Below are 54,253 nucleotides of genomic sequence, written 5' to 3'. Positions count from 1 at the left end.
CCGTGTCGGCGACCACGGGCACCAACGCCCACCGGCCGCACACCAGCGCGGGCACGGCGAACGCCGCCACTGTCACCCCGGCCGCCGTCACCCAACGCCACAGACGCCCCATCACGCCCACCCCCCACCGCACCCGAGCCCAGGCGCTGCCTCAGGGCTGACCTACCGTCACCCCGGCACGGTTAAACCGCGCACCCGCTCTTCTCGGGTGGATCAGCGCAGTCCGGCGAAGAGGTCGTTCTCGGGTATGGCCGCGCCCGTGGTGTCCTGGACACGTACGAAGGTCTCCATGCCCATCAGTTCACCGAACCTCTCCTTGCCCATCTTGAGGAAGAAGATGTTGTCGCCCTGGCTGGCGTGCGCGGCCAGCGCGTCGAACTTCTGGCCGCTGAACCCGGTCGTGTCCACCCACGTGGTGATCTCGTCGTCGGGGAGACCGATCTCGGCCATCGCGGCGGCCTCGGCCGGATCCGGCTCCGGCGTGTCCTCGTTGAACTCGCGCATGACCTCGCCGAACCGCCGCATCACCGAGCGAGGCATCGTGGTCCAGTACACCTTCGGTACCGGCGAGGTCATCTCCAGCGCCGCCATCGTGATGCGGTGGGCCTGGATGTGGTCGGGGTGGCCGTAGAAGCCGTTCTCGTCGTAGGTGACGACCACATCAGGCCGGTAGTGCCGCATGAGTTCCGCGAGCCGGGCCGCGCCTTCCCGCACGGGGGTCTGCCAGAAGGATCCGGGGGCGTCGTTGCTCGGCCAGCCCATCATCCCGGAGTCGGCGTAGTCCAGCGTCTCCAGGTCGCTGATCTTCAGGACGGCGCAGCTCGCCGCGAGTTCCTGACGGCGCATCAGGGCGACCGCCGCCGGATCGTGCCCGGGCTCGCCCGGCTTGACACCTCCGGGTCCGTCACCGCAGCGGCCGTCGGTACACGTCACGAGGACCGTGCGGATGCCCTCCGCCGCGTACCGCGCGAGGACCCCTCCGGTTCCGGTGGCCTCGTCGTCGGGGTGGGCGTGCACTGCCATGAGCGTCAAGGGCCGGTCAGTCATGAAGCGATCCTCCTGCGGAAGTACGTCGTGGTCGAGTGTGCGGCGGGTGAACCGCGATCCTGGGGCCCGGATCCTGGTGCGGCGCCAGTCTCCCAGCCGGTGCGACGGTGGACCGGCTGTTCCAAGTGGGCCGCGCTGGTGGCCGACGGTGCGGAAGAGGCGGTTCCGCGGTGCTGCGCGCTCAGGACGAGGTGGTCCTCGCCGCCGCGCCGCATCGTGCGTGGGGTGCGCAGCGCCCTCGGCGGTCCCCCCTCGGCTGGTTACGACGCGGTGGCCGGCCTTCCGTGTCCCGGTGCGTGCGGGAGCGCGTGGGGGAACCCGGGGCCCAGGGCGTTGTGCGGTGCGGGCAGGCGCATGACGCGTGCCAGGTCGTGGTGTATGCGGTCGGCCTCACCGCGCACCAGGGCGGGGATGTCGCCGCGTTCGACGACGAGGCGGCTGTAGATGGGGGTCTCGTGGAACACGGCGGTGTCTGCTCTTTTCAGCTGGGCGGGGCAGGGCGGCGGGTGTCTACAGGCGCGGGTCGCTCAGTCGTGTCCGGGAACGGGCCATGTCCGACACCCTAAGGTGTGGCACCGACAACGCCGGCCTGCGCGGGGGGGCGGACGCATCCCCGCCTCGCCGTCGGCCGTGCGCTGTCGTGGGGGGCGGTACGGGCGCAGGCGACGGTCCGTCGGACGCCGTCCCCGCAGCCGTCGCACGGGCCCCGGCGGACCGTGGGGCGGGCAGGTGGCCGCGGTCCCGGGCCGGGGCTGTCCTGGGCGATGGTACCGGCGGTACCATCGGTACCATGACCAAGGCCATGAACCTGCGCTTCCCCGATCCAGCCCAGCGTGCCGCGATCGAGGCCGCCGCGAAGCAGGAGGGCGTCAGCCTGCAGGAATACATCCTGTCGGCTGCGTACGCCCGGGCCACCGCGGTGGAGGACCGCTTCCTCGATGCGTTCAGGGCGTCGATGTCGCACAGCGGTGACGCGTTCGCCGAGGAGGCCGGCACGGCCGGTTCCGGTGCGCAGCAGCGTGAGGCGGAGCTTCAGGCGCGGCGTGAACTCGAGGAGCAGCAGGAGCGGGGTCACGCCGCGTGACGCAGAACGAACCGCTCCACCCGCTGGACGTCGCCTTCCTGCTGCACGCCGCCGAGCTGCTGCCCGGTGATCCCCAGGTGGACGACTACGGACCGCTCTACGCGGCGGCCGGCCGGGTCAACGCCAGGGCGATGGAACGCGACGTCTACGGCTCGGTGTACCTCAAGGCGGCCGCGCTGCTCCAGACACTGGCGAAGCTGCCGTGTCTGGAGCACTCCAACGAGGCGTTCGCCTGGCACTCCACCGAGGCCTACCTGGCCCTGAACGGGCACCGGCTCGACTACCCGCCCAAAGAGGCCGTCGCCCTGGTGCGGGACGCCGCCTCCGGCACGGCGGGCGTCGGCCTGATCGGCCGCCGACTGCGGTCCTGGGCCGTCTGACCGCACCGCGATACGACCAGGGCGGCGACGCCGCCGCGCTTCCGCGGGCTCCTTCAGGTCTGCCGAAGAGTGTCGCGCCGCCCGGCGACGAGCACCTCGGTCTTCGTACCGGGGCCGGGTCGAACCGGTTGGCCGGTGCTGTTCGGCCAGGCGGAGTCAGAGGCGGTGGGCCTTCGGTGGTGACCGGGGCCTGGTAGGTGTCCGCGGTGATCTCCCCACCCGGAACCGGCACGTCGGCGCGCGTGGTAGCGGTCTCGTACTGGCGCGTCGTCGGCCATCTGTGGTTACCTGAGCCCATGACCGGGTTTGTGACTCGCCGCCACGTTGACTACGTGCGTGTCACCACCATGTGTTGTCGCACCGTGAGCTGACGCCGCGCTCCGGCATCTGAATTCCCCTCTTCACCACCGCACCGCACTGTCCTCCGCCCTGCCCTCTTCCGGCCCGGGCGGCAGCCGCGCGGTCTCCTCACGCACCCCGAACGCCCCGCACAAGGGAGAACCATGAGCCAGCCGCTCGACTCCGTCACCGCCGGCCACACCCCCGAGGACGCACCCGCGGGTCCCGACACCTCGGCCTGGTCGTTCGAGACCAAGCAGATCCACGCCGGCACCGCGCCGGATCCGACGACCGGGGCGCGGGCGGTGCCGATCTACCAGACCACCTCGTTCGTCTTCCGCGACACCCGGCATGCCGCCGACCTGTTCTCGCTCGCCGAGCCGGGCAACATCTACACCCGTATCCACAACCCGACCCAGGACGTCTTCGAGCAGCGGATCGCCGCGCTCGAAGGCGGGGTCGCCGCGGTGGCCGTGGCGTCGGGGCAGGCCGCGGAGACCCTCGCCGTCCTGACCCTGGCGAGCGCGGGCGACCACGTCGTCTCCAGCACGTCCCTGTACGGCGGCACGTACAACCTGTTCCGCCACACCCTGCCCAAGTTCGGCATCGAGGTGTCCTTCGTCGACGACCCGGACGACGTCGAAGCCTGGCGCGCGGCGATCCGGCCGAACACGAAGGCCCTGTTCGCCGAGACGCTGGGCAATCCGCGCGGCAACGTCCTCGACGTACGGGCGGTGGCCGACGCCGCCCACGCGGCGGGCGTCCCGCTGATCGTGGACAACACCGTGCCGACCCCGTATCTGCTGCGTCCGATCGAGCACGGCGCCGACATCGTCGTCCACTCCGCGACCAAGTTCCTCGGCGGGCACGGCACCACCATCGCCGGCGTCGTCGTCGACGGCGGTACGTTCGACTTCGGGGCGCACCCCGAGCGCTTCCCCGACTTCAGCGAACCCGACCCCAGTTACCACGGCCTGCGGTACTGGCCCGCGCTCGGCCCGGGTGCCTTCGCCGTCAAACTGCGCGTGCAGCTGCTCCGCGACATCGGCCCCGCGCTCTCCCCGCACTCGGCCTTCCTGCTGCTGCAGGGCGTGGAGACGCTCAGCCTGCGTGTCGAACGGCACTCCGCCAACGCGCAGGCCCTGGCCGAGTGGCTGGAACAGCGCGACGAGGTCGCCGCCGTCCACTACCCGGGGCTGGAGTCCAACCGCTGGTACGAGGCGGGGCAGCGCTATCTGCCGCGCGGCGCCGGCGCGGTCCTGGCCTTCGAACTGCGGGACGGGGTCGAGGCCGGCAAGCGGTTCGTCGACGCCGTCGAGCTGTTCAGCCACCTCGCCAACATCGGCGACGTCCGCAGTCTCATCATCCACCCGGCGTCCACCACCCACAGCCAGCTGGACGAGGAGCAGTTGGCGGCGACCGGCGCCTCCCCCGGCCTGGTGCGGCTGTCGGTCGGCATCGAGAACCTCGCCGACCTCAAGGCGGACCTGGAGGCGGGCTTCCGCGCGGCGAAGGGCGCGTCCTGAGCGCCGTACTGGCGACCTCCGAGATCCCCCTCCCGCCGCCCTCCGGGGCCTGGCGGGAGGGGGACCCTCCGGGTCGCCGCCGGTGGCACGTGCGGGAGAAACCGCTGCCGCTGGAAGCAGGGGGCGAACTGCCCGGTGTCCAGCTGGCGTTCGAGACCTGGGGGCGCCTGGCACCGGACCGCTCCAACGCCGTACTGGTGCTCCACGCGCTCACCGGCGACAGCCATGTCGCCGGACCGGCCGGGCCCGGTCATCCCACCCCTGGCTGGTGGGACGGGCTCGTCGGGTCCGGTCTGGCCCTGGACACCGACCGGTGGTTCATCGTCGCCCCCAATGTGCTGGGCGGCTGCCAGGGCAGTACCGGGCCGTCCTCGACGCGCCCCGACGGACGGCGCTGGGGCGGCGCCTTTCCCGCCCTGACACAGCGGGACCAGGTCGCCGCGGAAGCCGGCCTGGCCGACGCGCTCGGCATCGACCGCTGGGCCCTGGTGGTCGGCGGCTCCATGGGCGGCATGCGTGCCCTGGAGTGGGCGGTGTCGTATCCGGAGCGCACGGGCGCACTGCTCCTGCTCGCCACCACGGCAGCGGCGAGCGCGGAGCAGATCGCCTGGGCCGGCATCCAGCTCCACGCCATCCGCAGCGACCCGCACTGGCACGGCGGCGACTACCACGACACGGGCCGGGGTCCGCACGCGGGGCTCGGCCTGGCCCGCCGCATCGCCCACGTCACGTACCGCAGCGAGCCGGAGTTGCAGATCCGCTTCGGCCGCGCGCCCCAGGGCCCGGAGGATCCGTGGTACGGCGGCCGGTACCAGGTCGAGTCGTATCTCGACCACCATGCCGCCAAGCTGGTGCGCCGTTTCGACGCCGGCAGTTACGTCGTGCTGGCAGAGGCCATGAACGCGCACGACATCGGCCGCGGTCGCGGTGGTACGCGCGCCGCTCTGCGCCGGGTCACCGCGAGGACGCTGGTCGCCGGGGTGCGCTCGGACCGCCTGTATCCGCTCACCCAGCAGGCGGAGCTGGCCGCCGGGATGCGCACGGGAGACCACCTCCGGGTGATCGAATCCCCCTACGGTCACGACGGTTTCCTGATCGAAGTGGACCAGGTCGCCGCGCTGGTACGCGAACTCATCGCTCAGTAAGGGTCGTCGACGCCTTCGATGCCGGCCGACAGCCGCACCAGGCCCGGCGTGGCCCCGGCCGCGGCCCGCCGGCCGGGGGCCAGTTGGGCGTGGGTGGTGGAGGCGGGGTGGATGACGAGGCTGCGGACGTCGCCGATGTTCGCGAGGTGGCTGAACAGCCGGACCGCTTCGACGAAACGCCGGCCGGCCTCCAGGCCGCCCGCGAGTTCGAAGGCGAGCACCGCTCCGGCGCCGCGCGGCAGATGGCGTTCGGCCGGTGTCCGCCACGGGCTGGAGGGCAGGGCGGCGTGGTGGACCCGCGTCACCTGCGGCTGTTCCTCGAGCCGGGCGGCGAGCGCGTGGGCGTGGGAGACGTGCCGTTCGACGCGCAGGCTGAGCGTCGCCGGCCCTTGCAGGAGCAGGAAGCTGTTGAAGGGGGAGACCGCCGGGCCCGGGTCCCGCACCAGCCGGGTGCGCAGACGCGGCGCGTAGGCGAGTCCGAGGCCGGCGAAGGAGTCCCAGAAGGACAGCCCGTCGTAGGCGCGCAACCGCCGGACTCCTCTGCTGAGCCCAGCCGGGGGAGGACGGCCGCGGAGCGGGCCCGGCATCGCGCGCTGGACGTCGGCGTCCCCCGCGCGCCCGGTCATCGGCGCAGCGGGCGTGCCACGGCCGCGCTGCCGGTCGGCACGTCGTCCGCCGGGCTGCGGCCGCGGCGGACGTAGCGGTCGGTGTAGGCCGCGACGGCGTCCGTGATGCCGGTGCTCGCCCCCAGCCGGGGCAGGGCGTCCAGGGCGGCGGCGAAACAGGTCACGGCGGCACGCTTCAGGTCCGGGTCGGCAAGCCCGTGGCGCGCCGCGTCCCTCCACAGGGGATTGTGCGGTGCCGGGGCCCCGGCGGCCCGCCCGGCCAGGGGCGCCACCGCCCTGTGCGCGATCGTCGCGGCGCCCGGGTCGTCGAACAGGGCCGTGACCACCGCGAGCGGCACGATCCAGCCGTCGTCGCCGGGCTGTGCGTCGATCATGCGCAACTCCAGGTGTCCCCGTGGCCTGACGGGCGGGAACAGCGTGCTGATGTGGTAGTCGAGGTCCGCCCGGGTCGGGCGGCGCCTGGTGCGCGAGCGGGTCCATTCGCGGAAGCTCAGTCCCTCCGGCACCTCCCAGGGGCCGTCGCGCCGTACGCACATCACGGGGGCGTCGAGGACCCGCCGGACCCAGGCGCGGCGCGGGTCGGGGTCCGGGGAGGGCCCGCCGGCCCGCCCCGAGTCGAGCTCCGTCCACATCAGCTGCCGCGTCGACAGCCAGCCCGTGGACCGGCCTTCGGCCATGGGCGAGTTCGCGAACGCCGCGACCAGGACCGCGCCCAGGTGGTGTGCCAGCCACCAGCGGCGCGCGAATCCCATGACGCCGGGTTCCTCGCGTCCGGCGTCGAGGCACACCTGTACGGAGGCCGAGGTGCACATCAGGGCTCGCCCGGCCGGGCCCGTGCGGTCGAGGCAGGCCTCCATGGCGTCGTAGCGGGGCTCCCGCAGGAACCGGCGCGGCGGGTTCCAGGGGTCCACGCCCATCCCGGCCAGGATCAGGCCGTGCCCGCGCAGCACCGTGCGCACGGCCGCCAGGTCGGCCGAGACGTCCGAGACGCACTCGGTCAGCGACGGGGCGGGCCGGGAACTCAGCTCCACCTGACCGCCGGGCTCGATGCTCAGACCGGACGCGAGCGGCAGGGTCCGCAGCACGGCGTGGACCGCTTCCAGCCGCTCCCGGGCCACCGGGCGGTGCGGCGCGCGCTCCTGGTGGACCAGCCACTCCACCTCGACCCCGACGCTGCGCGGCGGGCCGGTCCTGAAGCAGGCTCCCTCGATCAGCGCCTCCGCCTCGTGTTCGGTGAGGGCGGGGCCATGGGCTCCGCACTCCGGTGGAACGGACATCCGGGAGCCTCCTGAGCCGCCTCAGGGCCGTCGGGGATCCGACGTCCGGCACGCGTACCGCCGCGCCTGCTGCAAGAGTCCGCCGCCGGACCCCGTCCTGACAAGCGCGCATCCCGGACGAGTGGGGCTTCGGCGACCCACGGCGAAGGGACCGGCCCCGCGACGGACGCCCCGGACGGAGGTGTGCCGACGCACCGCGCCTGCACGTGCCGGGCCGCGCCGTCCCGGCGGGCGTCATCGTCCAAGCGGTCGAAGCAACCAGATGAAACCGGGCGCGGCCCGGGTGGCATGACGGCCGGGAGCGGTCTGATCCGAGAGGATTCCCGCGCGCGGGCAGGGGTCGGCCGGTGCACCGCGTTCGCCCGGGCGCGGCTCGACCCGCACAACGCACAAGTGAACATCCGACACAGCAGGGGAACCAGCGATGAGTACAGTCACCACGCCGGACGGCACCGTCATCTTCTACAAGGACTGGGGCCCGCGGGACGCCCAGCCGATCGTCTTCCACCACGGCTGGCCGCTCAGCTCCGACGACTGGGATGCCCAACTGCTGTTCTTCCTCGCCAAGGGGTACCGGGTCATCGCGCACGACCGCCGCGGGCACGGGCGGTCCAGCCAGCCCGGGGCCGGCCACGACATGGACACCTACGTCGCCGACGTCAACGTGCTGACCGACGCCCTCGACCTCCAGGGGGCCGTGCACGTCGGGCACTCCACCGGCGGTGGCGAGGTCACGCGCTATGTGGCACAGGCCAAGCCCGGCCGTGTCTCCAAGGCGGTGCTCGTCGCGGCCGTCCCGCCGGTCATGGTGAAGAAGGACAGCAACCCCGAGGGCACCCCGATCGAGGTGTTCGACGGATTCCGTGCGGCCCTCGCAGCCAACCGGGCCCAGTTCTTCATCGACGTCCCCGCCGGGCCCTTCTACGGCTTCAACCGGCCCGGGGCCGAGGTGTCCCAGGGACTGATCGACCGGTGGTGGTGGCAGGGCATGATGGGCGCGGCGAACGCGCACTACGAGTGCATCAAGGCCTTCTCGGAGACCGACTTCACCGAGGACCTGAAGAAGATCGACGTCCCCGTCCTCGTGATGCACGGGACGGACGACCAGGTCGTGCCGTACGCCGACTCGGGCCCGAAGTCCGCCGAACTGCTCAGGAACGGCACGCTCAAGAGCTACGAGGGTTACCCCCACGGGATGCTGTCGACGCACCCCGAGGTCCTCAACGCCGACATCCTCGCCTTCGTGGAGGGCTGAGACCGGACGGCCCCGCGCCACGGCGCCGGCATCCCCGCGGGCCGGCGCCCCGTGCCGCTGGTGCGGAACTCACTTCACCTTGACCGCCACGGTGGGCGAGTAGACCTTCTCGGACCCGCTCACGCCCGCGATCCGCAGATGCTCGGCGCCCTTGGTGTTGAGCTTGGCGATCAGGGCGTACGAGCTGCCCTTCTTGACCTTGGCGGTCGCCCTCAGCGGGATCCACTTGCCGGACTTCTCGTGCTGGAGCACGAGCGGGGAACCGACCTTCAGGCCCTTCGTGCGGCCGGTGAACGTCACCTTGTCCCCGGCCTTCACCTCGGTCTTGTCGGCCTTCACGGTGATCGAGGCCATCTTGCCGGGGCTCGGGCTCGCGGCCAGGGCTGCGGTCGTCCCGCCGGTGAGCAGCGCCACGGAGAGGGCACCGGCGCCGAGCGTACGAAGGCAGTGGTGACGGAGTGCGGAGGTCATGTGTGTCTCCCGTCCTGTCGCTCAATGGACTCTCCCAGGCTGGCGCTGGGACGCGTCTCTCGCCACTCCGAGCCGCCGCGGCCACGGCGTCGCCTCGTCACATCAGCCACCTGACCTGGTCTTTTACGGGCCGACTGCGCCCCGGAACCCGGTGGCCAACCCCTGGCGTCCCAGAACGACGACGAAGTTGAACGGTTGAAGGACCACTTCGCGGACGTGACGCACGTCACGGGAAGTGGAGCCGAGCATCCGACAGGTCCCAGAGGTGAGCATTGACATGCGTGCCCGGCTACGGGCGGGGGAACCGGCCGCGTTCGCCGAGTTGTTCGACAGTTACGCCCGCGGCGTGTACAACCACGCTTTCCGTCTGACCGCCGACTGGTCGACGGCCGAGGACGTCATGGCCACCACCTTCATGGAGGCCTGGCGGCTTCGCCACAGGATCGACTCCGAAGGCGGCTCGCTGCGCCCCTGGTTGCTCGGCATCGCCACCAACACGGCACGCAACCAGTACCGCAGCAACCGGAGTTACCGGCGAGCGGCCCTCGCCACCGCGGCCGCGGAACTGAACGTGCCGGACCACGCGGAGGAGGTGACCGAGCAGATCGACGGCCAGCGTGAGCTGGCCGTGGCCCTCCGGGCGCTCGCTTCCTTGCGCAGACCCGAGCGGGAGGTCATCGCGCTGTGCGTGGGAGAGGGGCTCGACTACGAGGCCGCGGCGACAGCGCTCGGCATCCCCGTGGGCACGGTGGCCTCCCGGCTGTCCCGGGCCCGCCGGAAGCTGCGCTCCCTCGCGGACGCCGAACTGGCACGGCCCTCCGGGCCGGCGGAACGGCCGGAAAAAGGCCGCGGCAGACGGGAAGCCGGGGTGACCGGCCGACAGATACCTGGTGATCGGATCGACACCGTCCGGCCCGCACAGGAAGGAAACCGATGAGCGCGAACACGTCCCGGCCCGGCCCGGGTGAGTGGGAGGAAGCCGCACGGCTGCTGTCCCGGACCGCGCGCGACCTGCCTACGGGCCGCCACGAGTACCACAAGGAGCGTCTGATGGCACACATGGACCAGGCACAGCGCACGCGGGAGACTTCCCCGCGCCCCGTGGAGGCGCGCCGGTTCCGGCTCGCCCGCCCGGCGATCGCACTGCCCGCCCTGGCCGCCGCCGTGGCCGCGGCCGTCATCGCCGGCACGGCGCTGACCGGCGGAGACGGGAACGGGAACGGACCCCGCCGGCTCGCCACCGGGCCCGCCCTGACCACGCGGATCGGCGCCGCCAGCCCGAACGGGGTGGGCCGTCTGCTCGACCAGGTCTCCCTCGTGGCGGCCGAGGACGACCACCCCGCCCTCAAGGCGGGCCAGTACGTGTACATCGAGTCCAAGGCGGCCGACACGTTCGTGAAGACCGTCGACGGCAGGAGCAGCCTCGCCAGCCATGCCCTGCACAGGCGCCAGGTGTGGTTCTCGCCCGACGGGACCAAGGGGTGGCTGATCGACCCGGCCGTCGACGACAGCCCCGAGGGGGAAACCCTCAGCCTCCCCGACGAACAGGGCAACACCCCCGTCGCCGGCCTGAACCACCCCTCCTACGACTACCTCGCCACGCTGCCCACCGACCCCGGCACCCTCCTCGCGAAGATCTACAAGGAGACCGAGGGACAGGGCAACTCGCCGGACCAGGAGGCGTTCACCACGATCGGCGACCTGCTCGGCGAGAGCTACCCCCCGGCCGCTCTCTCCAAGGCGCTGTTCAAGGCCGCGGCCCGGATTCCCGGCGTCGTGACCGTGAACGACGCCGTCGACGCGGTCGGCCGGCACGGCGTGGCGGTCGCCCGGCTGGACGGGACGAGCGGCCAGCGAGAGGAGTGGATCTTCGACAGGAACACCCACGTCCTCCTGGGCCGGCGATCCGTCCAGGTGAACAGGGCCCGGGGCGCCGACGAACTCATCAAGCCCGGAACCGTGCTCTTCACCAGCGCCGTCCTGCGGCGGGCCGTCGTCGACGGCATCAAGCAGGTCCCCGCACGCACCGGCTGACAGCGCGAGGCGATACCCAGCGGTGTGCGCCTACGTCGTCCTGCCGTCGGGGGGGCACACCCGGTAGCCGGCCGTGGCTGAAGTGGTCGCGATGTGGTGCACGAGTTTCAACATCGACCGCTCCGGCGACAAGCAGCTCTGGGCGGCCATCTGACGGCCGTCCCCGACCTCGCCGGTGCCCTCGGGCCCCGGCCCACGGAGGAAGTCCAGGGTGCTGATCGACATATTGGCGGCCGTCGCGCTGCTGCTGTTCGTCACAGGTGTCATCGTCGAGGCGAGGCGCTTCGCGAACGCCGTGCTGCTCGGCGTGTTCCTCACACTGATGGCGGTGGCCCACGGGCGCGACCTGCTGGTCTATCAGCGCGCCCTGGACGGCACCTGGCTGGCCAGCCCCGTCCTGGAAGGGCTGGCCGTGCTGCTGCTCTGCTGCCTGCTGATCGGCAACGGGGTGCGGATGGTGCGCAAGGAGGGCAGCAGCCCGGCCAACCTCTTGACGTTCGTCGCGGGTGTCGGGCTCCTGTCGCTCCTGCTGCTGAGTGTGGCGGCGTTCGTGACCGAGCTGCACGCGCTGGCCACCGCCGTCGCCGTCATGGCGCTGCTCACCTCCTACTTCGCCTTCCTCTTCGTCTGTTTCACCGTGTACGGCTACGCGTACGGCCGCCTGGCCGTGCCGTCCGGCCTGGACTACATCATCGTCCTCGGGTCCGGTCTGATCGGCGGTGACCAGGTGCCGCCCCTGCTCGCCGGGCGGCTGGACCGCGCGCACGCGGTCTTCGAGGACCAGGTGGCCGGGGGCGGCGAGCCGGTCCTGATCACATCCGGCGGGCGAGGGCCGGACGAGGCCGTCGCCGAGGCGCACGCGATGGCCGGCTACCTGGCGGCACGCGGCGTACCGGCCGGGAGCCTGCTGCGTGAGGCGGAGTCCGCCACCACCGAGGAGAACCTCCGCAACTGCAAGGCCCTCATGGACGAGCGCGGCAGCGGCTACCGCTGCGTGATCGTGACCAACGACTTCCATGCCTTCCGGGCCGCGATGATCGCCCGGAGCGTGGGCGTCGACGCGCATGTCGTGGGCTCCCCCACGGCCTCCTACTTCCGGCCCAGCGCGACCATGCGGGAGTTCGCCGCCGTGGTCCTGCACCACCGGTGGATCCACTTCACGGTCTGTGTGCTCCTGGCGGCGGCCTGCTGGCTGATCGTCATGTGAGGCACGGGCCCCTCCCGGTGGCGGGGCCTCCCCGTCCGCTTCAGGGCGTCAGCACGACCCTGCCGAACACCTCCCCCGCGTCCATCGCGCGGTGTGCCCGCACCGCCTGGTCCAGGGGCAGGACCTCGTGCACGACGGTGCGCAGGTTCCCGTGCGCGGCATCGGCGAACTGGGACGACCGTACGGCCTGCCGGTCGGGGCCGGGCACGGTGTCGGAGCTGAAGGTGGAGAACGACAACGACTTGCGGAAGGCGTCCAGCAGCCGCATGCCGAAGTCCGCCGGCGGCTGCCCGCCGACGACACCGACGGCCACGTACCGCCCGTTGGAGTTCAACTTGTCCAAGAAGTCGGGAAGCCGGGGGCCGCCCACGACATCGATCACCACGTCGAAACCCGCCGGTGCGTCCGCGCCGCTCTCGCCTGAGCGGTCGAGGACATGCGTCGCGCCCAGGTCCCGCAGGCGGGCGCCGCGCTCCGCCGAGGAGGCGGTGACCGCCACCGCGCTGGCGCCGTCCCTGGCCGCGAGCTGGACCGCGGTGATGCCGATGCTGCCCGCCGCACCGCGCACGAGCACCGTCTCGCCGGGCGTGAAACGGGCCCGGTCCAGGGCGAAGTGGGCGACCACCCCGGAGCCGCCGAGGGTCACCGCGCCGGCGCCGGTCAGGCCGTCCGGCAGCGCGAGGACGTCCTCGACCGCGGCGACCGCCTGCTCGGCGTACCCGCCGGACAGGCCGGTGAACGCCCACACCCGCCGGCCGAGCCACGAGGTGTCCACCCCCTCCCCCACCGCGTCGACCCTTCCCGCGACCTCGCTGCCGAGGAGATGGCCCTCCCGGAAGCCGTAGGCGGCAAGCGTTCCCCGGCGGATCACGGCGTCCACGCCGCCCACCCCGATCGCCTCCGTGGCGATCCGCACCTGCCCCGGGGCGGGAACGGGCTCGGGCAGATCGACCACCTCCAGGCCATCGGGGTCTCCGAACGTCCTGATCACAACGGCTCTCATCTCTGCTCCTCGGGTCGGTGAAGGGACGGATCGCGGCTGCCGCGGCCGTGTGCGCCGGGTCGGCCCCCGCAGCCGGGGCACCACCGGTGACGTGCGGGGACGGGGGCGGCGGCACGTCATCGGACCGTAACGGACGCCTCCGTCCGCTTGGCTAAAGTGAGAGACCATGACCGACCGTTTGCCTCGGACCGTGCGCTCCGACGCCCGCGACAACCGGGGCCGCATCCTGGACGCCGCCCGCGCGGTGTTCGGCGAGGAGGGCCTGAGCGCGCCCATGCGCGAGGTCGCCCGGCATGCGGCCGTCGGCCCCGCCACGCTGTACCGGCACTTCCCGACCAAGCGGGAGCTGATCGCGGAGACCTTCGCCGAGCAGCGGCGGGCCTGCCATGCCGCCGTCCGCGACGCCCTCGCGGACCCGGACCCGTGGCACGGATTCCAAAGCCTGATCGAGCGGATCTGCGAACTCCACGCGCACAGCCGGGGGTTCGCCGACGCCTTCATGACGGCCTTCCCCGAGGCCATGGACTTCGCCGGCGACCGGGAGCGGACACTGAGCGCGGTCGGCGAACTGGCCCGCCGGGCCCAGCGGACCGGCCGGCTGCGCCCCGGCTTCGTCGTCGACGACCTGATCCTCATGCTCATGGCCCACCGGGGCCTCAAGGACACCCCGCGTGCCGACCGGGTCACGGCCTCCCGCCGCTTCGCCGCCTACGTGATCGAGGCGTTCCGCGCCGCACCGGAGACCGCGGCGCCCACGCCGTTGCCGCCGGCACCCCCACTGCGACTCACGCACTCGCCCGGCACGCCGTGATCGCCGACCGGATACCTGTCGGGGTGCCCGCGTCACACGTGGTCGCCGGGCCGGTGCCCGTGCGGCCGGGCCGGAGTCGAGCGTCGCCGCCCCCCGCTCACGGCCGCAGCGTGCCCGACGTTCCTTCCACGACCACGTCCGCGCAGCCTTCGGCGGCCACGAGGCCGGACTCGGCGAAGGCCCCGGCGCCCGTGCCCGTCAGGTGGTTCCCGGTGACGGCCAGCCCGCGGACGGAGCGGGCGCGGACGACCGGTGCGCCGGCGTCCTCGAAGACGTTCCCGCTGATCGTGACGTTGCGGTGCACGGGGTGGTCGGGGTCGAGGACGGCGTTGGCCGGTGCGATGAGGACCGCGGGAGTGGACGGACGCAGGAAGGTGTTGTCCCGGATGGTGAGGTCGGCGACCGGGCCCGACTCGTACCACTCCTCGGCGTCGGCGGAGACGTAGACGCCGGCCATGGTCACGCCGTCGAAGACGTTTCCTTCGATGACGACCGGCCGCCGGGTGGTCACCAGGACCCCGCGGGTGGGCACGTTGACGAAGTGGTTGCCGACGATGTGGACGGACGCCGTGGCGGTGACGTTCTCGGCGACCCAGTGCTCCGGTGTGACGGTGGGGGGCAACGGGCGGTCCAGGGTCACGGTCATGATGCGCCGGTCGTGTGCGTCGTCCCGGTCGCGGGGACCGTCGACGGCGGTCAGGCGTGCGGTGAAGCCGGCCGCGGTGTCCAGGGTGGCACGGGCGGTGAACTCGACCGTGTCACCGGGCCGGAACGCGGGGAAGCCGGCCGTCTCCGGGTGCCGGTAGGCCAGCGTCACGATGTCGTCCGCCACCCGGCCGGCCACCACGAGGTAGGTGCCGTGGACGTTGACCGGGTCGTCGTGCGGCCCGTCGAAGACGCAGTCGGCGATCCGGACGTGACCGGCCATCGACGACAGGTTGATGAAGTCGGCGCACCCGGCCGACGTACGGCCGGTGGCCGGGTCGGCGCGGAAACGGACGTCGCGTACGGTCAAGTCCCTGCTCATCTGCCCCACGAGGCCGAAACCGTGGAGGTGGTGCGCCGAGACGTCGCGGATCTCCACCCGTTCGCCGCCGCTCACCAACGCGCCCGGATGGTCGCGTACCGTCGTGCGCATCTGGTAGACGAGCCCGACGTCACCGGGGGCGTCGGCGAAACGGTAGGACAGGCGCAGGCGGTGGCCGGGGAGCCGGCGGACGGCGGTCACATCGTCGAACAGGGGGTTGCGGTCCCGCCAGGTGCGCCGGGCCACCGGATCGTGCAGCTGCGTGTACTCCATCGCGTTCGTGCCGGTCCAGTACGGCTCGCCGTCGGCGGGGCTGGGCTCACCGAGCCAGGTGACCGTCGTGCCGTCGATGCGGAAGCGGGTGTCCGCGGGCAGGGCCAGTTCCCGCCAGGCCGCGACGCCGTCCGTACCGGCGTCGGCCACCGTGGCGTCGACGACCCGGGGCGTGACGTAGTCGAAGGAGAACCCCTCGAAGCGGACGTCGGACGAGTCGATCGCCGCGAACACGGTCTGGGCGCCGTGCAGCACCAGGGCGGCGCCCCTGCCGTCAATGACCAGGTCGTGGGCGTTCTCCACGAGCAGGGCGATGGTCTTGGAGAGGTAACGCCGGTCGGCGCCCACCGTGTTGGAGACGTACAGATCGCGGCGCTCGGCCCGCTCCGGATACAGGTGGTAACGGCCGGGCGGGAACCGTACGGTCACCGGCGCCGTCACCGCGCAGGCCGCGCGCAGGGCCTCGGCGACCGCCGCGGCGCTGTCGCGGGTACCGCTCGGGTCCGCGCCGAACGCGGTGACATCGACGATGGTGCGCAGCGCCACGCGTACTCCTCGCTCGGGAGCGCCGGGCCCACGTCCTCCCGGACCGCCGGTGGAGGTGACGTCGCCCTGATGTCCGGTCAGATTCCCGGCGCGCCAGTGTAGCCAGTCCCGGCTCCCCTTCACCCGGCCGGCCGGGTGGGCGGCCGGCGGCCGTGGCGGGCTGAGCGGGGCCCCGCCCGGCGGGGCCGGGCGGCGGCTCGACCTGGCGTGATCCCGGTACACTCGCACCACGCCAGGCGGCGCCGTTCACCGCAGAGGGAGTCATGGCCAAGGTCGGGATCAGCGACGTCGCGGCGCGAGCGGGCGTCAGCGAGGCCACTGTCAGTCGCGTCATCAACCGCCGCGGGGTCGTCGCGGCGGCGACCCGGCGCCAGGTGGAGGAAGCGATCCGCGAGCTGGGCTACGAGCGCGGGGCGCAGAGTCAGCTGGTCGTGGTGCTCACCCCCGGGCTGGCCCAGCCGTTCTTCGGCCAGCTGTGCGAGCTGATCGAGTCGGCGCTCGCGTCGCAGGGCTTCCGGGCGATCGTGGCCTCCACCACCGTGGGCGGGCTCCAGGAGATCGACTTCATCTCCTCGACGATGGACCTGGGCATCGCCGGTGCCGTCTTCGCGTCCGCCAGCAACACGCTGATCGGTGCCGACCCGACCGTCTACCAGTTGCTCGCGGAGCGCAAGATCCCCTTCGTGCTGGTGAACGGCGCGATCGACGGTCATCCCTCGCCCAGTTTCTCCACCAATGACACCGTCGCGGCGGAGCTGGCGGTCGACCACCTGTGGGGGCTCGGTCACCGCGACATCGGCCTGATCGTCGGACCGGTGGGGAACCGGCCGAGCGAGCGCCGGCTGGCCGGGTTCGTCCAGTCGATGACCGCGCGCGGTGCCGCCGATCCGCGGCGGCTGGCCGTGCGGCAGGTCTACAGCGTCGAGGGCGGCATGTCGGCCGCCGGGACGCTGCTCGACCTGGGCGTGACGGCGATCGTCGCGGCCAGCGACTACATGGCTCTCGGCGCGATCCGGGCCGCCCGGCGCCGGGGGATGTCGATCCCCCGGGACCTGTCGGTGGTCGGCTACGACGACTCGCAGGTCATGGACTTCGTCGATCCGCCGTTGACCACGGTGCGCCAGCCCGTCGAGCGGCTCGCGCAGTCGGTGTCGACGGCCATGGTGCACCTGGTGAACCGCAAGCTCGTCCCGTCGGGCGAGCTGCTGTTCGACCCGCAGCTGATCGTGCGGGGCTCCACCGCGCCGCCGCGCTCCTGAGGCGTTGCGGAACGCCACCTCACGGTCCTCAGTGCCGCTTCGTTGACGGGTCATTGACGTATCCGTCAGAAACACGTCACAACGGGTCGTCGGTCGACACACCCCCTTCCGCACACATCGGGCGTCCCGACGCCTGCCTCCTCACCGCTGCCTGCGATGATGGGCACACGTATGCCGCTGAACAGATGTGGAACACCGATGCATTGACGCGAAGTTGACGTGCGTGTAACACTCCCTTTCATGGCGCAGGGACCACCATTTCCGCAGCCCTCCACATGTCTCGGCAGCCCGAAGCTGCACAACACCGTGCTTCACGTGAGATCCAGCATGACGGATCTTGTCGACTCTTTCATTTGGGCGTCACAGCGGGCCCGGGAGTGGGTGCAGACCGGACGGCGCGCGGACTTCCTGCCGAGCTACTGGGCGGGCCTCACCGACCGGCCGATGTTCTACGCACGGGATCTGGCCCACCAGATGCTCGGCGGCCACCTCCTGGGTCTCGACGCCGAGAACCTGGCGATGCTCCGGCACTTCGCCGCCTCCGCCACCGAGCGGCGCGGCTGGTACCCGCTGTGGGCGTTCCTGTTCGACGGCACGCCCGCGGCGATCGACTACCACGACGACGACGACTTCGTCCGTGAGATCCCGGCACCGTTCGAGCTGGTGGAGAAGGCCGTCGAGCAGTACCGCTGGACGCGTGACGAGCGGTTCCTGCGGACGCCGGAGATCTCCGCGTTCATCCGCACCACGCTGACCTCGTTCGTGCGGGCCCACGATCCTCTCGGGACCGGAGTCGCCGGTGAGCGCGGCAGCGGCCGGATCTTTCAGGGCACGGCCACCTACAACGAGGTGGAACGTCCGCCGCACCTGCTGGTGGCGGCCGACGGCATCGCCAGCCAGTGGGCGGCCCACGCCGCGCTCGCGGGTGTCGCGGCCGATGCCGGGCTGGACCGGGAGTTCGCGCGCTGGAACGCCGAACGGACGGCGGCCCTGGAGACCGGGTTCGCCGAGGGCTGGTGGCTGGCGGAGCACGAGCACTACACGGCGGGCTTCACCCAGGAAGGGCCGGTCAGCGGGTTCGGGCTGGAGAGCACGTGGTTCCCGGCGGTCAAGGGCCTGATGCGGCCGGACGACCGGGCGACCGCCCACCTGGACTTCCTCGGCGCCTGCCTGGAGAAGAGCCCGCCGCACAACATCGAAGCCTTCACCTACCTGCCCGAGGCGTACCTGCGTTACGGACGCGACGAGGAAGCCCTTCGCTGGATCCGGTTCCTGGCGGAATCCCGCGCGGACTATCCGGAGGTGCCGTTCACGCACGTCGCCCACATCGCGACGGGCCTGACCGGTCTGAGCGTGGGACCGCGCGAGGGCGAGGTACGGACCCGTTCGCACATCCCGGCGGACGCCTGGCTGGAGGTGAGGCGGATCGCCGCCGGAACCTCGGTCATCGGTGTACGCCACGAGGGACACGAGGCGAGCGAGCTGTGGGTGAGCGCGGGCAGCGGCGTCACCTGGACCAGCACCTGGCCGGACGGCCGCACCGTCCAGGTCGGCGTCCCCGCCGGCGAACGGGTGCGTGTCACCGCCGACGGCGACACCACCGCGGCCGGCCGGCACACATGAACCGCAGCACCTCCCCTGCGACACGACCCGCGACGACAAGGACCTTCCCGTGTTGAGAACCGCAGTGGCAGCCGCCATAGCCGTCGGCTGCCTGGCCTCCCTCGCCGCGTGCAGCAACGACAGCGGGGCCACCCCTGGAGACGGCGGCGGTGATTCCGCGTCCATCTCGTTCGCCTATTGGGGCAGCAACGAGGAGAACGCGACGATCAAGAGCATGGTCGCCGCCTTCGAGAGGGCCCACCCCGGCATCCACGTCGAGGCCAACTGGATCCAGAGCGACTACGAGCAGAAGCTCCAGACATCCGTCGCCGGCGGTGACGCCCCTACCGTGGCCGCGATCTCCAACACCTCGCTGCCGAGCTTCTTCACCGTCTTCAGACCGGTCAGCGTCGACAAGAGCGCGTACTACTCCCCTGCCGTCGCCAAGGCGGGCAACGTCGACGGCACCGACTACGCCGTGCCGTTCGTGGCCAAGAGCAAGGTGATGGCCGTCGACAAGACCCGCTTCACCAAGGCCGGCCTCCCGGTGCCGTCGGGCACGACGCCGCTCGGCACCCGGGACTTCGTCGCCGCCGCCCGGAAGATGACCAGCGGCTCCGGCTCGTCCAAGGTCTACGGCTCGGCACCCTTGTGGTACGACGGATGGCTGTTGGCCGACGGAGGCTCCTACTACAACGCCGACGGCACGAAGTGCACGATGGGCGACGCGGCGGGAATTCGGGCCGCGAAGACCGTCGTCGACTCGGTGAAGCCCCACGGTTTCGCGCCCACCTCGATCGCCGCCCAGGGCCAGGACATGTTCCAGTGGCTGGCACAGGGCAAGGTCGCGACGCTGCCCGACTTCGGCCCCTGGAACATCGCGAAGTTCGCCGCGCTGGACCCTTCCCGCTTCGCCCTCGTCCCCATGCCCGGCCGCGGTGAGCCCATGGAGGTCGACGGCCTCGGCATCGCCAGGAGCGCGAGCCCGGCTCAGGTCAAGTCCGCCGAGACCTTCACGACGTTCATGAGCACCGACCCGGCCGCCCAGAACCTGCTGGCGTCCAAGGAGTCCGCGCTGGGCGTGCCCGTGGTCCGCGCCTCGCTCGCCGCCTTCAGGTCCGCCGCGCCCAAGGCCAACCTCCAGGCGTTCATCGACGCCGTCGAGCACGCGGTGACCACCCCGTACGTGAAGAACAAGGTCCGGATCGAGAGCACCTTCTCGACCGCCCTGAACTCCCGCACCGCGATCGGGACCGGCCACGAGGACCCCGCGACCGTGCTGCCGCAGCTCCAGGACACGTGCCAGAAGATGCTCGACGCGACCAAGTGACCCCGGGCGGACGGCCGCGCGCGGCACCGAGGAGGACCGATCCCCAGCATGTCAGAGACAGTGAAGGGCCTGGAGGGCCTCCTCGCACGGTTCCATCTGGATGTCGCGCTCCAGCCCATCGTCGCCTTCGCCCTGATGACGGCCGTCGTCTTCGGGCTTCTCGGGGCCGCCATGTGGCTCGCGGTGAGACGACGGTGGATCGGTCGCGCGACCGCGGCGTTCTGGCTCTTCGTCTCCCCCTGGATCGTCGGCTTCCTGCTGTTCACAGGCGGTCCGATGGTCTACTCCCTGGTCCTGTCGTTCACCCACTGGGACCTGCTGGGCCCGGCGAGGTTCGCCGGGCTCGCCAACTACCGGCAGGCACTGCACGACCCGGACGTCGGACAGGCCGTCAAGGTCACCCTGCTGTACGCGGTGCTCAGCGTCCCGGCGCAGACGGTGCTGTCGCTCGCGGTGGCGCTGCTGATGAACGTGAAGGTCAGCGGCATCCATGTGTTCCGCACCCTGTGGTACCTGCCCTCACTCGTCAGCGGGGTCGCGCAGACGGTGCTGTTCGTCTGGGTGTTCAATCCCGAGCACGGCCTGGTCAACGGGGCACTCCGGCTGCTGGGCGCCGAAGGCCCGAAGTGGCTGTTCGACCCTGACTGGGCGCTGCCGGCGGTCGTCCTCATGAGCCTGTGGACCGTCGGCGGCAACATGATCATCTACCTGGCGGGGCTTCAGGACGTACCGTCCGAACTCTACGAGGCGGCGGCACTCGACGGCGCCGGCCGCCTGCGCGTCCTGTGGAACGTCACCATCCCGCAGATCAGCCCGGTCATCTTCTTCAACGTGGTGACGGGACTGATCTACGCGATGCAGACCTTCACCCAGGGCTACGTCATCACCCAGAACGGCGGCGGCCCCTCCAACTCCCTGCTGTTCTACGTCGTGTACCTGTACCAGAACGCGTTCAAGTTCTTCCAGATGGGCTACGCGTCGGCACTCGCCTGGATCCTCTTTCTCATGATCATGGTGCTCACGGCGGTCGTCTTCCGGGGCAGCAGTTTCTGGGTCTACTACGAATCCCAGCGTCCCAAGGAAGGGAGGCGGCGTGTCCGCGCCAAGTAGGACGATGCCTCGGGCACGGACCGGGAGGGCCGCACGCGACCGGCGGTCGCGCGACGACGGGGCGCCGGCCGCGCGTTACACCGCGCTCGCCGTCCTCGTCGTGGGCTCGGTCGTGTTCGTCTACCCCTTCCTCTGGATGATCGCGACGGCGCTGCGCACACCGGAAGGTGTGTCCAGCGGGGGAATCGCGTTGTGGCCCGTGCAGTGGCAGTGGTCGAACTTCTCCAGCGGCCTCGACTCGTTCCCGTTCTGGCGGTACTTCCGCAACTCGCTGCTCAGCACCCTGGTGCCGGTGGTGGCGGTCGTCTACTCGTCGTCGCTGGTGGGTTTCGCGTTCGCGCGGATCCGGGCCCGCGGTTCGAACGTGCTGTTCGGGATCGTGCTGGCGACTCTCCTGTTGCCGCAGGAGGTGACGATCGTTCCGCAGTTCATCCTGTTCAGGAACCTCGACATGATGAACACGTTGTGGCCGATCATCGTGCCCGCCTTCTTCGGGTCGGCCTTCTTCATCTTCCTGTTCCGCCAGTTCTACCTGCGGCTGCCGGAATCGCTGACGGACGCCGCCATCCTGGACGGCGCCGGGTGGTTCCGCATCTGGTGGTCGGTCTACCTTCCGCTGTCGCGCCCGGTGCTGATCGCGACCGCGGTCCTGCAGTTCATGTCGTACTGGAACAACTTCTTCCAGGCCGCGATCTACGTCACCGACGACAAGTGGAAGACGCTGCCGCTGGCGCTCGCCGGATTCCAGTCGGTGAACGGCACCAACACCCCCCTGCTCATGGCCACGACCGTCGTCGTGACCCTGCCCTGCGTACTGATCTTCTTTCTCGCGCAACGCCACATCATCGGCGGGATCTCCTTCTCCGGGAACAAATGAGGGACACGCGGGCAGGTCTCTCACCGGTCTTGAGGTCCGCCCTGGTTGAACCTGTACCCGGCGAAGTCGGCGATGCGGACGTACCCGATGCGCTGGTAGAGGGCGTTGCTGGTGGGGTTGTCCGGGTCCGTGAACAGGACGACGTCCGTCGCGCCCGCGGCCAGCGCCGCCCGGCTCACCTCGGCCGTCACGGCGCCCGCGTAGCCGCGGCCCCGCAGGTGGGCCGGGGTGTAGACGGGGTCCACCCGGACCATGCCGCCGACGATCGAGGTCGCGGCGGCCATGGAGACGGGGGTGCCGTCCGGGGTCTCCCAGAACGTGAAGTGCCTGTCGCCGAAACGCGAGTCGTCCCAGGAGCCGGCGTCGATCAGGTCGATGGAGGACTGCTCCCCCACGTCGACGCAGAACTCCCGGCACCAGCGCACCACTTGCTCACGGTCCCGCTCGCCGGTGCCACGGCCCCGGCCCTCCGGGCGCGGCCGCGGTGGGGTGAGCGTGCCGAGACGGTAGAGATGCGTCCGCCAGAAAGGCACCGGTACCGCGCTCGTGTGCCGCTGCCATGCCGCGGCGAAAGCGCCCGCGGTGTCGTGGTCGGCGATGACGTGGGCGGGCGAGTGGCCGAGACCGGCCAGCTGGGCGGCGAGGGCGTTCGCCTGCTCGACGGAGAGGGGGGTGAGGCCCAGACGGCCGCGCGGGGTGACGTAGAAGACCGCGTGGACGTCGCCTGCTGACTCCAGCCGGCCGAAGACGGGGGCGGCGGCGGGTCCGGCCGCGCGGCGTTTCCGCAGATTCTCGATGTCCGTCAGCGGCGTGTTGTGCAGGGCAGGGCGCGAGCGCAGGAAGTCCCCGGCTCGGGCGAGGAACTCGTCGACGTCCTGGGTCAGGTGCCAGTGATGCGGGCTCATACTTCATGCTCCCGGAAGTCCCGGCGTGAAGTCATCGGGATGAGCGCAAGCGGTGCGGCACTGCGGACGCCGGTGGTCAGGTCGCGCTGGGCGCAGGCGCCGGTCGCCACGGTACGAGCCCGGCACCGGCGTCGTACCCGCTACGCCTGCACGACCGTGCGCCGGCCGTCCGCGGCCTGCGGCTGGTCGTCCGGGGCCAGGCGGTCGATGCGGTGCACGTCCGGGACGCAGAGGTTGAGGAGGGTCGCCGCAACGATCATTCCCGCGCAGGTCAGCAGCACGGCCTGGCTGCTCCAGGAGCGGGCCGCGAGGGCCGTGACGAGGTAACCGACGGGGATGGCGAGGCGCTCCCCGACCCCGTTGTAGGCGCTCATGCGGCCCTGTTCCGCCTGGGGCACGCGCTGTTGGAACGCGGTGGTCCAGGCGACGATCGCGATGTCGAGCCCGACGCCTGCCAGTGCGGTGGCCGGCAGGACGAGAGGCAGCGGCAGCGTGCAGGCCATGGACGCCAGGGGCAGCGCGAGCGCACCACCCGCGCAGACCGCCACCGTGAGCGGCCGGTACGGCTTCCAGCGCAGGCAGACGAGCGTTCCCGCCAGCAGGCCGCAGGTGAACGCCGCCTGGATCAGACCCCAGTCGCGTGCTCCCGCGTACCGCCGTGCGGCCACGAGCGGGCCGAGGAGCTGGAAGCCCGCCAGCCAGGCCGCGACGAGGACGGAGCCGGCGACCGTGTAGGTCCACAGCCAGGTCCGCGCCCAGAACCCGGCCCAGCCCGCCCGCAGGTCGCTCAGGACGCCGCCCGGTGCGGCGAGCGGAGCCTCCAGACGCAGTCCGAGCAGCAGGACGGCCGCGGCGGCGAAGGTGACCGCGTCCCACGCCAGTGCCCATGCCGCGCCGCTGGCAGCGACGACGACACCGCCGACGGCCGGACCCAGTGCCTTGACCGCGTTGCTCGGCAGCCTGAGCAGCGCGTTCGCCTGCTGAAGGTGCTGTCGCGGAACGATCTGCGCGACGGCGCCCTGCGCGGCCGGCACGATGAACGACGCCGCCGTCCCCGAGACGAAGCCGCATGCCGCGATCGACACCGTCGTCGCGTGTCCGGTGGCCACGGTGACGGCCAGCGCACCCTGCGCGCCCGCCGCCAGCAGGTTCCCCACGAAGAGAAGCCGGCTGCGGGACAGGCGGTCCGCGAACAGACCGCCGGCGAGCAGGAACACGATCGTGGGGACGGTGCTCGTGGCGAGCACCAGACCGAGGGACCCCGCTCCTCCGCCCTGTTCGATGACGGAGTAGGCCAGGGCCAGAGGGGCCATCGCGGACCCGGTCGCCGAGATGAGGTTGGCCGACACGAACCGCCGGAAAGCCGCGATCCTGAACGGACTGGACGGACCGCTGATCGGTGTCGGTGACGCGTCGGCGGTTCTCATGGTCTCCCTCGGACTCGGCGCAGCGAGCACCCTAGTGCAGGAGGACGCCGTACCGGACGCCGGTCGTCCGAGCGGTCGGCGTGAAGGGGGCACGGCACGTCACCGGCGGCGGGCCCGGGTCGGTCACCACCGCGCCGCCGGCTCCTGCCGCCCGCCCTGCGTCGCGGCCGGCAGACGCGGGCTCCCGCGACGAACGGGCGCCCCGGATCGAGGCGTTGGCCGCGTTCCCAGGGTTCAGGAGGCCCGGTCCCCGGTAGGACTCGTCTTTGGGGACTCGGTCGCCGCCCAGCTCGCGAGGAGCTTGAGCCGGTCCTCGTCGGGGCTGCCCGGTTCGGCCGTGTAGAGGGTCAGCGAGTGGACCTCGCGTGGCGAGATGGGCAGGTCCATCGGCTGGTAGACGAGTGTGAGCGGCCCGGCGTCGGGGTGGTGCAGCTGTTTGACCCCGCCGTGGTGGATGCGCACGTCGTGGGCGGCCCAGCGGGTACGGAACTCGGTGCTCATCGTGCACAGCTCGCCGATCAGTTCACGCAGTGCCTTGTCGTGCGGGTAACGGCCCGCCTCGGCGCGCAGCAGGGCGACGGTGGCGGAGAGGGCACCGTCCCAGTCGGCCACGAAGTCCGGCGCGCCGGGGTCGAGGAACCAGTACCGGGCGAAGTTGGGCCGGCCTCGTTCGTCCGTGGTCGCACTGCGGAACAAGGGCGCGTGCGAGGGCTCGGCGCGCACTCGGTCGTCGAGGCGGTCGGCACCCAGGAGGCGTTCATGCAGGCCGTCGGCGCCACCCGCGGCGGCGGGCACCTGGGCTACGTGGGCGTCAACTACGGCGTCGCCATCCCGGGCATCGAGCTGTTCCTCGCCGGGATCCACACCCTCGGCGGGCCCGCCCCGGTGCGCCGCTTCCTGCCCGACCTGATCCGGCTCATCTGGGACCGCGAGATCGACCCCGGCAAGGTCTTCGACCTCACCCTGCCGCTGGAGCGGGCCCCCGAGGGCTACCAGGCGATGGACGAGCGCCGCGCCACCAAGGTGCTGCTCACCCTCTGACCGCCTGCGGGGCGCCTCCGGCGGGATCCGACGGTCGACGGGCGCCGGCCGGGTCCCGCCCCGCCCCCGCTACGAGCCGATCATGTCCTCTTCGAACGGGGTGCCGGCCGGGTCGGCGTTCACGGTCCGCCAGGCCACGTACTCCACCGCCCACGGTTCCCCGTCCCCCCAGGCGGACCGCAGCTCGTCATCGAACTCCCAGCTGACGGCCTCCTCATCGCCGGGGTGCTCCGCACCGAGATCCTGAAGCAACGCGTTGATCCGCATGCTGGTGGGCGGCGTGCACTGGGCGGCCCGCGCGCCGTGGTCGTCGGGGTTCGTGTGACAGTTCATACCGGTACAACGACGCCGCGGGCGGCACGGAACGGTAGACACCCGGCTCGGTCTCGGTGTCTCCTTGCGTTCCGACCCGCGTGCTGCGTCATCAGCGTGCGGCTGCGGGCGGCGTCCTCGTCGAGCGCCCGCTTGAGGGCGGCCCGACCTCACCGGCCCGCGAGCGCACCGGCACAGTGTCCTCGGCACCCGCCGACCGGTGGATCGACAGCTGGTCGCGACGACCGTGAGCGCAGCACCTCGGCCGTCGAGCCCGCGCGCGTGCTGCTGCCCCGCGGGCAACGGCGCTGACCGGGAGTCCTTCGGCGGTGCCGGCCCTCAGGACCCCGGCCGCCATTCGAAGAGCAGGATGGTCGCGTCGTCGCGCAGCTGGTTGCGCTGGTAGTCGAAGATGGCGTGGATGAGCAGCCGCAGTACCTCGGCCGGGCGCTGGCCGGCGACGTTGGAGTGGATGATGAATTCGGTGAACCGGTCGAGGCCGAACTCGGCGCCGTCGGCGTCCCGGGCCTCCACGACACCGTCGGTGTAGAGCAGAACGCAGTCGTCCGGTTCCAGTTTCGTCTCGTGGATCTGCCGGGCCGCCGGCGCCAGCGGGCCGGCGAGGCCGAGCGGTGGCTGCGGAGAGCTGTCGAGCGCCCCGGCGAGCACCCGCTCGTCACGGATCAGAAGCGGCGGGGGATGACCGCAGTTGACCCAGCGCAGCAGCCCGCTCTCGGCGTCGAGCCGGCACAGCACACCGGTGCAGAAGTGGTCGGGCAGCCACTGGGCGAGCGCCTGGTCGACGGAGCCGACGATGTCGACCAGGTCGCCACCGCAGCGGCGGGTGTTGCGGGCCGCCGCCATGGCGACCGACGTGGTCAGGCCGGCGATGAGATCGTGCCCCATCCCGTCGAGGATCATCGTGTGCAGCGTGTTCTTGACCACCGAGTGGTCGAACGCGTCCCCGGCGATGCCGTATGCCGGTTCCAGGACGGCGGTCGAGACGCATCTGCTGCTGCCGATGGTGCGGGGTGGCAGGAAGGCGCGCACCATCTCGGCGGGCAACCCCATGGGTGCGGTGCGGGTCCGGGCAGCGAGCCAGTCGCTGTAGGCACGCTTGGAGGAAATGATCATGGCGAACAGACGGGCCAGCATCCGGCCGCGACGCATCAGCACCCCGTCGAGCGAGGCGACGCGCACCGCGAGCACGCCGAGCCGCTCCGCACCGTCGACCATGGGCAACCAGACGATCAGGCAGTCATCGGCGTCGACCACCCGCGGGGAGATCGTGCGGTAGGCCCAGCCGGCCGACGAGCCGTCCACCAGGAGCGGTTCCAAGGCTTCGTCCAGGGGGATGAGCAGCCGCTGTTGCAGATCCACGAGGTAGATCAGCGCGGTGCCCAGGCCGAGTGCAACGGCGCACCGGGCGGCGAGGCCGGGCAGTTCGACCGGCAGGGCCGTCTGCGCCTCGGTGATCAGCTGCTCCCACCGGTTCTCCTCTTCGGAGGGGTCGGGACCGGGGGGTGCCTGTGGTGGGTCCGGCACGGGGATCACCCCTTCCATGCCCAGTCTCACACCGATCCCGCCGTCGCACGCCCCCGGCGGGTGCCGATGCTCGACGAGAACGCACCCGTAAAAGCGGATCACCGCTTGTGATTCAGTTCACCAGCTTTGGCCTGGATTAATACCTAACGTGCGTTTTAGCCTCTTCAGGAGTATGCAAGCCTCATAGGTGATCTCCTCACGCAGCAGTCGCGCAGGCGACGGGAGGAGGCCGGACGGAACTCGGGCAATAGCCGCTGTTTCCCGTCACTTCAGAGGCGATTTCGAGCTCGGAAGGCGGAAGAAGTGAGCGACGACGCCGTGTGGGTCCGAGGCGTGACCGGCATCCAACTGCATCACGTCACCAATATCCAGGATGCTCGGCGGTTTCTGGGCAATGCCGTCATGGCGCTGAAGGCTGCCCATGTGCGAACCGGCGACGCCAGGTTTACGGGTCTCGCCGACCAGCTCAAGAGCATGGTCGCCGCGGCGCGTGACCTGGAGGGCGAGGCGCAGGAGAGGATGCGGGAGCTGCACTCCGCGGACCCCGAGCGGTTCGTGCGGTGCCGGGAGGGCGAGGAGCCCTGGCCGGACGAGCTCCAGGCGGGCTTCGTGCCGCGTCATACGTGCCGCGACGAATGCCTTTACCACGACCACGGGGTGCTGGACGGCATCCTGCAGTGCACCTGCGGCCGCCCGCCGTGCCGCGCTTGCGCGATCGTCGGCGCGCCCTGACGCGGAGCCGCGAGGGCGGGCTCGCACGGGAAGAGGCGGTCCGGATCGCCGGGGCGACACATGTGCCGCCACGGGACGTCGGCCCCGCCCGGTGCCGCTTTCCCCCGTCTCCTTCCGGGGAATAGCGCGGGCGCATCTCTTTCGACGCGGTATGGAATATGTTGTTCCGGCGAACAGGCCCGGTCGTGCGTGCACGGCCGGGCCTGCCTTTTCAGGACGGGCGAAGCAACTCGCCTTGACACGCCGCCATCCGGGGGGTTGCCTTGAATAAGGACGCTACGACTGCGGCGTCCCATCGGCTCCGGCTCGGTCTACGTCCCGGGGTCGGAGACGCGGCGGGGCGGAGATTTTATGGCGACGTATGAATATTCCTGCAGCCGCTGCGGATCGTTCGATGTGAAGCTGCCGATCGGCACCGCGCCGACGCAGTGGAAGTGCTCGCGGTGCAACGACGCCGCGCGGCGTGTGTACTCCTCTCCGGCATTCGCCTCGACATCGCCCGCGGTGGCGGCACTGCGCGAGCGTTCGGAGAGATCCCGGGAGAACCCCGAGGTGGTCACGCGCGTTGCCGGCAACGCGACGCCAAGTCCCGCTCATCCGGCGCTCGCACGGCTTCCCCGGCCCTGACGGGCAAGCCGGGCCGGCGCATGTGCGTGCGTCTTCCCCGCGGGTGCTTGGGGCGATGACTGCTTGCCGGCACGAGGGCTCGCGGGCGTGTCACCGACGGAGCGAAACAGCGGGAGGTGTGTCCTCTTGGCCAACGTCGGACTTCTCTTCGTGGGCGCTGTGCTGTTCATGAACGGGTTGATGCTGCTGGGAAAGGTGGACAGCCGGGCAGCAGCCATATTCAACCTCTTCGTGGGCGGACTACAGGTCCTCACACCCACCTATCTCATCATCGCCGCGAACAATGATCCCAAGCGCATCATGCTGGCGTCGGGCATTTTCCTCTTCGGTTTCACGTACCTCTACGTGGGAATCGGACTGCTCATCGGGCTGGACACGAACGGAGTGGGATATTACTCGCTCTTCGTGGCCATCGTGGCCCTCGGCTATTCCTTCGTCAGTTTCCGGCTCGTGAAAGATCAGCCATTCGGCGTGATATGGCTCTATTGGGCGTTCCTCTGGTTCCTCTTCTTCCTCCTGCTGGGGCTGAAAATCGAGACGCTGACGACCTATGTGGGCTGGGTGACCGCGATCGAGGGCTGGGTGACGGGTGTCATCCCGGCATACCTGCTGCTGACCGGTTACTGGGTCCCGGCGAACTTCTCGGAGACGGCGATCGCGCTGGGCGCCTTCGGCGTGCTGACCTTCGCCGCGCTGTGGTTCGTACTCCGCCGCAGGTCTCCTCACAAGCCTGCGCAGGACTACGGCACCTCGGGATATCCGGCCGGAAGCCACGGCTGACCCTTCTGGGGCGCCATGCCACTTGGATCATCGGGAGCAACACGAGGAGTTGACATGCCTGAAGTGATCTTCAGCGTCGATCAGTCCCGGTCGATGCGTGACCAGGAGGTGCCCGGACACAACAGGTGGCATCCGGACATACCGACTGTTGCCATGGTCCGCCCGGGGGACGAGTTCCGCGTCGAATGCCGTGAGTGGACCGACGCGCAGATCGGCAACAACGATTCCGCCAACGATGTGCGTGACGTCGACCTCAAGCGGGCCCACATGCTCAGCGGGCCGATCGGTGTCGAAGGCGCGGAGCCGGGTGACCTGCTGATCGTGGACGTCCTCGACCTCGGGCCGGTGCCACAGCAGGTCGGGGACGCCCCTGGTCAGGGCTGGGGGTACACGGGCGTCTTCGCCAAGGCCAACGGCGGGGGATTCCTGACCGACTACTTCCCGGACGCCTACAAGGCGATCTGGGAGTTCCACGGGCAGGTGGCGACCTCCAGGCACCTCCCCGGCGTCCGCTTCACCGGCATCACGCACCCCGGTCTCTTCGGTACGGCGCCGTCCGCCGAGCTGCTGGAACGCTGGAACAGGCGGGAGCAGGCCCTGATCGACACCGACCCGGAGCGCATCCCGCCCCTGGGGCTCGCGCCCGACCAGGACCAGGCCCTGTGTGGTCAGGCGACGGGATCGGACGCCGAGCGCATGGCCCAGGAAGGCGCGCGCACGGTTCCCGCGCGGGAGAACGGAGGCAACCACGACATCAAGAACTTCACCCGCGGGTCGCGCGTCTTCTACCCCGTCCACGTCAAGGACGCCAAGCTGTCGGGTGGCGATCTGCACTTCAGCCAGGGAGACGGTGAGATCACCTTCTGCGGCGCCATCGAGATGGGCGGTTACATCGACTTCCACGTCGATCTCATCAAGGGCGGCATGGAGAAGTACGGCATCAGCACCAACCCCGTCTTCATGCCGGGCAACGTCGAGCCGCGGTACACGGAGTTCATGTCCTTCATCGGGATCTCCGTGGACCACGACACCGACACCAACTACTACCTGGACGCGACGGTCGCCTACCGCCGTGCCTGCCTCAACGCCGTCGAGTACCTGAAGAGGTTCGGCTACACCGGAGAGCAGGCCTACCTGCTGCTCGGCGCGGCTCCCATCGAGGGGCGCATCAGCGGGATCGTCGACATCCCGAACGCCTGCTGCTCGCTGTACCTGCCGACCGGGATCTTCGACTTCGACGTCCGCCCCACCGCGGAGGGACCGAAGACCGCGGACCGCGGGCAGTGCGCGGTGTCCGGCTGAACGGAGGGAGACCCGCACGCGGTCCCTGCCCGGCGGCTCACCGGGCGGGGGCCGCGCACTGCGGGCTCACCGTGCCCGGACGTGCAGGGTGAAGCCGACTTCGGTGGAGCCGAGCGTCTCGGTCACCCTCCAGCAGCCGGCCTCGGGGAAGGCGATGACCGTCGGCCACCACTGCCGGTCACCGTCGGCGGTGGCCAGTCCGCCGGTGCTGCCGCTCACGGAGCCGGGCCGGTCGAGTCGTGCGGCGCCGACGTGCGGGGCGCCCTTCCGGTCCGTCACCCGTCCCCGGGCGTCGAGGGTGATCGAGGCGTACTTCGTACGGTAGCCGTCCCGGCGTTCGCCCGGGTGATCCAGGAGAGCCGGCCTGGCCACCCACAGGTCGTCGGCGCCGTACCAGCGCATCGCCTAGTCGAAGTCGTGCACGGCGGCTGGTACGGCATCGGAGGGGACCGGCGCGGTTTCCCGGCAAGCCGCGTCCGAACCCGGCTGACGCGGCGCCGACGGCGAACAGCCGACGGCCAGCATCACCAATGGGCACGCGAGTAAGGCCGCTCCTCGTGCCGTCCGCGTCCGCATGCGTGTCAGTCTTCCACGGCCGCGAGCTGAGCGGAGGGTGTGCGACGAGCCCACCGCGGCCGCCGTCACGTCCCCTCGCCTCCGGCGAGCGGCTCGTGCGCCTCACCGTCCTTCGGCACACGGGCCTTGTGACTCATCGAGGTGACGAGGGTGGAGGAGATGTGGGCCAGGGCGGGGTCGGCGGCGATGAAGAACGTCTCGACTCCGGCCAGTTCGTGGTTCATGCGGGCCATCGGCATCTCGTGGTCCAGGTCGCGGACGCCGCGGACTCCGCGGATGACGACGTCGATTCCGGCTCGGCGGCAGTATTCGGCCAGCAGGCCGCCGGTGTGGGAGTCGACCGTGACGTTGCCCAAGTCCGTTGCCGCCGCACGGAGCCGGTCCAGCCGTTCCGTGAGGGGGAAGCGGCCGGTCTTGTTCGAGTTGGACATCACGCACACGACGACCTCGTCGAACAGGACGGAAGCGCGCCGGAGTACGTCCTGGTGCCCTTGAGTGACCGGGTCGAACGATCCTGGGAAAAGGGCTCGCACGATCGGAAACAGTAACAAGCGGCTGCTACGGTCACCGCAGTGCCGACCGTTCGGTGGGTGCCAGCCGTAGCCGCTGTGGGGGCCCGGCCAGCCGTGCCGAGAGGGTCGGCAGCACCTCCTCGCGCCAGCGTTCCGAGAGCCGCACGTGGTTCAGGTGCTGCTCCAGACCGGCTTCGTCGGCGAAACGCGCGAACCATACGAAGACCTCCTCGTTCGTGCGTACCGGCAGCGCCGGGAAGGTGTTCGGGGCGTGTTCCGACCGCAGGTACGCCAGTGGCTCGGCGCCGGTCTCGGTCAGTACGGGGCGCACACGCTGCTCGAAGAACTCGGCGAACGTCGCGTCGAACGGGCCGTGGCCGTACCAGATCGTGGCGAGGACGAGCGACGGTGGCGACGGCGCCGGCTCGCCGGGGGCCGGCCGGGCGTCGGCCGGCACGGGAAACCCGCCGCCCGTCGAAGCGGGCCGCAGCAGCAGCACGTCATCGGAGTCGGTCATCGTCGCGTTCGCCTCGTCGCGGTGTGCCCGCCAGACCGGGCCGCCGTAGAAGCCTTCCAGGGCCTCGGCACGGCGCGGCATGTCCTCGAAGCCGCGGAGCCAGACGAACCGGTCAGGGTCGTCCAGGTCACGGAACTGCCCCAGGACGGTCGCGCCCACCGCCTCCTGGGACTCGACGAATTCACGGTCGAACAGTTCGATCAGGACGTCGCGCCGCCCTGGGTGCAGCGTGTACTGGCGCAGTTCGACGACTGGGCACCGTGGGGCTTCCACCGGTCCTACTCCTCGTTCCGTTGTGCCTTGCGGTCTTCCGGCTGGTTCAGCAGCGTCTCGCGGAGTACATCGGCGATCGACGTGTCCGCCAGCTCTCGGCGCATGACCCGCTCGACCCGGTCGTAGACCCCGCTCAGGGCGGGCCGGATGCCCCGGCCGACCGGACACTCCAGACTGGGCTCGGTGCGGTGCAGGCCGAACGGTGGCTGCGCGTCCACGGCGTCGTACACCTCAAGCAGGGAGATCCCCTCGGGCTCCCGGGCCAGGCTCCAGCCTGCGCCGGCGCCGTGGCGGACCTCCACCAGGCCGGCTCGCCGCAGGTCACCGAGGCTGCGCCGGATGATCACGGGGTTGGTGTTGACGCTGGCCGCGACCTGCTCGGAAGTGAGGACCTCCTGGCCACGGCGGTGCGCCAGCGCCAGCCAGGCCAGCGCGTGCGTCGCGATGGTCAACCGGCTGTTCGCCGCCATCACTCCTCCTCGTTCGGTGCAACAGCTTCTGTTACACCCGACCCCGCGGTCAAGCCCTTCGGCTTCCGCCAGCACCCTTGGTCACGCCCTCGCCAAGTGCCGACAGGGGAAGCCGGCTGGGGCTGTCACCGTTGCGGTGACCAGGGAGCGGAGCGCAGGTCCGCGACGCTGTGCCGGTCACGGCCCTCCGGGGGACCGCCGGCCGCCTTGCCCACCGCGACCATGGAGACGATCGCCCAGCCCGGGTTCGGGTCCAGCTCCTTGGTGAGCCCTTCGATGTCGAAGGCCCGGAACTGGTGCGCCGCCAGCCCCATGGCCTGTGCCTGAACGGTCATGTGGGCGACGGCCTGGCCGAGGTCGTAGTCCGCGAACTCGGAGTAGAGCAGGTGCGTGTCGTCGACGTGCCGGCGCGTCAGGGTGACGATGAGCAGGCCCGCGTTCGTCGCCCAGCGGGCCGAGCTCGGCGCGAGGTGAGGGAGCATCCGGTCGTGCTCCGGCTCACCCGGCCTGCCGGTGAAGAAGCCCCACGGCTGGGAGTTGCCCGCCGACGGTGCCCACCGCGCGGCTTCCAGCAGCAGCCCGAGGGCGTGGTCGTCGACGACCCCCGACGGATCGAACCGGTAGGGGCTGAAGCGCCCGGCGAGCAGCGGGTGCAGGCCGCGCGGCGGCTCCTGAGGATGGCGCATGCTCCCCTCCAACCGGCGCCCGCCGGCGCGTATTCCGGCCGGCGCGAGCGGGATCGCGCGCCACACCGGACCGGCATGAGGCCGAGGTCGGGCAGTGGGCTGGGGTGTGGCGCAGGCCGACGTGCTGCCGGGCTTCGCCGGGAGGTGCGTGGCGGCGGACGACGACGCGCGAGACCGTCTCTCGCCGGCGGAAAGCGCCGGGGTCACCGGACGCGGGTCAGGGATTCGTCCAGGCCTTGGGGTCCTCCGCCAGGCTCAGGACCTCGTCGGGCAGTTCGGCCGCGGCCACGTGGGCCAGGGTGACCTCGTCGAGGATCTTGCGGACGTTGGCACGCACGGCGATCCAGAGCGGCAGCAGCGTCTCCGCGGGTCCGCAGTAGGCGAGTTCGGGGGGGCGCACTCCCCGCACGGACACCAGGGGGCCGTCCGCCACGCGGATGACGTCCGCGATGGCGATCGAGTCCGCCGGACGGGCGAGGCGGTAGCCGCCCTTGCCGCCCCGCTGGCTGATCACCAGCCCGCCCCGGCGCAGGTCCCCCAGAATGCCCTCCAGGAACTTGTGCGGGATGCCCTGTGCCGCGGCGATCGCCTCGGCCTTGAGCGAGGCCTCGTCCCCGGCCGCGGCCAGCTCCAGTGCCGCCCGCACCGCATAGTCCGCCCGCGCCGAGATCCGCATGCCCCGATTATCCATCACCGCCGTGCCCGCCCGTCACCGCTGCGCCGTCAGGCGGGCAGGGTGAAGGGCGGGTGCGCTCCGTTCAGGAAGTAGTCGCCGACCTCGCGCAGCCGGTGGGCGGCGGGCTCCCGCAGGGTGTGCGTCCGGGCGTTGCGCCAGAAGCGGTCGAAGCCGTGGCGGGAAGAGGCGGCGCCGGCGCCGATGACGTCCAGGGCGCGGGTGGTGACCTCCTGCGCGGCCCGGGCGGCGGCGGTCTCGGCCACGCTCGCGAGGACGGTGATCTCCGCGCACTCCTCGTCGTCGAGGTCCTCGCCCCGCGCGAGGCCGCGCATCAGGGCGTCCACCGCCTGGTCGGCGAGTGCGGACGCGGCCCTCGCGACGACGGTGAGCTCGCCGTACACGGTGAGGGCGTACGGATCCTGTGCCGGGCCGTCCGGCCAGGGGTGGGGCGAGAGCGGCTGCCAGGGGGACCGCATGCCCCTTCCGTACTCGCGGATCTCGGCCAGCAGTCCCTCGGCCACGCCGAGGAGGAACTGGACGGAGACCAGACGCGAGGTCGGCGCGGCCAGGGAGGTGAAGGGCGACAGGGCGTCCTCGTCCGGCGAGAGGGAGCCGAGCACGTCGTCGGCCGTGACCGGCACGGAGTCGAACTCGACGCCGCCACCGGCCGCCAGCCGCTGGCCGAAGGTGTCCCCGCCGCCGCTCACGACGCCCGGGCGTGCGGGGTCGACCAGGACGGCCACCGGCTCGCCGGTGCCGTACTCGGCGGCTCGCACCACCAGCCGGTCGGCGACCCCGACACCGGTGGCGTACCTCTGGTAGCCGCTCAGCAGGTAGCCGTCCGAGGAGGGGGTCAGGACGAGGGGTGGTTCGTGTGAGCCGATGCCCCCTCCCCAGCACCACTGCCCCGCCGTCGACTGCCGCTCGACGCGGGCGGCACGGGCGGGGCCGGCGAGGAACCGGGCGCTGGAGGACAGGAAGTAGTGGCTGCCCAGCAGGTGACCGATGGCCCCGTCGGCCGCTGCGACGGTCCGGACAGCCGCGCAGGCGGTGCGCCAGTCGGCGCCGCCCCCGCCGTACGCGGCCGGCGCCAGCAGCGCGAGCAGTCCCGACTCGCGCAACCGCGCGACCTCGTCGAGGGGTGCCTTGCCCGCCTGTTCGCGCTCGACCGCGTCCGTGGCCAGGTCGTCCGCCATCTCACGGGCTATGTGCAGCCAGTCGGTCTGCCCGGACCCGGTGCCGGTCACCTCGTCCGCCGTCACGGTCATGTCCGCGCCCGCTTCATGCGACTGCGGCTGTCGCTACAGCTCAGTGCTGTGGTCATGGCGCCTTCCTCCAGGGGACCGAGGACGACGCGGTGCCCGGCGAGGCGGCGTGGGAGTGCAGCGGTGCGCGGTGACGCGTCGGCTTCGTCATCCTCACTCTCCTCTTCGGCCATCGTCAACATTTCCCTAGTAATTCGATAGGGAAACTAGGGAAACAGGTCCGCTCCGGCCGATTCGCGCTGGCAGGTGGCGCGTTCGCGAGGTGCGGGACCGCGAGGTGCGGGCCGCGTCGGCGCGGCAGGCCGGCGCGTACCCGGCCCGGTCCCGGCCGCCTCCCGCGACGTCCGCCCACCCGGGCCGGCCTTGACACCCACAGGGGCCGTCGACGTACGTTGAAGCGAAAAGTTCCTGACGGGTGGAGGCTTCGATGCGCGTACGGGGCGCGGCACCGCGCGGTGCGTGCACCGGTGCGCGGCTCATCACCCGACGGCATGTCGACTACTGCCGTACCTCCTCCGCCGTCTGTCCTTCCGTACACAGCTGACCCCGGCCGGCCGTCCCGCCGGCCGTCTCGTCGCGGCCCGTGTGCCGCGAGTCGCCGTGTTCCCCGGAAGGAACCCCATTGTCCGGCCCTGCCCTGCACCTCGCCGTCGAGCTCGACGGCGACGGCGCCCACCCCGCGGCCTGGCGCCGCGCCGCCCACTCCCCCGGTCAGCTGCTCACCCCGCGCCGCGTGGCGCGGGTCGCCGCCATCGCCGAGAACGCCGGGTTCTCCCTGATCACCCTGGACGACGGTGTGCTGCCGCCCGGCGCCTCACCCGATCCGGTGGGCCGCATCGGCGCGGTGGAGCGGGCGGCGTTCGTCGCGGCGTCCACGAGCACCATCGGGATCGCGCCCGCCGTCCCGCTCACGTACGCCGAACCCTTCCACGTCTCCAGCCAGTTGGCGTCCCTGGACCACATCTCCGCCGGCCGCGCCGGATGGGTGGTGACGGAGGAGGAGCGTCCCGAGGCGGCCCGTGCCTGGGGGCGCCCGCTGGTCGCCGACGCCGGCGCACGGGCCCGGGAGTCCGGTGACGGGGTCGAGGTGGCCCGCGCCCTGTGGGACTCCTGGGAGGACGACGCGGTCATCCGGTCGGTGGCCACCAGCCGCTACCTGGACCGCGAACGGCTCCACTACATCGACTTCACCGGTGAGACGTACACCGTCAAGGGCCCGGCGATCGTCCCGCGCCCGCCCCAGGGGCAGCTCGTCGTCCTGGGCCGCCCGGAACGGGTTCCCGGCGCACGGCTCGACGTCGCCCTCGTGGAGGGCCGTGACATCGCGTCGGCCGCCAGGGCCGCCGCTGCCGCCGGTACGCCCCGCGTCTTCGCCGAGGTCGAGGTGGCGCTGGACACGCCGGAGGCCACGGCCGGCGAGCGGGTCGCCGATCTGGAGCGGCACGCGGCGTGGAGCGACCGGGGACGGCTGCGGCACATCGGTTCCGCGGAGGGGCTGGTCGGCCTCCTGGCCGAGCTGAGCCGCCACGTCGACGGCGTACGGCTGCATCCGCTGGTGCTGGACGAGGACCTGCCCGTTCTCTCCCGCCTCGTGCTGCCCGCCCTGTCCGGGCGGCGGCTCGTCGCCCGTCCGCTGCCCGGTACGTCCCTGCGCTCGGCCCTGGGTCTGGAGCGCCCCGCCAATCGCTTCGCCGCCGCGGCCCCGGCCGCCCAGGAGGCCGCCCGATGACCCGCACCGATCCCTTCGACGTCCCCCGGCCGCACGCCCGGCTGCACTTCGGTGTGTTCTTCCAGGGCGTCAACCACTGGACCGTCTGGTCCGCCCCCGACAGCGGCTCGCAGATCGATCCCGCCTCCTTCCGCCGTGTCGCCCAGACCGCCGAACGCGGTCTGTTCGACGCGTTCTTCCTCGGCGAGGGACTCCGGCTGCGCGAGGTCGACGGCAGGATCCACGACCTGGACGTGGCCGGGCGGCCGGACGCCATCACCCAGCTCTCCGCGCTGGCCGCCGTCACCCGCCGCATCGGCCTGGTCTCGACCTCCAACTCCACCTTCAACGAGCCCGCCGACCTCGCCCGCCGCCTGTCCGGCCTCGACCTCCTCTCCGAAGGCCGCGCCGGGTGGAACGTGGTGACCACGGACAACGCCTGGACGGGCGCCAACTTCCGCCGCGGCGGCTACCTCGACCACGCCGACCGCTACCGGCGCGCCGAGGAGTTCCTCACCGTGGCCCGCGCCCTGTGGGACGGCTGGGAGGACGGCGCCGTCGCCGGCTCCGCGGGCGCACCCGCCTGGTCGGCGCCCGGCGCCGTACACCAAGTGCGCCACAAGGGGCCACAGTTCGACGTCGACCTCGTTCCGACCCTGCCGCGCAGCGCCCAGGGCCACCCCGTGATCTTCCAGGCCGGCGACTCCGGCGAGGGACGCGACTTCGCCGCCCGCAACGCCGACGTCATCTTCTCCGCGCACGGCACCGACTTCGACGACGCGCTGGCCTTCGCCGACGACATCCGGCGCCGGCTGCGGGCGGCCGGGCGTCCCGAGGACGACCTGCGGATCCTGCCCGGCACCGAGATCATCATCGGCGCCACCGAGGAGGAAGCCCAGGAGAAGAAGCGCTGGGTCCGGCTCCAGCAGGTCACTCCCGCGACGGCTCTGGGGATCGCCGGGCTGCTGTGGGGCATCGACCTGTCCGACCGCGACGCCGACGGGCCGCTGCCCGAGGAGGATCCGGTCGTCGGCGAGAACGACGGCTCCTTCGGCGCCCGGCGCGTCGCCGACCCGCGCGCGGTGGTGGCCGAGTGGCGTGCGCGGGCGGAGGCGAACGGCTGGTCGCTGCGGGAGACCGTCATCGCGCTCGGCCCGCAGCGCGGGCACGTGGGCACTCCGTCCGGCCTGGCAGACAAGTTCGCCCACTTCGTGCGGCACGGCGCGGTCGACGGCTTCAACGTCACGCCCTACCTGATCCCCGACGGCCTCGACGACATCGTCGACCTGCTCGTCCCGGAACTGCAGGAACGCGGGGTCTACCGCACCGGGTACACCGGCACCACACTCCGCGAGCACCTCGGCCTGCGCGAACCCCTCACCCACCGCTGCGCGCCGGACCGACGGCAGGCGAGCTGAGGACGGGAGCCCGTACACATGACTGACAAGAAGCTGTCACACCCGGACCGGAATGCGGGTCCGGCCGGCGCCCGTTCTGGACTGACATGACCGTGGGAGTAGCGCTCAACGCGTCCGACGCGCCGAACCAGATCGACGCGACCGTCCACCTGGCCCGGGAGGCGGCGGAGTCGGGGCTCACGTCGGCCTGGTTCGGCCAGACCTTCGGCGCGGACTCGCCCCAGCTCGCGGCGATCGTCGGGCGCGAGGTGCCCGGACTTCAGGTCGGCACCTCCGCGATCCCCGTCTTCGGCCGCCACCCCCTGCTGGTGTCCAGCCAGGCCCAGACCGCCCAGGCCGCCACGCACGGCCGCTACCACCTCGGTCTGGCCCTGGGCACCAAGCTCCTGACGGAGGCCGGCTTCGGCCTGCCCTTCGAGCGCCCCGTCGCCCGGCTGCGTGAATTCCTCACCGCTCTGCGCCAGTTGACCGAGACCGGCACGGCCGACTTCCACGGTGAGCTGCTCACCGCGGCCACCCCGGTCCCGGCGCGGGTGCCGGGCGCCGAGAACGGCGTCCCTCTGCTGGTCGCCGCTATGGGGCCGCAGGCGCTGCGGGTCAGCGGCGAGCTGGCGGACGGGATCCTGCCCTACCTGGCGGGACCGCGCGCCCTGGCCGACCACATCGTCCCCGCCGTGACCGCCGCCGCCGAGGCCGCCGGCCGCCCCTCGCCCCGGATCGTGGCCCTCGTGCCCGGCGTGGTCACCGACGACGTCGACGCGGTGCGGGCCAGGGCCACCGAGGCCCTGGCGTTCTACGAACAGATCCCGTCCTACGCCCGGGTCATCGAACTCTCCGGCGGCCGGCGCGCCGCCGACCTGGCCGTGATCGGTGACGAGAGGACCGTCGAGGCCGAGGTGCGCCGTTACCGCGACGCCGGCGCCACCGAAGTCGTGTTCTCGGCCACCGAGATCGCCGGAGAGGCCGACCGCCGGCGCACCTGGCGGCTCCTGGGCGCACTGGCCCGCTGAGCACGCCGGTCGTACCGACGGCCCACCCCGGCGTGCCGTGCCGAGCACGCCGGACCGCGCCGACCGTCCGACCGGTCCCCCGAACCCCGTGACGAAGGAGAACCCATGACCACCGAGGCCGCCGCGACGGACCGCGCTGCCTTCACCGAGAACTGGCTGGACTGGCACCGCGCCAAGGAGGCCCGGCTCGCCGCCCCGCACGGGTTCCTGGCGATCACCGGCCTGCACTGGCTCGACGACCGTCCGCAGCGCTTCCCCGACGCGCCCGGTGCGTGGCGCACCGGCCCCGAGGGCGTCGTCGTGGACCTCGACGACGGCGAGGAACTGGTCGTCGACGGCACGCCGGTGCGCGGTGAACACCACTTCGGCGTGCTCGCCGAGCGTGGCGGCGTCGACGCCGTCTGGGGGGACGCCGTCATCGAGGTCGCCAGGCGCGGCGGACACGACATCGTGCGCCCCCGGCACCCGGACGCCCCGCTGCGCGCCGCCTTCACGGGCACGCCCGCCTACTCCCCCGACCCGCGCTGGGCGGTGAAGGGCCGCTACGTCCCCTTCGACACGCCACGGCCGACCACCGTGGGCGCCGCGGTCGAGGGCCTTGAGCACGTGTACGACGCCCCGGGCAGGATCGAGTTCGAGCTGGACGGGCGCCCGCTGTCGCTGACCGCGTTCCCCGGGCACGGCGCGGGCCGGCTGATGGTGCTGTTCACCGACGCGACCTCCGGAGTCACCACCTACGCCGCCAACCGGTCCCTGGCCCTGGAGCCGCCCGCCGCCGACGGTACGGTCGTCCTGGACTTCAACCGGGCCGCGAACCTGCCGTGCGCCTACACGGACCTGGCCACCTGCCCGCTGCCCCCGGCCGAGAACCGGCTGCCGGTGGCGATCGAGGCCGGCCACAAGATCCCCCGCGAGCGCGGCGGCTCCTGAGCCGGAGCGGCCCGGGGGTCCGGTGCCGGTGGGTTCTTCGGGCACCCTGTGAGCCCGCTGGATCCCCCTCGCGATGCCCGCCCGGGCCCCTTCGCCGTCGCCCGCGCCCCCCTCGGCGTCGCCCGCGCCTTCCTCGCCGTCGCCCGCACCGGCGGACACGTCCGGCACCCGCACCGGGCCGCCGCCCTCCCTAGACCGGACGCTCTCTCAGCGCCTTGCGCCGGTCGCCGAGGAGTGAGAAGGCCACGGCGGCGAAGTAGAGCGCCCAGATCGGCGCGGCCAGCGCCAGCATGGTCAGCGGGTCCGTGCTCGGCGTCGCCACGGCGGCGAAGACCGTGATGCCGACGACCATGGCGCGCCACCGGCCGAGCATCCGCCGGCCGGACAGCACTCCGGTGAGGTTCAGCATCACCAGCAGCAGCGGCATCTCGAAGGCGAGACCGAAGACGACCACCATGCGGGTGACGAGGTCGAGGAGATCGTCCAGCGGCAGCAGGTTGTTCACCCCGTGCGGTGTGAGGCCGATCAGCACCCTCGCGGTCCTGGGCAGCACCTTGTAGGCGAAGAAGGCGCCGGCGAGGAACAGCGGGACGCCCGTGCCGACGAACGCGTAGGCGTATTTCCGCTCGCGTTGGTGCAGGCCGGGGGCGACGAACGCCCACAGTTGGTACAGCCATACCGGAGAGGCCAGCACGACGCCGGCCACCAGCGAGACCTTCAGTGCCAGGGTGAAGGGCGCAAGCAGACCGTTGATCGTGATGTGCGCGCAGGTGGTGTGTGCGGGGTGCCGGGCCAGATCGGCGAAGGAGGCCGGGCAGCCGACCGAGGCCAGTACCGGCCGGGTGACGACGTCGATGATCCTCTTGTAGGAGAAGGCCGCTGCGACCGTGATGACCAGGATCGCGAGGACGGCCTTGGCGAGTCTGTTGCGGAGTTCACGGAGGTGCTCCCCGAGGGGCATCCGCCCCCCGGGGTCCTTCGTGCTGGTGCGGACCGGCCGGGACATGCGGTGTCCTCATCCCGTGCCGTGCTCGGGGGGTTCCTCGTCCGGGGCGTCGTCGTCCCGCAGCGCCTTGGTCTCGCTCTTGAGGATCCGCAGGGACTTGCCCAGCGCGCGGGCGGTGTCGGGCAGCTTCTTCGAGCCGAAGATCATGATCACCACCGCGACCAGGACCAGCAGATGCCAGGGCTCCAGTGCGTTGCGGAACATCGTCACACCGCCCCTTCGAAGGCGTCGGCGCCCGTACCGCGTGACCGTTCCTGTCGCCGGCCGGCGCATTCCCGCACGGCTGCCGGGCGGGGCGGGCGAGGTGAGTGGGGCCGGCCGGCCGGCGCGGAGACGTGCCGGGTGCCGTTGTCGTCGCTGGTCATGTTTCCTTCTTCCGGTGGGGTCGGAGCGGGCTCCCTGGCCGGGTCGGGGCCGGGTGGGGGCCGGGTCGGGGCCGGTCAGGTTCCGGGGCGCCCGGCGGCCGTCCAGGCGGCGTACTCCTGGCGGACGTAGAGGCGGCTGCTGCGGGCGAGCGTGATCGCGTCGGGATGGTGCGGACCGGCCACGAGGCCGGGATGACGGCGGTCGTGCCGGACGAGTTGCCCGGCGGTCTCCGCGGCGGCCGCGACCGGGCCGGGACCGGGGGCGGCGGTGGCCAGCCGGTCCATGAGGGCGGCCCGGCGCAGCAGTCGGGCGCGTTCGGCGGCCGTCGCATCGGCCGGGGGGCCGGTGCCCCGCCCGGCCCGGCGGCCGTCGCGTTCGGCCTCCAGCGCGAGCACCTGGTGCATCTCGCGGCGCAGGTCCGGCGCGTCGGCGTACGCCTCGTGCACAGGGGGGGGCGTCGATGCCCTCGCCGGTGTCCGGAGTGGTGTCCATGGTCACTCCTGCTGGTCGTGACGAGCACTCAGGCAGGCGCGGACCTCGCGGCCACTGCCCGTCTGGTGGGCCTCGGTCGACTGGGCGAGGTACTGGACGATGCCGGTGCCGCGGCCGTGTTCGTCGGGGGCGATGTCGCGGCGGTGGCGCTCCACCGCCCTGCCGGAGTCGGTGACCACGATGTGCAGCGTGCCGTCGTCGAGGTTGAGCCGCAGGGTCATGCGCTCGCGGCCGTACTGGGCGGCGTTCGCGGCGAGTTCGTCGACGATGAGGATCGCGGAGTCCCGCTCGCTCGCGGGTACCTGCCAGGCTTCCAGCAGGTCCGCCGTGAAGTGGCGGAGGGCGCAGACGTGCGCCTCCTGCGCGGGCAGGGTGAGCAGCGCCTCGTGGCGGCAGGGCCGGCCGGGCTGTGGGCTGGTGCGGGGGGAGTCGGTCACGAACATGGCCTTCAGGCTCTTCTGTGAGGGTGCGGAGACCGGGAAGGTGGACCACCGGCAGCAACCTTTCGGGTTGTCGGCGGGCTGGTCCTGCGAGGGCGCGCTCATGTGGTTCCACGGGTGGCGCATGCCGAACGGTTCGGGTGATTGGCCCCTTTTGCCCAACTTCTTGCGACTCGCATCCGGGAGCGGGCGAAGGCCGGGCTCACGCCCCCCTCTGTCGGCCGTCGCCCCACGGAGCCCGGGAGGAACGCCCCGCCCCGGACCGAGGCGGTCGGCCTTTTCGCCACGGAGGTACCGGTGCCGGCTCCCGAGGTCGCCGCGCTGATCCGCAGGCAGCCGCGGTCGGACGGCGCGGCGGCCGCCGGGGCGGTGCCGGGTGGCGGAACCGGCCGGCGACGGCGGCCATGCGCGTGCCGAGGGGGCCGGTGCGCTCTGAGCACCGGCCCCCTCGAAGGCCGGACGCCGGAGGTCCCGTACGCGCTGCCTCCGGCTGGTCCACCGGTCGGGGGCGGCTCACCGCACGCCGGCCGCCCGCCCCCCCTTCCGGCCCCTCGCCACCCGGCCACCGTTCGTCAGGCTCGTCCACCGGTCGTCCGCGGCCCACCCCACACCGGCTGCCCGGACCCCTCCCAGCCCCTCGCCCCGCCCACATCCAGCCGCCGCCGTCATACTCGTCCACCGGACGTGCGCGACCCACCTCACACCGGCCGCCCGAACCCTCCCAGCCCCCCGCCCACGCCCGGCCGCAGCCGTCGGTCAGGCCCGGATGGTGACCAGTTTCTGGCCGTTGTCCGCGATGATCTCGAAGTGCTGGATGGCCTCGGGGGCCATGGCGACCGTTCCGGGGATCGTGGTGCCGGACGGGTACTTGCCGGCCCACCAGGTGGCGCCGTCCGCCCTGACTCCGCCGGGTCCGACCGCTTGCAGCCGGCAGGTGGTCCCGGCGGGCGCCCCCTTGGCCGAGACCTGCACGACGCTGCCCCAGACGGAGGGCGAGACCTTCACGGAGGCGGAGACGCCGGTGGCGGGATCGCTTCCGGAGAAGGTGCGTGTGAACGTCGGCGCGCTCGGCCCCGGCGGCGCCGCCACGCTGCCCACGGTGCCGACGGTGGCCAGCCACGTGCCGCCGGCCGCCGCCGCGACGAGCATCGCCGAGGCGGCCGCGCCGGCCAGTTGCAGGCGCCGGGTTCTGCGGCGCCGGGTCGCGGCCTGCTGGAGCAGCCTCTCCAGCACGCCCGTCTCCGGCGTCCGCGGTGTCACGGGCACGGCCGGCGCCGCGGGCCCTTCGGGTGCGGGGCCGCGCACGGTTTCGCCCGCCCGTGCCACCAGCCGGTCGGCCAGGTGATCGTCGGCCGCCGGCGCCGTACGCCCCGAAGCCTCCGCCAGGGTCACCGTCGCCAGCAGCGCGGGCAGTCCCGCCAGCCGGGCGTGTTCCGCCTGGCACTCCGCGCAGTGCGCGAGGTGGGCACTCACCAGCTCCGCTTCCTCCGGCGGCAGGATGCCCAGGACGTACGCTCCGAGCGCCAGCCGGAGATCGTCGTGCTCCGTACTCACGGTCGCCACCTCCCGCACCCCGCTGTCATGGCTCGATCCCGCGTTCCTGCAACGCCAGCCGCAGGGCGTGCAGGGCGTAGTACGTCCGCGACTTCACCGTGCCGAGCGGGATGCCCAGCACGCGTGCCGCCTCCGCCATGGTCCGGCCCTGGTAGTAGGTCTCCAGCAGGACGGCGCGGTGGTCCGGGGACAGCGACCGGACGGCGTCGGCGACCGCCCAGCTCTGCAGTGCCTGATCGATCTCGTCCTCGCCCGGGTTCCGCTCGGCGGCCCGCTCCAGCGCCTCGCCGCCGGTCTCGGCCGGCCTCGCCTGCCGGGCCCGGTGGGCGTCGATGACCAGGTGCCGGGCGACCGTGCACAGCCATGCCCGGGCCGGGCCGCGAGCCGGGTCGAACGCGGCGGGGTGCTGCCACGCCCGGAGCAGTGTCTCCTGCACCACGTCCTCCGCCCATTGCCGGTCTCCCGAGGTCAGCCGCAGTACGTAGTGGAACAGAGGTCCCGCGTGCTCGGCGTACAGAGTGCGCAGCAGTTCCTCGTCCGCGGTCGAAAGGGTCCCTTCACCAGAGACACGGTCTGCGGAGCGATCCGGACGGGTCCGCGGGCCACGTTTTTGGTTCCAGGGCATGAATCGATCATCGCGCACATGCACGGCTTTGTCCTGTAATGCACCAGAGAGCCCGGATGATGTTCCGCGCGCCTCGTGGGCGAGGCGCACCCGCCGGGCCGTACGGCCGGCGTGCGTGACGTCCGGAACCGTGGCCGGCCTGCGCCGATACCGGCTCGTCCCGGAAGGGCGCACATTTCTTCCCGGAAAGGTGCGCATCCGTCGAACCGTGCGGCCCCCGTCGTCCGTGAAGCCCGACAAGAGCCGACCCCGGCGCGATTCCTCACCGGTTCCCCGCACGGCAAAGGAGGGGGCAGAGGCCGCCGGGACACGCCACCCGGCGGAAGTGCGGCGCGGGGCACGCCGGGGCGAGCGGCGGCGACGCGGCCACACCCCTGCCCGTCCGCCGGCCGGCCGTTGCGGGCCACGCGCCCACGAACACGGCATCCACCACACATGTGCGCGGGGCGCGCGCCGAAGCCGGCGCGTTCCACGTCTCCGCCAGATCACCGAGGAACACACACCATGTACCTGAAACTTCGCGTGCCGGGCCGCCGGTCACGCGCTGCGGCCGGGATGGCCGTCGTCATCGTCGCCACCGGCGGCGCCCTGGGGCTCCTCAGCGCGTGCGGCCACTCGTCGCACTCCCAGGCGACCGGAGCCGGTGCCCTCACACCCGGCCCGGGTCAGCACCGGATGGCGGGGATGTCCGGCGCCCCGGGGCCGGGCGGCGCGGCGGGCTCCGCTCCCGGCGCCTCACCGATGCCGAGCATGAGCATGCCCATGAGCCCCTCGGCCAAGGCCGCGCGGACCGCGCCGGTCACCGGCGACGCGGTGGCGATCAGGAACTTCGCGTTCTCCCCGGCCAAGCTGAAGATCAAGGCGGGCACGACGGTGACGTGGACCAATCAGGACACCGACGCCCACACCGTCACCAGCACCGGATCGGGCGGCCCGCTGCGTTCGGCCGCCCTGGCCACCCACGCCACCTACCGGCACACGTTCACCGAGCCCGGCACCTACTCCTACCTCTGCACCATCCATCCGTTCATGACCGCCACCGTGGAGGTGACCCGATGACCGAACACTGGAACAGCCACGACGGAGCACCGGCCGACGACACCGGCCGGACCGACGGCGAGCACGGTATGACCCGGCGTCAACTCATGCGGCACACAGCCTGGTTCGGCGGGGCCGTGGTGCTCACCGTGGCCGGCGGGCAGGTGATCAGCCAGATCGCCGACGCCCGCGACGGCACCGCCGCGGGCGCCTCCCAGGGCATCGCCGGGGCCGCCGCCGTGGAGAGCGCGGCGCTGCGGTTCGTACAGGTCTCCGACAGCCACATCGGGTTCCAGGGCCCGGCCAACACGGATGTGGCCGGCTCGTTCTCCGAGGCGATCCACCAGGTCAACACGCTCGGTTTCCGGCCCGATTTCGTGATGCACAGCGGCGACCTGACCCACCTGTCCACGGCCGGGCAGTTCGACCAGGTCAAGCAGATGATGAGCGGTCTGCGGACGGACCGCGTCTTCACCGTGCCGGGCGAGCACGACTCCATCGGCGACGCGGGCCGCGCCTACCGGCGGACCTTCGGCGCGGGCACGCTCGGCGACGGCTGGTACAGCTTCGACACCCACGGCGTGCACTTCATCGCCCTGGTCAACACCCTGAGCCTGGAGAAGCTCGGCCACCTCGGCAGCGCCCAGATCGACTTCGTCCGCAAGGACCTCGCCGGAGTGCCGTCGGACACCCCCATCGTGGTCTTCAGCCACATCCCGCTGTTCGCCATGTACCCGCGGTGGGGCTGGAGCACGGACGACGCCCTGAAGGTCATCGCCCTCCTGCGCCGCTTCTCCTCCGTGACCTGCCTCAACGGGCACGTCCACCAGCTCTTCACCAAGACGGAGGGCAACATCACCTTCCACTCCGCCACCACCACCGCCTACCCGCTGCCCCACCCGGGCCGCGCTCCCGCCCCCACCCCGCAGGTCGTCCCCGCCCGGCAGCTGAAGGAGGCGCTCGGTATCCGCACCGTCGGCTACCGCCGGGGCGAGCGCGAACTGGCCATCACGGACCAGAGGCTCACATGAACGCCCGACGGCTCCTCGCCCCCGCCCTGCGGACGGCGACCGCCGTGAGCCTCGCCGCCGGCGGATACCTCCACGCCCAGCTCTACCTCGGCGGCTACCGCTCCGTCCCCGTCATCGGCCCCCTGTTCCTCCTCCAGGCCGGCGCCTCCCTGGCCCTCGCCGTCCTGCTGCTGATCGGAACACCGCCCCTGCTGCTGAGGATCGCCGCGGCAGGCGTCGCGCTCGGCGCTCTGGCGGGCTTCGCCGCTTCGCGCACCGTCGGGGTGTTCGGCTTCACCGAGCACGGTCTGCGACCCGCGCCGCAAGCCGTCCTCAGCCTCGTCGCCGAGACCGGCACGCTGCTGCTCCTCGCCGTCTGGCAGCTGACCCTGGCCGGACGTTCCCGCGCTGCCCGGCCGGCCGTCGGGGCGGCCGCCTGGGCCACCACCCGCACACCACCCGGCTGAACCACCCGAGGGACACCCCATGTACCTGCAACCACGCCCAGGGATCGCCTGGCCGAGCCCGCGCCTGCGGGAACTGAACAACGCCGTACGCGCCCTGCTCGCCCTGGACGACGACACAGCCGTCGTCATCCGCCAGCTCAGCCGTGGCGCGGCCGGCCGCCCCCGGCTGGAGACCGTCGTCGCGGTGCTGCCCATGGACGGCGAACCCCGCCGCTGGGTGCTCCACCGCCCCGCCGAGCAGATCACCGAGCACGAGCTGCGGGCCACCCTGCTCGGTCACGCGCCGGGCTGACCGGCACCCGGCTGCCGCGGAATTCGCGAGCACCGCTCGGTTTCGCCTGCACGCCGGTGCACACATGTGCACCGGCGTGCAGGCATGTGCCCCGGCGTGCGGCATGGCCGCCGGGCGCGGAGCCGAGCAGCGGCACGGAGCCGAGCGGCGGTGTCCGGGGCGCCGCGGACCTCCCCGGCCGTCGGCCGCCGGAGCCTGACGGGCGCGGTTCGCCGTGGCGGCCCCGCGCACCGGTCAGCTCGCCGGGCCGGGGCCCGGCGGGATGTGCACGGTCATGATCAGGTGGCAGGTGCCGGTGCCCGCGCCGCGGTAGGTGTGGGGGGCGTCGCCGTCGAAGGTGGCCGTCTGCCCGGCCTCGACGACATGCTCGGTACCGTCGACGACGAGCACCATCTCGCCCGCGGTGACGCTGACCGTCTCCACGACGCCGGCCTGGTGCGGATGGCTGGGGTACTCCTCCCCCGGCTCCAGTTTCCAGCGCCAGACCTCGACGGGGGCCGGTCCCGAGGTGGTGAGCATGAGGCGTGCCTCGCCACCCTTCTCCCCGCTCCACAAGGGCATGACGGCATCGGCGGACACGACCCGGACGCGGCCTTCGGCAGGGCCTTCCATCAGCGCGGACACCGAGATGCCGAGGGTGTCGGCGAGGCGGACCAGGGTGGCGAAGTTCGGATTGCCCTGGGCCTTCTCCAGGGCGACGAGGGCGCCCTTGCTGACCTTGGCGCGCCGGCCGAGTTCGTCCAGGGACAGCCCGGCGCGGGTACGGGCCGCACGGACGTTGTGTGCGAGCGTCCGCAGCGCCGCCTGAGTCTCGGCCATCACCCTCACCCTTCAGACAGTGGATCAGTGCACTGCACCGCGCGGTCGTTCGGTTGACGACTTCCGGTCGGTGCGCTGTACGGTGTAGTCGTTCCATTGATAGTAAGGGATGTACCGTGATCGCTCTGCTGCTGGCCCTGGGCAGCTCCCTCGCCTACGGATGCGCCGACTTCCTCGGCGGGCTCGGCGCACGCAAGGCCCACGTCCTGCGCACCGTGATGATCGCCGCCCCGGCCTCGCTCACCGTGGAGCTCCTGCTGTGGCCCTTCCTCGGGGCCTCCTTCTCCCCCGCCACCCTCGCCTGGGGCGCGGCGTCCGGCGTCGCTTCGGCGGCCGCGTTCGCCCTGCTCTACCGCACGCTGGCGATCGGCCCGATGAACGTCCTGTCCCCGGTCACCGCGCTGGTCTCGGCGATGCTGCCGGTCGGCGTCGGGCTGCTGCAGGGCGAGCACCTGGGGCCGGCCGGGCTGATCGGCCTGCCGCTGGCGCTGGCGGCCGTGGTGCTGGTCAGCGCCGGACACGGGGCCGGCAGCGCCCGTCCCTCGCGCACCGCGCTGCTGCTGGCCTTCGGCGCCGGGACCGCCATCGCCCTGCAACTGGTCTTCCTGCACCAGGCCCCCTCCGGCAGCGGCGTCGGCCCGCTGATCACCGGCCGCGCCGTGTCCTCCGCCGTCACCCTGGCCGCGGTCGGGCTGATATTCCGGCGGCTGGGGCCGCGGAAGCCGGCGTACGCGATGTCGGCGGCGGCCGGCGTGCTCGACTCGGTCGCCAACCTGCTGTTCCTGCTCGCCGCCCGCAGCGGTGACCTCGCCGTCGTCGCCGTGATCACCGCCCTGTACCCGGCCGGGACCGTCCTGCTCGCCCGCGGTGTCCTCGCCGAGCGCATCCACCGCGGGCAGCTGATCGGCCTGGGCACCGCCGCCGTCGCCGTCGGCCTCCTCGCCCTCACCTGACCCCCCGCACCGAGCCCCGGAAGGACCCGCGCATGTTCATCCAGCCCTGGGACGCCGCCCTGGACGACGCCGAGTGGCAGACCTGGATCGCCGACGGCCACGACTTCGGCATCCTCAGCGTCAACGGCCGGCCCGGACGTCACCTTCACCGTCACCGGCGACTACGCCTTCATCCCCGGCCCCTGGCGCGCCCGGCCCGGCGTCCCGCCCACCGACGGCGTTCCGACCAGCTACTACGCGGCCGTCCAGTTCACCTGCCGGGCCACGGTCATCGACGACCCCGGGGCCAAGGCCGAGCTGCTGCGCCGGCAGCTGGCCCACTTCCAGCCCGACGGGGACCACGCCCCCGTCGACCCCGGCCGGCCGCCGTACGGGCGGATGCTGCCCGGCATCCGGGGCCTGCGCCTGGACGTCACCGAGGTCCGCGCGAAGTTCAAGTACGACGACCACAAGCCCGTCGAGCAGCGCACCGACACCGCCCGCCGGCTCACCGAGCGCGGCACCGGCCTGGACGCGCCCACCGCGGCCCAGCAGATACGCCGCCTGGACCGCATCGGCACCTGGAAATCCTGACCCCGCCCCGGCAGCCCGCCTTCGGCCCTCTCGGCGCCTTCAGCGACTTCAGCCCCTTCAGCCCCTTCGGAACGGACCCCTCACGATGACCGCCTTCCGCCTCGGCGCCGCCGTCACCGACGCCTTCCCCGACACCCTCATCGCCGTCGTCACCGCCACCGGGCTGCGCGGCCACGAACCCTGGCCCGCGACCACCGCCGCCCTCGCGGACCTGGAGCGGCAGCTCGCCGACGGTGTCTGGCAGCCCGCCGACGAGAGCGATCCGCGCATCGAGGCGTGGCACACCGCCTACCGCTCCTTCGGCACCAACCCCCGCCGCATCCGGCCGAGCGTCGACGCCCTCGGACGCCGGTTCGCCAAGAAGGGCTCGCTGCCCCGGATCAACCCGGCCGTCGACTCCTACAACGCCGTCTCCGTCCGCCACGGGCTGCCCGCCGGCGCCTTCGACCTCGACCACGTCACCGGGGACGTCGACATCCGGCCCGCGGACGGCAGCGAGACGTTCACCCCGCTCGGCGAACCCGGCACCACCGAGCACCCCAGGCCCGGCGAGATCGTCTACACCGACGCCACCGACGTACTGACCCGCCACTGGAACCACCGCGACGCCCACCGCACCCGCGTCACCGAGGACTCCACCCGCGTCGCCTTCGTCCTGGAAACGCTGCACGCCGCCCGCGACGGACACCTCCTCAAGGCCGCCGCGGGCGAACTGCAGGACCTGCTGGCCCCGCACGGCGACCGCACTGAGGTGCACCACCTGTCCCGGGAACAGCCCCAGGTCACCGTCTGACTCCCCGTCCGGGCGCCAGGGCGTCAGTGGGCGGTGAAGCCACCGTCGACGGGGAGAGCGGTTCCGTCAGTGCCCGGGTCACGACCGCCGGAACCCGAGTATCAGCATCAATGTCAGTGCCGGGTGGCATGCTCTGCGACCATGAACGAACAGCGGTTCTGGCAGCTCATCGCGGCGGCCCGCGCCCAGGCGCGCGACCCGGACGACGCGGGAGAGGTAGCCGGTCGGGCGACCGCGCTTCTGGCCACACGCCCGGCCGAGGAGATCGTCGCCGCTCAGCAGGTGTTGTGGGACCTGATGGCCGGCTCCTACACGACTCCTCTGTGGGCCGCCGCCTACGTGATCAACGGCGGATGCTCCGACGACGGCTTCGACTACTTCCGCGGCTGGTTGATCGCGCAGGGGCGCGAGGTCTTCGATCGCGTGGTCGCTGATCCTGATGCCCTCGCGGAAGTGCCCGTCGTGCGTGCTTCAGCGGCCGACGGCATCGATCTCGACTGTGAGGAGGCGCTGGGCATCGCCTGGAACGCGCACCTCGTGGCGACCGGCACGCGCCTTCCGGGCGACGCGTTCACCATCCGGTACCCGGAGCCGGACCCCGCCTGGGACTTCGACTTCGGCGATCGCGGTGAAATGACGCGCCGCCTGCCACGCCTGGCAGCTCTCTGCCTGGACCAAGCAGCGCAGCACGATCACGCGCAGGACACGAGAGGAACCCGTACATGACCCCGGAGCAGTGGGAGACCGTCGGCCGTCTGGTCGGCTGGCTCGACAGGGAGAACGGCCGGGGCGAGCACGAGCGGGCGATGCGCCTGATCAAGCTCACCGAGGAGGTCGGCGAGGTCGGGCAGGCCTACGTCGGTCTGACCGGGCAGAACCCCCGCAAGGGCGTCACCCACACGGCGGCCGACGTCGCCGACGAGCTGTGCGACGTGATCGTCACCGCCGCCGTGGCACTGCACAGCTTCAGTCCCGATCCCGCCGCCACGTTGGCCGCGAAGCTGGACGCGATCGCCGTCCGCACCTTCGGCCCCCCGTCCGCCACGCGGTGACCGGGGGTGCCGAGGAGGTCGCGGCCGGCGCCGGCGCCCGGGCGCCGCGTCAGCCGGACGACGCCGGCCTGTGGAGCCGAGCGGGGCCCGTTCAGCCGAACAGCGGGGAGCCCAGCGGGTGTCGGCGGTCGAAGCCGGGGAGGACCAGAAAGGTCGCGCTGGCGGTGGTGGTGGTGAAGGGCAGCAGCGCGTCGGAGGTCTCCATGTGGGTGAGGGTGGCGGTGAAGGTCCGCAGGTCGTTCTGGTAGCTGATGAAGAGCAGGCCGGGCGCGGGCTGGTCGGTGCTGTAGGAGCGGCGGAGCATGAGCCCGACCCCGACCACGTTGGCGTGTGCCCGGCGCACGTGGGCGTCCGCGGGGACGAGATAGCGCCCGTCCGGTGTCTTGGCGCCGAGTTCCGGGCCCGAGGCGGCGGTGCCTCCGGAGAGGGGCACGCCGCTGGCCCGGCGCCGCCCGAAGACCGCTTCCTGGTCGGCCACGGACAGGGCGGCGAACCGCGGCAGGTCGAGTTCCATGTGCCGCAGCACGGCCAGGGTGCCGCCGGCGACCGCGGGGGGCCCGGACAGCCACAGGTCGCGCTCTCGTTCGGCGGCCGTGTGCGGACCCACGATGCCGTCGATGAAACCGAGCGGGTTGCGAGACGCGGTGAGGCCGTTGCCGACGGACACGTTCGTCCCGCGGCGGCCGGACTGACGCCAGCGTTCGCGGACGCGGTCACCGGCGTGGTCCAGCAGCGCGGCGGCGACGACGGGTAAGAGCAGCGGGTCGCCGGCGCAGATCTGTAACAGCAGGTCACCGCCGCGTGCTCGCGGGGCGATCCGCTCGCGGGAGAACCGCGGGAGGTCGGCCGCGCCGGGCAGCGAGGCACCGGCCGTGCGCACCAGCCGGGGGCCCACCCCGACGGTCACGGTCAGGTCGCCCGGCACCAGGCCCAGCAGCCGCGAGTCGGTTCCCGAGGTGAGTGCGCGGATGGCCTGCCCCAGTTCGGCCAGCAGCGGACCGGGAGCCGCGGTGGCGTCGAGGTCGGCCACCACGGCGAGCAGATGGGGCTGGGCCGGCTGGGGAAGGGTGATGCCCGCCTGATGGCGGCCCGTCGCCGGGACCGGCTCCGGGGCGGCCTGTGCGGCAGGGCCGCCGTGCCGGCCCGGCCGGGCGGAGTCCGATGTGCACCCGGCGGTCAGCCCGGCGGCCATCATCGCGCCGGTGACATCGAGGAACCTGCGGCGTGACGGGTGGGGATCGGCTCGGCGCATGGGGTGCAGGGTGCCACATCCGCTTCGTACGCGCGGGTCAACCTCGGTATTCTGGCGTGGAATTGGGCGTCGTGCCAGACTGGGGATCATGCCTCGATTAGCTCTTCGCGTGCTGGCGGCTGTAGTGGGCACGCTGACCCTGGTGGCAGGCTGCGGCGGCGATGGCGGATCGAGCAGGGCACGGCGTCCGGCCGGCGCGCAGGTGACGATCCGCGTACCCGCCGACGCCCCGACGATCTCGGATGCCGTGTCCGTGGCCCGGCCAGGCGACCTGGTGCTGGTCTCGCCGGGCGTTTACCACGAGTCGGTGAAGATCGACAGGGAGCACGTCACCCTTCGCGGTCTGTCCCGGGACAAGGTCGTCATCGACGGGCGGTTGCGGCAGCCGAACGGCGTCGTCGTCTCGGCGCCCGGGGTGGCCGTGGAGAACCTGACCGTGCGGAACAACACGCAGAACGGGGTCCTGGTCACCGGTTCGGCGAAGGCGGCCGCCGGCCTGCCGGGGGCAAGCGGCGGTTACGACACCGGCGACGAGCCCGTCACCTTCCTGAAGTCGTTCCTGGTCTCCCACGTGACCGCG

General features: G+C 72.1%; 58 protein-coding genes and 4 pseudogenes (2 of these 62 cut by a window edge). 33 read left to right on the top strand and 29 right to left on the bottom strand.

What is annotated here, in order from left to right; genetic code table 11:
* The 3 genes from AB0947_RS23605 to AB0947_RS23595 form a co-directional block, all read right to left on the bottom strand.
* A protein-coding gene (locus AB0947_RS23605) for a hypothetical protein (RefSeq protein ID WP_366752308.1) crosses the window boundary here: on the bottom strand, positions 1 to 112 show its beginning. The gene continues 356 nt to the left of window position 1, outside the view; only the first 112 of its 468 coding nucleotides appear in the window; the start codon lies at positions 110 to 112; its stop codon lies beyond the left edge, outside the window.
* Positions 113 to 213: 101 nt separating this feature from the next.
* Entirely contained in the window at positions 214 to 1,047 is an 834-nt protein-coding gene (locus tag AB0947_RS23600; RefSeq protein ID WP_366752307.1) for a PIG-L family deacetylase, read from the bottom strand.
* Between the two features lie 260 nt (positions 1,048 to 1,307).
* On the bottom strand, positions 1,308 to 1,511 hold the full coding sequence (locus tag AB0947_RS23595) for a hypothetical protein (RefSeq protein ID WP_366752306.1): 204 nt from the start codon (positions 1,509 to 1,511) through the stop codon (positions 1,308 to 1,310).
* A 326-nt stretch (positions 1,512 to 1,837) separates the two neighbouring features.
* Here AB0947_RS23595 and AB0947_RS23590 point away from each other — a divergent pair, with 326 nt between their 5' ends.
* The 4 genes from AB0947_RS23590 to AB0947_RS23575 all read left to right on the top strand — a co-directional run bounded on the left by AB0947_RS23590 (position 1,838) and on the right by AB0947_RS23575 (position 5,521).
* Positions 1,838 to 2,131, top strand: coding sequence for a DUF1778 domain-containing protein (locus tag AB0947_RS23590; RefSeq protein WP_366752305.1), 294 nt, complete (start codon positions 1,838 to 1,840; stop codon positions 2,129 to 2,131).
* Entirely contained in the window at positions 2,128 to 2,511 is a 384-nt protein-coding gene (locus tag AB0947_RS23585; protein WP_366752304.1) for a fic family toxin-antitoxin system, toxin component, read from the top strand. Before AB0947_RS23590 ends, AB0947_RS23585 begins: the two co-directional genes overlap by 4 nt.
* A 503-nt stretch (positions 2,512 to 3,014) precedes the next feature.
* Positions 3,015 to 4,376, top strand: a complete 1,362-nt coding sequence (locus AB0947_RS23580; protein ID WP_366752303.1) for a bifunctional o-acetylhomoserine/o-acetylserine sulfhydrylase — start codon at positions 3,015 to 3,017, stop codon at positions 4,374 to 4,376.
* The gene (locus AB0947_RS23575; RefSeq protein WP_366752350.1) at positions 4,373 to 5,521 is read left to right on the top strand and encodes a homoserine O-acetyltransferase; all 1,149 of its coding nucleotides are present in this window, start codon (positions 4,373 to 4,375) and stop codon (positions 5,519 to 5,521) included. Before AB0947_RS23580 ends, AB0947_RS23575 begins: the two co-directional genes overlap by 4 nt.
* Here AB0947_RS23575 and AB0947_RS23570 read toward each other — a convergent pair.
* Positions 5,515 to 6,042, bottom strand: a pseudogene (locus AB0947_RS23570) (PLP-dependent transferase); the annotation flags it as partial. The gene AB0947_RS23575 and the pseudogene AB0947_RS23570 overlap by 7 nt on opposite strands.
* A 101-nt stretch (positions 6,043 to 6,143) precedes the next feature.
* Positions 6,144 to 7,424, bottom strand: a complete 1,281-nt coding sequence (egtA, locus tag AB0947_RS23565) for an ergothioneine biosynthesis glutamate--cysteine ligase EgtA (protein ID WP_366752302.1) — start codon at positions 7,422 to 7,424, stop codon at positions 6,144 to 6,146.
* Between the two features lie 424 nt (positions 7,425 to 7,848).
* On the opposite strand from egtA, the gene AB0947_RS23560 reads away from it, so the two are divergent.
* Complete coding sequence (locus AB0947_RS23560; RefSeq protein ID WP_366752301.1) at positions 7,849 to 8,679, top strand: alpha/beta hydrolase; 831 nt, start codon at positions 7,849 to 7,851, stop codon at positions 8,677 to 8,679.
* Positions 8,680 to 8,748: 69 nt separating this feature from the next.
* Here the strand turns inward: AB0947_RS23560 and AB0947_RS23555 are convergent, their stop codons facing one another.
* Positions 8,749 to 9,150: a hypothetical protein gene (locus AB0947_RS23555; protein ID WP_366752300.1), complete on the bottom strand. Its 402-nt coding sequence runs from the start codon at positions 9,148 to 9,150 to the stop codon at positions 8,749 to 8,751.
* Between the two features lie 277 nt (positions 9,151 to 9,427).
* On the opposite strand from AB0947_RS23555, the gene AB0947_RS23550 reads away from it, so the two are divergent.
* The gene (locus AB0947_RS23550; RefSeq protein ID WP_366752349.1) at positions 9,428 to 10,087 is read left to right on the top strand and encodes an RNA polymerase sigma factor; all 660 of its coding nucleotides are present in this window, start codon (positions 9,428 to 9,430) and stop codon (positions 10,085 to 10,087) included.
* Positions 10,084 to 11,184 carry a CU044_5270 family protein gene (locus tag AB0947_RS23545; RefSeq protein ID WP_366752299.1) on the top strand — a complete coding sequence of 367 codons (1,101 nt, stop codon included), beginning with the start codon at positions 10,084 to 10,086 and terminating at the stop codon, positions 11,182 to 11,184. The genes AB0947_RS23550 and AB0947_RS23545 overlap by 4 nt, the downstream gene beginning before the upstream one ends.
* 30 nt (positions 11,185 to 11,214) lie before the next feature.
* On the opposite strand, the gene AB0947_RS23540 is transcribed toward AB0947_RS23545, so the two are convergent.
* Positions 11,215 to 11,409: a hypothetical protein gene (locus AB0947_RS23540; protein ID WP_366752298.1), complete on the bottom strand. Its 195-nt coding sequence runs from the start codon at positions 11,407 to 11,409 to the stop codon at positions 11,215 to 11,217.
* Between AB0947_RS23540 and AB0947_RS23535 the strand changes: the two genes are divergently transcribed.
* Positions 11,396 to 12,391, top strand: coding sequence for a YdcF family protein (locus tag AB0947_RS23535; RefSeq protein ID WP_366752297.1), 996 nt, complete (start codon positions 11,396 to 11,398; stop codon positions 12,389 to 12,391). The genes AB0947_RS23540 and AB0947_RS23535 overlap by 14 nt on opposite strands.
* A gap of 40 nt (positions 12,392 to 12,431) precedes the next feature.
* Here AB0947_RS23535 and AB0947_RS23530 read toward each other — a convergent pair whose 3' ends face one another.
* On the bottom strand, positions 12,432 to 13,394 hold the full coding sequence (locus AB0947_RS23530; protein WP_366752296.1) for a zinc-dependent alcohol dehydrogenase family protein: 963 nt from the start codon (positions 13,392 to 13,394) through the stop codon (positions 12,432 to 12,434).
* A gap of 166 nt (positions 13,395 to 13,560) precedes the next feature.
* On the opposite strand from AB0947_RS23530, the gene AB0947_RS23525 reads away from it, so the two are divergent.
* Positions 13,561 to 14,205 carry a helix-turn-helix domain-containing protein gene (locus tag AB0947_RS23525; protein WP_366752295.1) on the top strand — a complete coding sequence of 215 codons (645 nt, stop codon included), beginning with the start codon at positions 13,561 to 13,563 and terminating at the stop codon, positions 14,203 to 14,205.
* Between the two features lie 97 nt (positions 14,206 to 14,302).
* On the opposite strand, the gene AB0947_RS23520 is transcribed toward AB0947_RS23525, so the two are convergent.
* On the bottom strand, positions 14,303 to 16,051 hold the full coding sequence (locus AB0947_RS23520) for a right-handed parallel beta-helix repeat-containing protein (protein WP_366752294.1): 1,749 nt from the start codon (positions 16,049 to 16,051) through the stop codon (positions 14,303 to 14,305).
* A gap of 263 nt (positions 16,052 to 16,314) precedes the next feature.
* Here AB0947_RS23520 and AB0947_RS23515 point away from each other — a divergent pair, with 263 nt between their 5' ends.
* The 5 genes from AB0947_RS23515 to AB0947_RS23495 all read left to right on the top strand — a co-directional run bounded on the left by AB0947_RS23515 (position 16,315) and on the right by AB0947_RS23495 (position 22,229).
* A complete protein-coding gene (locus tag AB0947_RS23515) occupies positions 16,315 to 17,310 on the top strand; it encodes a LacI family DNA-binding transcriptional regulator (RefSeq protein WP_366752293.1) in 996 nt (331 codons plus the stop codon).
* Positions 17,311 to 17,625: 315 nt separating this feature from the next.
* A complete protein-coding gene (locus AB0947_RS23510) occupies positions 17,626 to 18,933 on the top strand; it encodes a hypothetical protein (RefSeq protein WP_366752292.1) in 1,308 nt (435 codons plus the stop codon).
* A 49-nt stretch (positions 18,934 to 18,982) separates the two neighbouring features.
* Positions 18,983 to 20,242, top strand: coding sequence for an extracellular solute-binding protein (locus AB0947_RS23505; protein WP_366752291.1), 1,260 nt, complete (start codon positions 18,983 to 18,985; stop codon positions 20,240 to 20,242).
* A 48-nt stretch (positions 20,243 to 20,290) separates the two neighbouring features.
* Positions 20,291 to 21,352 (top strand): sugar ABC transporter permease, encoded by a 1,062-nt coding sequence (locus tag AB0947_RS23500; RefSeq protein ID WP_366752290.1) that lies wholly within the window; start codon positions 20,291 to 20,293, stop codon positions 21,350 to 21,352.
* A gap of 4 nt (positions 21,353 to 21,356) precedes the next feature.
* Positions 21,357 to 22,229, top strand: coding sequence for a carbohydrate ABC transporter permease (locus AB0947_RS23495; protein WP_366752289.1), 873 nt, complete (start codon positions 21,357 to 21,359; stop codon positions 22,227 to 22,229).
* Between the two features lie 20 nt (positions 22,230 to 22,249).
* Here AB0947_RS23495 and AB0947_RS23490 read toward each other — a convergent pair whose 3' ends face one another.
* From AB0947_RS23490 to AB0947_RS23480, 3 genes are all read right to left on the bottom strand, one after another.
* The gene (locus AB0947_RS23490; protein ID WP_366752288.1) at positions 22,250 to 23,134 is read right to left on the bottom strand and encodes a GNAT family N-acetyltransferase; all 885 of its coding nucleotides are present in this window, start codon (positions 23,132 to 23,134) and stop codon (positions 22,250 to 22,252) included.
* A gap of 140 nt (positions 23,135 to 23,274) precedes the next feature.
* Positions 23,275 to 24,561, bottom strand: coding sequence for an MFS transporter (locus AB0947_RS23485; protein WP_366752287.1), 1,287 nt, complete (start codon positions 24,559 to 24,561; stop codon positions 23,275 to 23,277).
* A 234-nt stretch (positions 24,562 to 24,795) separates the two neighbouring features.
* A complete protein-coding gene (locus AB0947_RS23480) occupies positions 24,796 to 25,257 on the bottom strand; it encodes a DNA-binding protein (protein WP_366752286.1) in 462 nt (153 codons plus the stop codon).
* A gap of 12 nt (positions 25,258 to 25,269) precedes the next feature.
* Here AB0947_RS23480 and AB0947_RS23475 point away from each other — a divergent pair.
* Positions 25,270 to 25,602: pseudogene (locus AB0947_RS23475) on the top strand (IMP dehydrogenase); the annotation flags it as partial.
* A 69-nt stretch (positions 25,603 to 25,671) separates the two neighbouring features.
* On the opposite strand, the gene AB0947_RS23470 reads toward AB0947_RS23475, so the two are convergent.
* Both AB0947_RS23470 and AB0947_RS23465 read right to left on the bottom strand, forming a co-directional pair.
* Positions 25,672 to 25,935, bottom strand: coding sequence for a hypothetical protein (locus AB0947_RS23470; protein WP_366752285.1), 264 nt, complete (start codon positions 25,933 to 25,935; stop codon positions 25,672 to 25,674).
* Positions 25,936 to 26,253: 318 nt separating this feature from the next.
* Positions 26,254 to 27,477 carry a PP2C family protein-serine/threonine phosphatase gene (locus tag AB0947_RS23465; RefSeq protein ID WP_366752284.1) on the bottom strand — a complete coding sequence of 408 codons (1,224 nt, stop codon included), beginning with the start codon at positions 27,475 to 27,477 and terminating at the stop codon, positions 26,254 to 26,256.
* 285 nt (positions 27,478 to 27,762) lie between these two features.
* On the opposite strand from AB0947_RS23465, the gene AB0947_RS23460 reads away from it, so the two are divergent.
* From AB0947_RS23460 to fmdA, 4 genes are all read left to right on the top strand, one after another.
* Positions 27,763 to 28,191 (top strand): hypothetical protein, encoded by a 429-nt coding sequence (locus AB0947_RS23460; protein WP_366752283.1) that lies wholly within the window; start codon positions 27,763 to 27,765, stop codon positions 28,189 to 28,191.
* Positions 28,192 to 28,542: 351 nt separating this feature from the next.
* Positions 28,543 to 28,818: an FmdB family zinc ribbon protein gene (locus AB0947_RS23455; RefSeq protein ID WP_366752282.1), complete on the top strand. Its 276-nt coding sequence runs from the start codon at positions 28,543 to 28,545 to the stop codon at positions 28,816 to 28,818.
* Positions 28,819 to 28,944: 126 nt separating this feature from the next.
* Entirely contained in the window at positions 28,945 to 29,598 is a 654-nt protein-coding gene (locus AB0947_RS23450) for an AmiS/UreI family transporter (protein WP_366752281.1), read from the top strand.
* A gap of 54 nt (positions 29,599 to 29,652) precedes the next feature.
* Positions 29,653 to 30,900: a formamidase gene (gene fmdA, locus AB0947_RS23445; RefSeq protein ID WP_366752280.1), complete on the top strand. Its 1,248-nt coding sequence runs from the start codon at positions 29,653 to 29,655 to the stop codon at positions 30,898 to 30,900.
* A 66-nt stretch (positions 30,901 to 30,966) separates the two neighbouring features.
* On the opposite strand, the gene AB0947_RS23440 is transcribed toward fmdA, so the two are convergent.
* The 7 genes from AB0947_RS23440 to AB0947_RS23410 all read right to left on the bottom strand — a co-directional run bounded on the left by AB0947_RS23440 (position 30,967) and on the right by AB0947_RS23410 (position 35,878).
* Complete coding sequence (locus AB0947_RS23440; RefSeq protein WP_366752279.1) at positions 30,967 to 31,302, bottom strand: hypothetical protein; 336 nt, start codon at positions 31,300 to 31,302, stop codon at positions 30,967 to 30,969.
* Between the two features lie 239 nt (positions 31,303 to 31,541).
* Positions 31,542 to 32,009 carry a pantetheine-phosphate adenylyltransferase gene (gene coaD / locus AB0947_RS23435; protein ID WP_366752278.1) on the bottom strand — a complete coding sequence of 156 codons (468 nt, stop codon included), beginning with the start codon at positions 32,007 to 32,009 and terminating at the stop codon, positions 31,542 to 31,544.
* Between the two features lie 31 nt (positions 32,010 to 32,040).
* Entirely contained in the window at positions 32,041 to 32,778 is a 738-nt protein-coding gene (locus AB0947_RS23430) for an NIPSNAP family protein (RefSeq protein ID WP_366752277.1), read from the bottom strand.
* Between the two features lie 5 nt (positions 32,779 to 32,783).
* Complete coding sequence (locus AB0947_RS23425; RefSeq protein ID WP_366752276.1) at positions 32,784 to 33,248, bottom strand: Rrf2 family transcriptional regulator; 465 nt, start codon at positions 33,246 to 33,248, stop codon at positions 32,784 to 32,786.
* A 125-nt stretch (positions 33,249 to 33,373) separates the two neighbouring features.
* Complete coding sequence (locus AB0947_RS23420; protein ID WP_366752275.1) at positions 33,374 to 33,934, bottom strand: nitroreductase family protein; 561 nt, start codon at positions 33,932 to 33,934, stop codon at positions 33,374 to 33,376.
* Positions 33,935 to 34,151: 217 nt separating this feature from the next.
* On the bottom strand, positions 34,152 to 34,610 hold the full coding sequence (locus tag AB0947_RS23415; protein ID WP_225812590.1) for an Rrf2 family transcriptional regulator: 459 nt from the start codon (positions 34,608 to 34,610) through the stop codon (positions 34,152 to 34,154).
* A gap of 47 nt (positions 34,611 to 34,657) precedes the next feature.
* Positions 34,658 to 35,878 carry an acyl-CoA dehydrogenase family protein gene (locus tag AB0947_RS23410; RefSeq protein WP_366752274.1) on the bottom strand — a complete coding sequence of 407 codons (1,221 nt, stop codon included), beginning with the start codon at positions 35,876 to 35,878 and terminating at the stop codon, positions 34,658 to 34,660.
* A 619-nt stretch (positions 35,879 to 36,497) separates the two neighbouring features.
* Here AB0947_RS23410 and AB0947_RS23405 point away from each other — a divergent pair.
* From AB0947_RS23405 to AB0947_RS23390, 4 genes are all read left to right on the top strand, one after another.
* Positions 36,498 to 37,604 (top strand): LLM class flavin-dependent oxidoreductase, encoded by a 1,107-nt coding sequence (locus AB0947_RS23405; protein WP_366752273.1) that lies wholly within the window; start codon positions 36,498 to 36,500, stop codon positions 37,602 to 37,604.
* Positions 37,601 to 39,001, top strand: coding sequence for an NtaA/DmoA family FMN-dependent monooxygenase (locus tag AB0947_RS23400; RefSeq protein WP_366752272.1), 1,401 nt, complete (start codon positions 37,601 to 37,603; stop codon positions 38,999 to 39,001). Before AB0947_RS23405 ends, AB0947_RS23400 begins: the two co-directional genes overlap by 4 nt.
* Before the next feature lie 86 nt (positions 39,002 to 39,087).
* Positions 39,088 to 40,011 (top strand): LLM class F420-dependent oxidoreductase, encoded by a 924-nt coding sequence (locus AB0947_RS23395; protein WP_366752271.1) that lies wholly within the window; start codon positions 39,088 to 39,090, stop codon positions 40,009 to 40,011.
* Positions 40,012 to 40,116: 105 nt separating this feature from the next.
* On the top strand, positions 40,117 to 40,941 hold the full coding sequence (locus AB0947_RS23390) for a DUF1684 domain-containing protein (protein WP_366752270.1): 825 nt from the start codon (positions 40,117 to 40,119) through the stop codon (positions 40,939 to 40,941).
* A 190-nt stretch (positions 40,942 to 41,131) separates the two neighbouring features.
* Here the strand turns inward: AB0947_RS23390 and tatC are convergent, their stop codons facing one another.
* The 6 genes and pseudogenes from tatC to AB0947_RS23360 all read right to left on the bottom strand — a co-directional run bounded on the left by tatC (position 41,132) and on the right by AB0947_RS23360 (position 45,424).
* Entirely contained in the window at positions 41,132 to 41,947 is an 816-nt protein-coding gene (gene tatC / locus AB0947_RS23385; protein ID WP_366752269.1) for a twin-arginine translocase subunit TatC, read from the bottom strand.
* Positions 41,948 to 41,971: 24 nt separating this feature from the next.
* A pseudogene (tatA, locus tag AB0947_RS23380) lies at positions 41,972 to 42,151 on the bottom strand (Sec-independent protein translocase subunit TatA); the annotation flags it as partial.
* A gap of 236 nt (positions 42,152 to 42,387) precedes the next feature.
* A complete protein-coding gene (locus AB0947_RS23375) occupies positions 42,388 to 42,759 on the bottom strand; it encodes a hypothetical protein (RefSeq protein WP_366752268.1) in 372 nt (123 codons plus the stop codon).
* A 48-nt stretch (positions 42,760 to 42,807) separates the two neighbouring features.
* Positions 42,808 to 43,350, bottom strand: a complete 543-nt coding sequence (locus AB0947_RS23370; RefSeq protein ID WP_366752267.1) for an ATP-binding protein — start codon at positions 43,348 to 43,350, stop codon at positions 42,808 to 42,810.
* Positions 43,351 to 44,001: 651 nt separating this feature from the next.
* Positions 44,002 to 44,799, bottom strand: coding sequence for a zf-HC2 domain-containing protein (locus AB0947_RS23365; RefSeq protein ID WP_366752266.1), 798 nt, complete (start codon positions 44,797 to 44,799; stop codon positions 44,002 to 44,004).
* 25 nt (positions 44,800 to 44,824) lie between these two features.
* Positions 44,825 to 45,424, bottom strand: a complete 600-nt coding sequence (locus AB0947_RS23360; RefSeq protein WP_366752265.1) for a sigma-70 family RNA polymerase sigma factor — start codon at positions 45,422 to 45,424, stop codon at positions 44,825 to 44,827.
* A 504-nt stretch (positions 45,425 to 45,928) separates the two neighbouring features.
* On the opposite strand from AB0947_RS23360, the gene AB0947_RS23355 reads away from it, so the two are divergent.
* From AB0947_RS23355 to AB0947_RS23340, 4 genes are read left to right on the top strand one after another with little or no spacing between them, the layout of a single operon-like run.
* Entirely contained in the window at positions 45,929 to 46,483 is a 555-nt protein-coding gene (locus tag AB0947_RS23355; protein WP_366752264.1) for a cupredoxin family copper-binding protein, read from the top strand.
* Positions 46,480 to 47,493 carry a metallophosphoesterase gene (locus tag AB0947_RS23350; RefSeq protein WP_366752263.1) on the top strand — a complete coding sequence of 338 codons (1,014 nt, stop codon included), beginning with the start codon at positions 46,480 to 46,482 and terminating at the stop codon, positions 47,491 to 47,493. The genes AB0947_RS23355 and AB0947_RS23350 overlap by 4 nt, the downstream gene beginning before the upstream one ends.
* Entirely contained in the window at positions 47,490 to 47,939 is a 450-nt protein-coding gene (locus tag AB0947_RS23345) for a hypothetical protein (protein WP_366752262.1), read from the top strand. The genes AB0947_RS23350 and AB0947_RS23345 overlap by 4 nt, the downstream gene beginning before the upstream one ends.
* A 19-nt stretch (positions 47,940 to 47,958) precedes the next feature.
* A complete protein-coding gene (locus AB0947_RS23340) occupies positions 47,959 to 48,231 on the top strand; it encodes a hypothetical protein (RefSeq protein ID WP_366752261.1) in 273 nt (90 codons plus the stop codon).
* A gap of 234 nt (positions 48,232 to 48,465) precedes the next feature.
* Here the strand turns inward: AB0947_RS23340 and AB0947_RS23335 are convergent, their stop codons facing one another.
* A complete protein-coding gene (locus AB0947_RS23335; protein WP_366752260.1) occupies positions 48,466 to 49,050 on the bottom strand; it encodes an XRE family transcriptional regulator in 585 nt (194 codons plus the stop codon).
* 116 nt (positions 49,051 to 49,166) lie between these two features.
* On the opposite strand from AB0947_RS23335, the gene AB0947_RS23330 reads away from it, so the two are divergent.
* The 5 genes and pseudogenes from AB0947_RS23330 to AB0947_RS23310 all read left to right on the top strand — a co-directional run bounded on the left by AB0947_RS23330 (position 49,167) and on the right by AB0947_RS23310 (position 52,421).
* Positions 49,167 to 50,003: a DMT family transporter gene (locus AB0947_RS23330; RefSeq protein ID WP_366752259.1), complete on the top strand. Its 837-nt coding sequence runs from the start codon at positions 49,167 to 49,169 to the stop codon at positions 50,001 to 50,003.
* A 32-nt stretch (positions 50,004 to 50,035) separates the two neighbouring features.
* Positions 50,036 to 50,576: pseudogene (locus AB0947_RS23325) on the top strand (FMN-binding negative transcriptional regulator).
* Positions 50,577 to 50,661: 85 nt separating this feature from the next.
* Positions 50,662 to 51,369 carry a phenylalanine--tRNA ligase beta subunit-related protein gene (locus AB0947_RS23320; protein WP_366752258.1) on the top strand — a complete coding sequence of 236 codons (708 nt, stop codon included), beginning with the start codon at positions 50,662 to 50,664 and terminating at the stop codon, positions 51,367 to 51,369.
* 141 nt (positions 51,370 to 51,510) lie between these two features.
* The gene (locus tag AB0947_RS23315; RefSeq protein WP_366752257.1) at positions 51,511 to 52,095 is read left to right on the top strand and encodes a DUF4240 domain-containing protein; all 585 of its coding nucleotides are present in this window, start codon (positions 51,511 to 51,513) and stop codon (positions 52,093 to 52,095) included.
* A complete protein-coding gene (locus AB0947_RS23310; RefSeq protein WP_366752256.1) occupies positions 52,092 to 52,421 on the top strand; it encodes a MazG-like family protein in 330 nt (109 codons plus the stop codon). Before AB0947_RS23315 ends, AB0947_RS23310 begins: the two co-directional genes overlap by 4 nt.
* Before the next feature lie 91 nt (positions 52,422 to 52,512).
* Here the strand turns inward: AB0947_RS23310 and AB0947_RS23305 are convergent, their stop codons facing one another.
* Positions 52,513 to 53,673, bottom strand: a complete 1,161-nt coding sequence (locus tag AB0947_RS23305; RefSeq protein ID WP_366752255.1) for a Dyp-type peroxidase — start codon at positions 53,671 to 53,673, stop codon at positions 52,513 to 52,515.
* Positions 53,674 to 53,761: 88 nt separating this feature from the next.
* On the opposite strand from AB0947_RS23305, the gene AB0947_RS23300 reads away from it, so the two are divergent.
* Positions 53,762 to 54,253: the 5' end (the start) of a right-handed parallel beta-helix repeat-containing protein gene (locus AB0947_RS23300; RefSeq protein WP_366752254.1), read on the top strand. The gene runs 846 nt beyond the window's last position; the window shows 492 of its 1,338 coding nt (coding positions 1-492); the start codon lies at positions 53,762 to 53,764; its stop codon lies off the right edge, out of view.

It is taken from the genome of Streptomyces sp. NPDC047841 (assembly GCF_040704085.1).
Classification (GTDB): domain Bacteria; phylum Actinomycetota; class Actinomycetes; order Streptomycetales; family Streptomycetaceae; genus Streptomyces; species Streptomyces argyrophylli.
The sequence above is the reverse complement of the archived record's forward strand: the minus strand, read 5'-3'. Positions and strand labels throughout refer to the sequence as shown.

Excerpts from the sequence above, each read along its gene's own strand:
- AB0947_RS23600 (WP_366752307.1), bottom strand. The coding sequence starts at position 1,047 with ATGACTGACCGGCCCTTGACGCTCATGGCAGTGCACGCCCACCCCGAC.
- AB0947_RS23590 (WP_366752305.1), top strand. The coding sequence starts at position 1,838 with ATGACCAAGGCCATGAACCTGCGCTTCCCCGATCCAGCCCAGCGTGCC.
- AB0947_RS23580 (WP_366752303.1), top strand. The coding sequence starts at position 3,015 with ATGAGCCAGCCGCTCGACTCCGTCACCGCCGGCCACACCCCCGAGGAC.
- egtA (WP_366752302.1), bottom strand. The coding sequence starts at position 7,424 with ATGTCCGTTCCACCGGAGTGCGGAGCCCATGGCCCCGCCCTCACCGAA.
- AB0947_RS23560 (WP_366752301.1), top strand. The coding sequence starts at position 7,849 with ATGAGTACAGTCACCACGCCGGACGGCACCGTCATCTTCTACAAGGAC.
- AB0947_RS23555 (WP_366752300.1), bottom strand. The coding sequence starts at position 9,150 with ATGACCTCCGCACTCCGTCACCACTGCCTTCGTACGCTCGGCGCCGGT.
- AB0947_RS23550 (WP_366752349.1), top strand. The coding sequence starts at position 9,428 with ATGCGTGCCCGGCTACGGGCGGGGGAACCGGCCGCGTTCGCCGAGTTG.
- AB0947_RS23545 (WP_366752299.1), top strand. The coding sequence starts at position 10,084 with ATGAGCGCGAACACGTCCCGGCCCGGCCCGGGTGAGTGGGAGGAAGCC.
- AB0947_RS23540 (WP_366752298.1), bottom strand. The coding sequence starts at position 11,409 with ATGTCGATCAGCACCCTGGACTTCCTCCGTGGGCCGGGGCCCGAGGGC.
- AB0947_RS23530 (WP_366752296.1), bottom strand. The coding sequence starts at position 13,394 with ATGAGAGCCGTTGTGATCAGGACGTTCGGAGACCCCGATGGCCTGGAG.
- AB0947_RS23525 (WP_366752295.1), top strand. The coding sequence starts at position 13,561 with ATGACCGACCGTTTGCCTCGGACCGTGCGCTCCGACGCCCGCGACAAC.
- AB0947_RS23515 (WP_366752293.1), top strand. The coding sequence starts at position 16,315 with ATGGCCAAGGTCGGGATCAGCGACGTCGCGGCGCGAGCGGGCGTCAGC.
- AB0947_RS23500 (WP_366752290.1), top strand. The coding sequence starts at position 20,291 with ATGTCAGAGACAGTGAAGGGCCTGGAGGGCCTCCTCGCACGGTTCCAT.
- AB0947_RS23495 (WP_366752289.1), top strand. The coding sequence starts at position 21,357 with ATGCCTCGGGCACGGACCGGGAGGGCCGCACGCGACCGGCGGTCGCGC.
- AB0947_RS23490 (WP_366752288.1), bottom strand. The coding sequence starts at position 23,134 with ATGAGCCCGCATCACTGGCACCTGACCCAGGACGTCGACGAGTTCCTC.
- AB0947_RS23485 (WP_366752287.1), bottom strand. The coding sequence starts at position 24,561 with ATGAGAACCGCCGACGCGTCACCGACACCGATCAGCGGTCCGTCCAGT.
- AB0947_RS23470 (WP_366752285.1), bottom strand. The coding sequence starts at position 25,935 with ATGAACTGTCACACGAACCCCGACGACCACGGCGCGCGGGCCGCCCAG.
- AB0947_RS23465 (WP_366752284.1), bottom strand. The coding sequence starts at position 27,477 with ATGGAAGGGGTGATCCCCGTGCCGGACCCACCACAGGCACCCCCCGGT.
- AB0947_RS23455 (WP_366752282.1), top strand. The coding sequence starts at position 28,543 with ATGGCGACGTATGAATATTCCTGCAGCCGCTGCGGATCGTTCGATGTG.
- fmdA (WP_366752280.1), top strand. The coding sequence starts at position 29,653 with ATGCCTGAAGTGATCTTCAGCGTCGATCAGTCCCGGTCGATGCGTGAC.
- AB0947_RS23440 (WP_366752279.1), bottom strand. The coding sequence starts at position 31,302 with ATGCGCTGGTACGGCGCCGACGACCTGTGGGTGGCCAGGCCGGCTCTC.
- AB0947_RS23425 (WP_366752276.1), bottom strand. The coding sequence starts at position 33,248 with ATGGCGGCGAACAGCCGGTTGACCATCGCGACGCACGCGCTGGCCTGG.
- AB0947_RS23420 (WP_366752275.1), bottom strand. The coding sequence starts at position 33,934 with ATGCGCCATCCTCAGGAGCCGCCGCGCGGCCTGCACCCGCTGCTCGCC.
- AB0947_RS23415 (WP_225812590.1), bottom strand. The coding sequence starts at position 34,610 with ATGCGGATCTCGGCGCGGGCGGACTATGCGGTGCGGGCGGCACTGGAG.
- AB0947_RS23410 (WP_366752274.1), bottom strand. The coding sequence starts at position 35,878 with ATGACCGTGACGGCGGACGAGGTGACCGGCACCGGGTCCGGGCAGACC.
- AB0947_RS23400 (WP_366752272.1), top strand. The coding sequence starts at position 37,601 with ATGACCCGCACCGATCCCTTCGACGTCCCCCGGCCGCACGCCCGGCTG.
- AB0947_RS23395 (WP_366752271.1), top strand. The coding sequence starts at position 39,088 with ATGACCGTGGGAGTAGCGCTCAACGCGTCCGACGCGCCGAACCAGATC.
- AB0947_RS23390 (WP_366752270.1), top strand. The coding sequence starts at position 40,117 with ATGACCACCGAGGCCGCCGCGACGGACCGCGCTGCCTTCACCGAGAAC.
- tatC (WP_366752269.1), bottom strand. The coding sequence starts at position 41,947 with ATGTCCCGGCCGGTCCGCACCAGCACGAAGGACCCCGGGGGGCGGATG.
- AB0947_RS23370 (WP_366752267.1), bottom strand. The coding sequence starts at position 43,350 with ATGAGCGCGCCCTCGCAGGACCAGCCCGCCGACAACCCGAAAGGTTGC.
- AB0947_RS23360 (WP_366752265.1), bottom strand. The coding sequence starts at position 45,424 with ATGCCCTGGAACCAAAAACGTGGCCCGCGGACCCGTCCGGATCGCTCC.
- AB0947_RS23355 (WP_366752264.1), top strand. The coding sequence starts at position 45,929 with ATGTACCTGAAACTTCGCGTGCCGGGCCGCCGGTCACGCGCTGCGGCC.
- AB0947_RS23350 (WP_366752263.1), top strand. The coding sequence starts at position 46,480 with ATGACCGAACACTGGAACAGCCACGACGGAGCACCGGCCGACGACACC.
- AB0947_RS23345 (WP_366752262.1), top strand. The coding sequence starts at position 47,490 with ATGAACGCCCGACGGCTCCTCGCCCCCGCCCTGCGGACGGCGACCGCC.
- AB0947_RS23340 (WP_366752261.1), top strand. The coding sequence starts at position 47,959 with ATGTACCTGCAACCACGCCCAGGGATCGCCTGGCCGAGCCCGCGCCTG.
- AB0947_RS23335 (WP_366752260.1), bottom strand. The coding sequence starts at position 49,050 with ATGGCCGAGACTCAGGCGGCGCTGCGGACGCTCGCACACAACGTCCGT.
- AB0947_RS23320 (WP_366752258.1), top strand. The coding sequence starts at position 50,662 with ATGACCGCCTTCCGCCTCGGCGCCGCCGTCACCGACGCCTTCCCCGAC.
- AB0947_RS23315 (WP_366752257.1), top strand. The coding sequence starts at position 51,511 with ATGAACGAACAGCGGTTCTGGCAGCTCATCGCGGCGGCCCGCGCCCAG.
- AB0947_RS23310 (WP_366752256.1), top strand. The coding sequence starts at position 52,092 with ATGACCCCGGAGCAGTGGGAGACCGTCGGCCGTCTGGTCGGCTGGCTC.
- AB0947_RS23305 (WP_366752255.1), bottom strand. The coding sequence starts at position 53,673 with ATGCGCCGAGCCGATCCCCACCCGTCACGCCGCAGGTTCCTCGATGTC.